General features: G+C 66.2%; 46 protein-coding genes and 1 tRNA gene (2 of these 47 cut by a window edge). 28 read left to right on the top strand and 19 right to left on the bottom strand.

Going from position 1 to position 57,671, the window contains the following annotated elements:
• On the bottom strand, nt 1-2,007 hold the 5' portion of the coding sequence (locus CJ010_RS11860; RefSeq protein WP_141018219.1) for a bifunctional (p)ppGpp synthetase/guanosine-3',5'-bis(diphosphate) 3'-pyrophosphohydrolase. 195 nt of this gene lie to the left of the window's left edge; the window shows 2,007 of its 2,202 coding nt (coding positions 1-2,007); the start codon lies at nt 2,005-2,007; its stop codon lies off the left edge, out of view.
• A 100-nt stretch (nt 2,008-2,107) separates the two neighbouring features.
• Here CJ010_RS11860 and CJ010_RS11855 point away from each other — a divergent pair, with 100 nt between their 5' ends.
• From CJ010_RS11855 to CJ010_RS11835, 5 genes are all read left to right on the top strand, one after another.
• Nucleotides 2,108-5,188 (top strand): transglycosylase domain-containing protein, encoded by a 3,081-nt coding sequence (locus CJ010_RS11855; RefSeq protein ID WP_141018218.1) that lies wholly within the window; start codon nt 2,108-2,110, stop codon nt 5,186-5,188.
• Nucleotides 5,189-5,284: 96 nt separating this feature from the next.
• Nucleotides 5,285-6,178: a DMT family transporter gene (locus CJ010_RS11850; RefSeq protein ID WP_141018217.1), complete on the top strand. Its 894-nt coding sequence runs from the start codon at nt 5,285-5,287 to the stop codon at nt 6,176-6,178.
• Between the two features lie 14 nt (nt 6,179-6,192).
• Complete coding sequence (locus tag CJ010_RS11845) at nt 6,193-6,972, top strand: zinc-dependent peptidase (RefSeq protein WP_141018216.1); 780 nt, start codon at nt 6,193-6,195, stop codon at nt 6,970-6,972.
• 4 nt (nt 6,973-6,976) lie between these two features.
• Nucleotides 6,977-7,438 (top strand): flavodoxin family protein, encoded by a 462-nt coding sequence (locus CJ010_RS11840; protein ID WP_141018215.1) that lies wholly within the window; start codon nt 6,977-6,979, stop codon nt 7,436-7,438.
• 178 nt (nt 7,439-7,616) lie between these two features.
• Nucleotides 7,617-8,054: a host attachment protein gene (locus tag CJ010_RS11835; protein ID WP_141018214.1), complete on the top strand. Its 438-nt coding sequence runs from the start codon at nt 7,617-7,619 to the stop codon at nt 8,052-8,054.
• Between the two features lie 117 nt (nt 8,055-8,171).
• Here CJ010_RS11835 and ispF read toward each other — a convergent pair whose 3' ends face one another.
• Nucleotides 8,172-8,660, bottom strand: coding sequence for a 2-C-methyl-D-erythritol 2,4-cyclodiphosphate synthase (gene ispF, locus CJ010_RS11830; RefSeq protein WP_141018213.1), 489 nt, complete (start codon nt 8,658-8,660; stop codon nt 8,172-8,174).
• Complete coding sequence (gene ispD, locus CJ010_RS11825) at nt 8,657-9,367, bottom strand: 2-C-methyl-D-erythritol 4-phosphate cytidylyltransferase (RefSeq protein ID WP_205754948.1); 711 nt, start codon at nt 9,365-9,367, stop codon at nt 8,657-8,659. Before ispD ends, ispF begins: the two co-directional genes overlap by 4 nt.
• A 106-nt stretch (nt 9,368-9,473) precedes the next feature.
• Between ispD and CJ010_RS11820 the strand changes: the two genes are divergently transcribed.
• From CJ010_RS11820 to corA, 9 genes are all read left to right on the top strand, one after another.
• Complete coding sequence (locus CJ010_RS11820; RefSeq protein WP_141018212.1) at nt 9,474-10,748, top strand: MgtC/SapB family protein; 1,275 nt, start codon at nt 9,474-9,476, stop codon at nt 10,746-10,748.
• 55 nt (nt 10,749-10,803) lie between these two features.
• A complete protein-coding gene (gene amrB, locus CJ010_RS11815; RefSeq protein WP_141018211.1) occupies nt 10,804-11,628 on the top strand; it encodes an AmmeMemoRadiSam system protein B in 825 nt (274 codons plus the stop codon).
• Complete coding sequence (gene amrA, locus CJ010_RS11810; RefSeq protein ID WP_141018210.1) at nt 11,609-12,175, top strand: AmmeMemoRadiSam system protein A; 567 nt, start codon at nt 11,609-11,611, stop codon at nt 12,173-12,175. The genes amrB and amrA overlap by 20 nt, the downstream gene beginning before the upstream one ends.
• A gap of 58 nt (nt 12,176-12,233) precedes the next feature.
• Nucleotides 12,234-12,941, top strand: a complete 708-nt coding sequence (locus CJ010_RS11805; protein ID WP_141018209.1) for a Crp/Fnr family transcriptional regulator — start codon at nt 12,234-12,236, stop codon at nt 12,939-12,941.
• Nucleotides 12,942-13,003: 62 nt separating this feature from the next.
• Complete coding sequence (gene cowN / locus CJ010_RS11800) at nt 13,004-13,333, top strand: N(2)-fixation sustaining protein CowN (RefSeq protein ID WP_141018208.1); 330 nt, start codon at nt 13,004-13,006, stop codon at nt 13,331-13,333.
• 87 nt (nt 13,334-13,420) lie between these two features.
• The gene (gene amrS / locus CJ010_RS11795; protein ID WP_141018207.1) at nt 13,421-14,494 is read left to right on the top strand and encodes an AmmeMemoRadiSam system radical SAM enzyme; all 1,074 of its coding nucleotides are present in this window, start codon (nt 13,421-13,423) and stop codon (nt 14,492-14,494) included.
• Between the two features lie 79 nt (nt 14,495-14,573).
• Nucleotides 14,574-15,284, top strand: a complete 711-nt coding sequence (locus CJ010_RS11790) for an alpha/beta hydrolase (RefSeq protein WP_141018206.1) — start codon at nt 14,574-14,576, stop codon at nt 15,282-15,284.
• A 124-nt stretch (nt 15,285-15,408) separates the two neighbouring features.
• Nucleotides 15,409-18,876, top strand: coding sequence for a transcription-repair coupling factor (gene mfd, locus CJ010_RS11785; protein ID WP_141018205.1), 3,468 nt, complete (start codon nt 15,409-15,411; stop codon nt 18,874-18,876).
• Nucleotides 18,877-18,900: 24 nt separating this feature from the next.
• Nucleotides 18,901-19,866, top strand: coding sequence for a magnesium/cobalt transporter CorA (gene corA, locus CJ010_RS11780; protein WP_141018204.1), 966 nt, complete (start codon nt 18,901-18,903; stop codon nt 19,864-19,866).
• A gap of 30 nt (nt 19,867-19,896) precedes the next feature.
• On the opposite strand, the gene CJ010_RS11775 is transcribed toward corA, so the two are convergent.
• Entirely contained in the window at nt 19,897-22,266 is a 2,370-nt protein-coding gene (locus CJ010_RS11775; protein ID WP_141018203.1) for a bifunctional diguanylate cyclase/phosphodiesterase, read from the bottom strand.
• Nucleotides 22,263-22,787 (bottom strand): hypothetical protein, encoded by a 525-nt coding sequence (locus CJ010_RS11770; protein WP_141018202.1) that lies wholly within the window; start codon nt 22,785-22,787, stop codon nt 22,263-22,265. The genes CJ010_RS11775 and CJ010_RS11770 overlap by 4 nt, the downstream gene beginning before the upstream one ends.
• A 200-nt stretch (nt 22,788-22,987) precedes the next feature.
• Between CJ010_RS11770 and CJ010_RS11765 the strand changes: the two genes are divergently transcribed.
• Nucleotides 22,988-24,064, top strand: a complete 1,077-nt coding sequence (locus CJ010_RS11765; RefSeq protein WP_141018201.1) for a 3-deoxy-7-phosphoheptulonate synthase — start codon at nt 22,988-22,990, stop codon at nt 24,062-24,064.
• Complete coding sequence (gene serB, locus CJ010_RS11760) at nt 24,061-24,891, top strand: phosphoserine phosphatase SerB (protein ID WP_141018200.1); 831 nt, start codon at nt 24,061-24,063, stop codon at nt 24,889-24,891. The genes CJ010_RS11765 and serB overlap by 4 nt, the downstream gene beginning before the upstream one ends.
• A gap of 8 nt (nt 24,892-24,899) precedes the next feature.
• Here serB and CJ010_RS11755 read toward each other — a convergent pair whose 3' ends face one another.
• Nucleotides 24,900-25,619, bottom strand: a complete 720-nt coding sequence (locus CJ010_RS11755; protein WP_141020675.1) for an ABC transporter ATP-binding protein — start codon at nt 25,617-25,619, stop codon at nt 24,900-24,902.
• On the opposite strand from CJ010_RS11755, the gene CJ010_RS11750 reads away from it, so the two are divergent.
• A complete protein-coding gene (locus tag CJ010_RS11750; RefSeq protein WP_141018199.1) occupies nt 25,603-26,211 on the top strand; it encodes an arylesterase in 609 nt (202 codons plus the stop codon). The two genes, CJ010_RS11755 and CJ010_RS11750, sit on opposite strands and share 17 nt — an antisense overlap.
• A gap of 3 nt (nt 26,212-26,214) precedes the next feature.
• On the opposite strand, the gene selD is transcribed toward CJ010_RS11750, so the two are convergent.
• Nucleotides 26,215-27,255: a selenide, water dikinase SelD gene (selD, locus tag CJ010_RS11745; RefSeq protein ID WP_141018198.1), complete on the bottom strand. Its 1,041-nt coding sequence runs from the start codon at nt 27,253-27,255 to the stop codon at nt 26,215-26,217.
• Nucleotides 27,256-27,298: 43 nt separating this feature from the next.
• Here selD and mnmH point away from each other — a divergent pair, with 43 nt between their 5' ends.
• Nucleotides 27,299-28,351: a tRNA 2-selenouridine(34) synthase MnmH gene (gene mnmH / locus CJ010_RS11740; RefSeq protein ID WP_141020674.1), complete on the top strand. Its 1,053-nt coding sequence runs from the start codon at nt 27,299-27,301 to the stop codon at nt 28,349-28,351.
• Nucleotides 28,352-28,358: 7 nt separating this feature from the next.
• Here the strand turns inward: mnmH and CJ010_RS11735 are convergent, their stop codons facing one another.
• The gene (locus tag CJ010_RS11735) at nt 28,359-28,901 is read right to left on the bottom strand and encodes a bifunctional 2-polyprenyl-6-hydroxyphenol methylase/3-demethylubiquinol 3-O-methyltransferase UbiG (RefSeq protein WP_141018197.1); all 543 of its coding nucleotides are present in this window, start codon (nt 28,899-28,901) and stop codon (nt 28,359-28,361) included.
• Between the two features lie 330 nt (nt 28,902-29,231).
• Between CJ010_RS11735 and CJ010_RS11730 the strand changes: the two genes are divergently transcribed.
• From CJ010_RS11730 to minE, 9 genes are all read left to right on the top strand, one after another.
• A complete protein-coding gene (locus tag CJ010_RS11730) occupies nt 29,232-30,917 on the top strand; it encodes a PAS domain S-box protein (protein WP_205754947.1) in 1,686 nt (561 codons plus the stop codon).
• Between the two features lie 171 nt (nt 30,918-31,088).
• The gene (locus CJ010_RS11725; RefSeq protein WP_141018196.1) at nt 31,089-33,776 is read left to right on the top strand and encodes a bifunctional acetate--CoA ligase family protein/GNAT family N-acetyltransferase; all 2,688 of its coding nucleotides are present in this window, start codon (nt 31,089-31,091) and stop codon (nt 33,774-33,776) included.
• A gap of 6 nt (nt 33,777-33,782) precedes the next feature.
• Nucleotides 33,783-34,631 carry a D-hexose-6-phosphate mutarotase gene (locus CJ010_RS11720; protein WP_141018195.1) on the top strand — a complete coding sequence of 283 codons (849 nt, stop codon included), beginning with the start codon at nt 33,783-33,785 and terminating at the stop codon, nt 34,629-34,631.
• Nucleotides 34,632-34,793: 162 nt separating this feature from the next.
• The gene (locus CJ010_RS11715) at nt 34,794-37,118 is read left to right on the top strand and encodes a Tex family protein (protein ID WP_141018194.1); all 2,325 of its coding nucleotides are present in this window, start codon (nt 34,794-34,796) and stop codon (nt 37,116-37,118) included.
• Between the two features lie 13 nt (nt 37,119-37,131).
• Complete coding sequence (locus CJ010_RS11710) at nt 37,132-37,503, top strand: ArsC family reductase (RefSeq protein ID WP_141018193.1); 372 nt, start codon at nt 37,132-37,134, stop codon at nt 37,501-37,503.
• A complete protein-coding gene (locus CJ010_RS11705; protein WP_141018192.1) occupies nt 37,500-38,366 on the top strand; it encodes an Hsp33 family molecular chaperone HslO in 867 nt (288 codons plus the stop codon). Before CJ010_RS11710 ends, CJ010_RS11705 begins: the two co-directional genes overlap by 4 nt.
• A 92-nt stretch (nt 38,367-38,458) precedes the next feature.
• The gene (minC, locus tag CJ010_RS11700; RefSeq protein ID WP_141018191.1) at nt 38,459-39,214 is read left to right on the top strand and encodes a septum site-determining protein MinC; all 756 of its coding nucleotides are present in this window, start codon (nt 38,459-38,461) and stop codon (nt 39,212-39,214) included.
• Between the two features lie 32 nt (nt 39,215-39,246).
• Complete coding sequence (gene minD / locus CJ010_RS11695) at nt 39,247-40,059, top strand: septum site-determining protein MinD (RefSeq protein WP_141018190.1); 813 nt, start codon at nt 39,247-39,249, stop codon at nt 40,057-40,059.
• A gap of 1 nt (nt 40,060) precedes the next feature.
• On the top strand, nt 40,061-40,321 hold the full coding sequence (minE, locus tag CJ010_RS11690; protein ID WP_141018189.1) for a cell division topological specificity factor MinE: 261 nt from the start codon (nt 40,061-40,063) through the stop codon (nt 40,319-40,321).
• Nucleotides 40,322-40,345: 24 nt separating this feature from the next.
• Here minE and CJ010_RS11685 read toward each other — a convergent pair whose 3' ends face one another.
• Nucleotides 40,346-43,195 carry an autotransporter domain-containing protein gene (locus CJ010_RS11685; RefSeq protein WP_141018188.1) on the bottom strand — a complete coding sequence of 950 codons (2,850 nt, stop codon included), beginning with the start codon at nt 43,193-43,195 and terminating at the stop codon, nt 40,346-40,348.
• A gap of 267 nt (nt 43,196-43,462) precedes the next feature.
• On the opposite strand from CJ010_RS11685, the gene CJ010_RS11680 reads away from it, so the two are divergent.
• Nucleotides 43,463-43,547, top strand: a tRNA-Leu gene (locus tag CJ010_RS11680).
• A 248-nt stretch (nt 43,548-43,795) separates the two neighbouring features.
• Here CJ010_RS11680 and CJ010_RS11675 read toward each other — a convergent pair.
• The 10 genes from CJ010_RS11675 to CJ010_RS11630 form a co-directional block, all read right to left on the bottom strand.
• Complete coding sequence (locus CJ010_RS11675; RefSeq protein WP_205754946.1) at nt 43,796-45,439, bottom strand: methyl-accepting chemotaxis protein; 1,644 nt, start codon at nt 45,437-45,439, stop codon at nt 43,796-43,798.
• 156 nt (nt 45,440-45,595) lie between these two features.
• Entirely contained in the window at nt 45,596-46,765 is a 1,170-nt protein-coding gene (locus CJ010_RS11670; protein ID WP_141018186.1) for an MFS transporter, read from the bottom strand.
• Between the two features lie 72 nt (nt 46,766-46,837).
• Nucleotides 46,838-47,746, bottom strand: a complete 909-nt coding sequence (locus tag CJ010_RS11665) for a 4Fe-4S dicluster domain-containing protein (RefSeq protein WP_141018185.1) — start codon at nt 47,744-47,746, stop codon at nt 46,838-46,840.
• A 10-nt stretch (nt 47,747-47,756) separates the two neighbouring features.
• Nucleotides 47,757-50,732 (bottom strand): molybdopterin-dependent oxidoreductase, encoded by a 2,976-nt coding sequence (locus CJ010_RS11660; RefSeq protein ID WP_141018184.1) that lies wholly within the window; start codon nt 50,730-50,732, stop codon nt 47,757-47,759.
• A 118-nt stretch (nt 50,733-50,850) separates the two neighbouring features.
• Nucleotides 50,851-51,717, bottom strand: a complete 867-nt coding sequence (locus CJ010_RS11655; protein ID WP_141018183.1) for a fumarylacetoacetate hydrolase family protein — start codon at nt 51,715-51,717, stop codon at nt 50,851-50,853.
• A 49-nt stretch (nt 51,718-51,766) separates the two neighbouring features.
• Nucleotides 51,767-52,702 carry a VOC family protein gene (locus tag CJ010_RS11650; protein WP_205754945.1) on the bottom strand — a complete coding sequence of 312 codons (936 nt, stop codon included), beginning with the start codon at nt 52,700-52,702 and terminating at the stop codon, nt 51,767-51,769.
• Nucleotides 52,703-52,730: 28 nt separating this feature from the next.
• Complete coding sequence (locus CJ010_RS11645; RefSeq protein ID WP_141018182.1) at nt 52,731-53,786, bottom strand: universal stress protein; 1,056 nt, start codon at nt 53,784-53,786, stop codon at nt 52,731-52,733.
• A 10-nt stretch (nt 53,787-53,796) separates the two neighbouring features.
• On the bottom strand, nt 53,797-56,259 hold the full coding sequence (locus CJ010_RS11640) for an RND family transporter (protein ID WP_205754944.1): 2,463 nt from the start codon (nt 56,257-56,259) through the stop codon (nt 53,797-53,799).
• Nucleotides 56,256-57,230 (bottom strand): YCF48-related protein, encoded by a 975-nt coding sequence (locus CJ010_RS11635; protein WP_168224942.1) that lies wholly within the window; start codon nt 57,228-57,230, stop codon nt 56,256-56,258. The genes CJ010_RS11640 and CJ010_RS11635 overlap by 4 nt, the downstream gene beginning before the upstream one ends.
• A 290-nt stretch (nt 57,231-57,520) precedes the next feature.
• A protein-coding gene (locus CJ010_RS11630; protein WP_141018180.1) for a DUF1329 domain-containing protein crosses the window boundary here: on the bottom strand, nt 57,521-57,671 show its final stretch. It continues 1,211 nt past the right edge of the window; the window shows 151 of its 1,362 coding nt (coding positions 1,212-1,362); its start codon lies off the right edge, out of view — the gene reads right to left on this strand; the stop codon is at nt 57,521-57,523.

Here is a 57,671-nt window from a genome sequence, read left to right as displayed (position 1 = left end):
GTCGGCGGCCTGTACCGCAATGTCTACCGGGAACACCGCCTGCTTGTTGTTGTAGGCCTGATCGCCCCACTCCGCCGAAATCACCCGCTCCGGATGGCGCTGGGCCAGCAGCTGAAAATCCTGGCAATCGACGCGGTGGATGGAGATACCGCGACCGCGGGTGACGAAGCCTTCGATCGCATCCGGCGGTGCGGGCTTGCAGCAGCGCGAAAGCGAGGTCAGCAACTTGCCGACGCCGACGATGAGGATCTTGTCGGAGTTGTCACCGGAACGGCTGCGGCCGACGACGATTTCCGGTTCGACCGGTGGCTCGACGGGTACACCGCTCTCGCGCAGCGCCATCTGCACCGCACGCGGCCCGATCTCGCCGCGGCCGGCAGCCAGGAACAGCGCATCTGCGGTCTTGAAACCCAGCTTGTCGGCCAGTCCGTCGATGTTGGCCTGGCCGTGCCCGTCGCGCTGCATTTCGCGGGTGACGAAGCTGCGGCCGCGGGTCAGCAGTTCCTCTTCTTCGAGCTGACTGAAATACTGCTTGATCTTGGTCCGCGCACGCGTCGTCGCAACATAGCCCTGGCGCGTATCCAGCCAGTCCCGCGACGGACCGCCTTCCTTGGCGACGGTGATATCCACCGTCTGCCCGCTTTCCAGCTGCGTATTGAGCGGTACCAGGTGACCGTCTATCTTGGCGCCGCGGCAGCGGTGGCCTAGGTCGGTATGCACGCGGTAGGCGAAATCCACCGGCGTCGCCCCACGCGGCAGGTCGACCACCCGTCCCTGCGGCGTCAGCACATAGAGCGTGTCGTCCAGCGATGCGCGCTTGAACTGCTCCAACCACTGTGCGGAATCGGCCACCTCGTCGCGCCACGACAACAGGTTGCGCAGCAGCGCGATCTTGTCGTCGTAGTCGCCGCCGTGACCGCTGCCTTCCTTGTAGCGCCAGTGAGCGGCGACCCCAAGTTCGGCGTGGCGATGCATGTCGAAGGTACGGATCTGCACTTCGAGCGCACGGCCGTCACCCGCCAGCACCGCGGTATGCAGCGACTGGTAATTGTTGCCCTTGGGCTTGGTGATGTAGTCGTCGAATTCCTTGTTTATCGGGTGCCAGATCTGGTGCACCAACCCGAGCACCGTGTAGCAATCCTTGACCTCATCGACCAGCACCCGCAGCGCGCGGATGTCGTAGACCTGGGAAAAGTCCAGGCGCTTGGCGCGCATCTTATTGTAGATGCTGTAGATATGCTTGGGTCGCCCCTGTATCTCGGCCTTGATACCGACCGCGGCGATCTCGCTCTTCAACCTGTCGATTGCGTTGTGGATGAACTCCTCGCGTTCGACCCGACGTTCGTCCAGCATCTTGGCGATGCGCTTGTAGGTGTCGGGCTCGAGGAAGCGGAAGGAGAGATCCTCCAGCTCCCACTTGAGCTGCCACACGCCGAGCCGATTGGCCAGCGGCGCATAGATGTCCAGGCTTTCGCGCGCGACGTCGAGCCGCCCTTCGCCCTTGGTATCGGTGTAATAGCGCAGCGTCTGCGTCCGGGAAGCGAGCCGGATCAATACCACCCGGATGTCCTCGACCATGGCGAGCAGCATCTTGCGCAGCACTTCGGTCTGGGCTCGGATCTCGGGCGCAGACGCCGTCGCGGTGTTGCGTGTGATCACCCGCAGCCCGTTCAGCTTGCGCAAGCCATCGACCAGCCGCGCCACAGCGCCGCCGAAGCGCGCTTCGATCACCTCGCGGGCGTCGTCGAGGTACTCGTGCGCCGCGAACAGCAGGGCTGCGATCCGGGTGTCCGCGTCGAGGCGCAGCGATGCGGCGATCAGCGCCGTGCCTACCGCGTGCGTCCAGACCGGTTCACCGGTGCCCAGTACGTGGCCTTCATAGACCTCGGCGGCCAGATCCAGCGCCTTTTCGATGAGGATGCGTTCGTTGGCGCAAAGCCCGTCGGCCAGCAGATCGACTGGCGGGACGGCCGTGCCCTGGGAGATGGCATGAGTGACGGAAACCATGGGCCGGATTATCCCATATCGTCCGCGTCGAGGTGCTAACATCACTTGCCGTTGCAAAGCATGCGTGACGCATGCCGTCCCCTACCCATCGCCACCCGCAATGCAAGAACCAACTGCCGTCCCCACGCCCGAACCCCGTCCGCGGCGCCGCTTCCGTGTCCTGCGCCTGGCCATCTTCGGTATCGTCGTAGTACTCCTGGTAGCGGGTGGCCTGTTCGTCGCCGACGAGCTCCGCACCTCACGCCTGCAGGCCCGCCATCTCAGCCGTCTGGCGGCCGAGGCCACCTTCCGCGTCGAGCCCGGCCGCGGGGAACTGCTGCCTGCACCCAGCGGCCCCTACGATACCCGTTTCGGGTACAACCAGATGCCCGCCTTCGTGGACCGCCTGGTCGAACGCGGCTACACCGTCGTCAGCCAGGCCCGCCCTTCACCGCGCATGATTGAGCTGGCCGATCTCGGTCTCTTCCCGATCTACCACGAGAAAAACCAGGGAGGCCTGCGCCTGAACGACTGCACAGGCAATCCCCTCGCAACCGGACGTTACCCCGAGCGTACCTACGACAGCTTTGCCGAGATCCCACCGCTGCTGGTGCAGTCGCTACTGTTCATCGAAAACCGCGAGTTGCTCGACCCCAGTCAGCCTCGCCGCAACCCGGCGGTGGACTGGAACCGCTTTGCCAAGGCCGCCTTCGACCAGCTTGCCAGCCTGGTCTACGACGATCACGACACGCCCGGCGGCTCCACCCTCGCCACCCAGATCGAAAAGTACCGGCACTCGCCCGAGGGCCGCACGGCGTCGCGTACCGACAAGCTTCGCCAGATGGCCAGCGCCTCTGTGCGCGCCTACCTCGATGGCGAGGAAAACCTCGCCGCGCGGCAGAGGATCGTGCTCGATTACCTCAACACCGTGCCACTCTCGGCCAAGCCCGGTTTCGGCGAAGTCAACGGCATGGGCGATGGACTATGGGCGTGGTACGGCCGCGATTTCGGCGAGGTGAACAAGCTGCTGGGCAAGACCACCGACGGAGATGACGACGGCGAACAGCTGTTGCGCCGCGCCCTCGCGTTCAAGCAGGCGCTCTCGCTGACGATCGCACAGCGCCGACCGACTTTCTACCTCGCCGGCGGCGCGCAGGGCCTGACCAACCTGACCGACAGCCACCTGCGCCTGCTCGCCGACGCCGGCATCATCCAGCCGGCGCTGCGCGACGCCGCGCTGGCGATGCCGCTGAAGCTACGCCAGGAGCCTGCGGTGTCGCCGCCCAGTTCCTTCGTCACCCGCAAGGCGGTCAACGCGCTGCGCACCCATCTGGCCGGCCAGCTCGGCGTGCCGCGCTTCTACGACCTCGACCGCCTGGATCTCACCGCCAACGGCACCCTGCATGGCGATGTGCAGCGCGCAGTGAGCACCGTGCTGCGCGAGATCGACGACCCGGCGCGGGCGCGCGAGGCCGGCCTTTTCGGTCATCGCATGTTCGCCGAAGGCCAGGACCCGTCGCGCGTGATGTTCAGCTTCACGCTCTACGAACGTGGCGAACAGGCCAACTACCTGCGTATCCAGACCGACAATTACGACCAGCCCTTCGACATCAACGAGGGCGCCAAGCTCGACCTCGGCTCCACCGCCAAGCTACGCACCCTGGTCAGCTACCTGGAGATCGTCTCCGCCCTGCATCAACGCCACGGCGAACTGGATGCAGCCGGCCTGCGCGAACTCGGCCGCAATGCCCGCGACAACCTGTCCCGCTGGGCGGCGGAATACCTGAGCACAGCAACCGACCGCTCTCTGCGCGCCATGCTCGAAGCGGCGATGGACCGGCGCTACTCGGCCAGCCCCCACGAGCAGTTCCTGACCGGCGGCGGCGTGCACACCTTCGAGAACTTCAGCAAGGACGACGACAACAAGGTGATGAACGTCCGCGAGGCCTTCCGCAACTCGGTCAACCTCGTCTTCATCCGCATGATGCGCGATATCGTGCGTTACCACGTCGCCCAAAACCCGGCTGCCTCCGGCCTGTTCGACGACCCGGCCGATCCGCGCCGACGCGAATACCTCGAACGCTTTGCCGATCGCGAAGGGCGCACCTTCCTCATCGGCTTCTACCGCAAGCATCAGGGCAAGCAAGGCGACGAGGTCATCGCGCAATTGCTCGAGGGGATGCGCATTACACCCAAACGCCTTGCGGTGGTCCTGCGCTCGGCCATGCCCAATGCCGGCCTGGCGGAATTCGCCGCCGCGATGCGCCAGCATCTGGGCGACCGGGATAATCTCTCCGACGGCGCACTGGAAGATCTCTACCAACGCTTCGGCATCGACCGCTACTCCCTGCCCGACCGCGGCTACCTCGCCGGCGTGCATCCGCTCGAACTCTGGCTGGTCGGTTTCCTGCGGGAGCACCCCGGAGCCACCCTCACCCAGGTGCTGGAGGCCAGCCGCGACCAGCGCATCGACGTCTATGCCTGGCTGTTCCGCACCCGCCACAAGAATGCCCAGGATGTGCGCATCCGCAACCTGCTCGAGGTCGAGGCCTTCATCGAGATCGCTCAGGCCTGGCGGCGCCTCGGCTACCCTTTCGAAACGCTGACGCCATCCTACGCCACCTCCATCGGCAGTTCGGCCGACCGACCGGCGGCATTGGCAGAACTCGTCGGCATCCTGGTGAACGAAGGCCGGCGCAAGCCCATCGTACGCATCGAATCGCTGCATTTCGCTACGGGCACGCCCTACGAAACCCATGTGGAACGCGCTGCCGACGCAGCCACCGAGCAGGTACTGCCGCCGGACGTCGCAGCTGTCGCCCGCGCTGCCATGGTGGACGTCGCCGAAAACGGTACCGCCCGCCGCCTCAAGGGCGCGTTCGTCGGAGCCGACGGCACGCCGTTGGCAGTCGGCGGCAAGACCGGCACCGGCGATCACCGCTACGAGGTCTTCGGTCGCGGCGGCGGGTTGGTGTCCTCACGCGTGGTCACCCGCTCCGCCACGCTGGTCTTCCTGATCGGCGACCGCTTCTTCGGCACGCTCACCGCCTACGTGGCCGAACCGTATGCGGAGTCCTACCAGTTCACCAGTTCGCTCGCAGTGCAGTTGGCGCGCACGCTCGCCCCGACCCTGCAACCGCTGCTCTCGGGCGGAACCGGCCCTGCTGCGGGCGGCTGCCCGCTCGCAGCGGCGGCGCCCTGATCCTTCCACCGCCGCGGCGCCATCAGGGCATTGCCCGATTCGGCCCCGGCGGCGGCCATGCCATCATCGCGCCTCGACCAACGGACACCCACTGAGATGAAGCGCCTCACCGCAAACCCCTACCTGCTGCTCACCCTCACCTCGCTGTTCTGGGCGGGCAACATGGTCATGGGGCGCGGCATCCGCGCCGACGTACCGCCCATCGCACTCGCCTTCTGGCGCTGGACCATTGCCCTGGTGCTGGTGCTGCCGTTCGCCCTGCCGCATCTGCGCAGCCAGTGGCCGGCGCTGCGCAAGGCGTGGCTGTCGGTGATCGTGCTCGGCATCATCGGGGTCGGTTGCTACAACACCTTCGCCTACCTCGCCCTGCAGCACACCACGGCGACCAACGCGACCCTGCTCAATTCCTTCATCCCGGTGGCGACCATCGCGCTCGCCTTCGTGCTGCTCGGCAAACGCCTCACCCGGCTGGAGGCCGCCGGTGTGGTGGTTTCGCTCGCCGGCGTACTCATCATCGTCAGCCGCGGCGAACTCGACACCTTGCTGGGCTTCTCGCTCAACACCGGCGACCTCTGGATGCTAGGCGCCGTCCTGACGTGGGGCCTGTATACCGTCGGCCTGCAGTGGCGGCCGCAGGGAGTCGATCCGATGTTGATGCTCGCCGCCTTCACGGTGGTCGGCCTGATGATGCTGGTCCCCGCCTACGCCTGGGAGCTGGCTGGCGGGCGAACCATCCATCCCTCGTTCACGGCGATCGGCGGGATTCTCTATACCGGCATCTTCCCCGGCTTCCTCGGCTACGTCTTCTACAACGCCGGCATTGCCGCGGTCGGCCCCAGCCGCGGTTCGCTCTTCATCCACCTGATGCCGGTGTTCGGCACCCTGCTGGCGGCGCTCTTCCTCGGCGAGCGGCCCTACTGGTACCACTTCGTCGGCATTGCTCTGGTGTTCGCCGGCATCATGCTCACCACCCGCAAACCGGCTCACTAAGCAGCCCGACCGTCATGCTTCAAGGCCTGCGCAACTGGCTCGCCGCACGCTTCGGCGGCTCGTCCCGCCCGGAAATCGACGAATCGGTGTGGCAGGGAGTCGAAGCCCGCCTGCCCTTCCTCGACTACCTGAACGCCGACGAACGCCTGCGACTGCGTGATCTCGCCCGCGACTTCCTCGCCCGGAAGCAGTTCCACGGCGCACACGGCCTGCAGCTGACCGACGAGATGCTGCTCGCGATCGCACTGCAAGCCTGCCTGCCGGTCATCAACATCGGGTTGTCAGCCTATCGCGGCTGGGTCGGCATCGTGGTGTATCCCGGCGACTTCGTGATTCCCCGCCAGGAGGTCGACGAAGCCGGCGTCGTGCACGAATACGACGACGAGGTGCTGGGCGAGGCCTGGCCCGGCGGGCCGGTATTGTTGTCCTGGTTCGACGAGGGGCCGGTCGATGGCGTCAACGTGGTGATCCACGAATTCGCCCACAAGCTGGACATGGAAAACGGCGGTGTCGACGGTCTGCCCGCGCTGCCTGCAAACATGTCGCGCAGCGCCTGGGCCGCCGCCTTCGGCGAGGCCTACGAGCGCTTCTGCCGGCAGGTCGATGCCGGTGAGGAAAGCGTGCTCGATCCCTACGGCGCCGAGCATCCGGCAGAGTTCTTCGCAGTCGCGGCGGAAGCCTTCTTCGAGGCACCGTGCGAACTCCTTGCCGAGTTTCCGGCAGTCTACGCGCAACTGAGCAACTATTTCCGCCTCGATCCCGCCGCCGGGGCGCGCCGGCTGTCGCAGGGCTGAGAGCATGGCCACCGCACGCCTGCTCATCATCTATCACACCCAGTCGGGCAACACCGGTCAGCTGGCCGATGCCGTGCTGGCGGGCGCTCGCCGCGTGACCGAAACCTCGACCCGGATGCTGCGCGCCTTCGACGCCGGCACCGCCGATCTGCTCAATTGCGACGGCCTGCTGCTTGGCACGCCGGAGAACTTCGGCTACATGTCGGGAGCGCTCAAGGACTTCTTCGATCGCACTTACTACCCTTGCGAGGGCAAGCTGCCCGGCCTGCCCTACGCGGTGTTCGTCAGCGCCGGTAACGACGGCAGCGGTGCGGTGCGCGAAATCGGCCGTATCGCCAACGGTTACGGCTGGAAGCAGGTGACCGAGCCGCTGATCGCGCGCCAGGCGATCACGCCGCTCCATCTCGCGGCTGCCGCGGAACTCGGCGAAGCCTTCGCCTCCGGCCTGGCAATGAATATCTTCTGACTCGCCCCCAGGCTGAGATCACCGCCGGCTGCGCCCTGCACGACGGCGGTCCGCAACACGCAAGACGGTTTCACATAGCGGTAACATTACCCATTGGCAGTTCCTAAGCCCCTGTCTAAGCTGAGAGAACTGCCGCCACCGGGGCGGCAGGATGCTTCTCTGCGACGGAGGATGTGTTATGTCTATTACCTGGATTCTGGTGGCGAACGCGAGCCTTGCGAAACTGTATGCGAACCTCGGCCCGAACAAGGGGCTGAAGCTGGTCAAGGAGCTGATCCACCCGGAAAGCAGGCAGAAGAACGCCGAACTCGTCACCGATAGACCGGGCGCCATGGCAGGTGGCGTCGGCGCGGGTTCGATGCAGCCGCAGACCTTGCCCAAACAGCATCAGGCCAAGGTATTCGCCCAGGAGATTGCGCAGGAGCTATACCACGGACGTGCCACCAACGCGTTCAAGCGCGCGATCATCGTTGCCCCCCCGGCCTTCATGGGCATGCTGAACACCGTCATCGACGGGCCGACCTCCCAGCTCGTCACCGACCGTTTCGAAAAGGATTACACCAAGACGCCGGAGCCTGAACTGGCTGCCCGGCTGGCCGGCACGATCTACCTGTGATGGATCGCGATCGTTTCTTCTGACGTCTCTCTCCAAGAGACGAAAGGACCGTCCCGGGCGGTCCTGAAGAGCCGCGGGGCGCTAGGGCGCCCCGCTCCCGTCTACGCTGCCCGCTTCTCAGCCCGCCTGCGCGAGCAGCGCCACCACCTGTGCCGCGATGCCCTCGCCACGGCCGGTGAAACCGAGCTTCTCGGTGGTCTTGCCCTTGATGTTGATCGCCGCGGCGTCCATCTGCAGATCGGCCGCGATGTTGGCGACCATGGCCGGCGCATGCGGCAGGATCTTCGGCGCCCGGCAGATCACCGTCGCATCGACGTTCACCACTTCCCAGCCCGCCGCGCGCACGCGGGCGAACGCCTCGCGCAGCAGCACGCGGCTGTCGGCGCCGGCGTGGGCCGGATCGGTATCGGGGAACAGGCGACCGATGTCGCCCAGGCCCGCGGCGCCGAGCAGCGCATCAGTCAGGGCATGCAGCAGCACGTCAGCGTCGGAGTGGCCGAGCAGGCCGGACGCGAACGGGATGGTGACGCCGCCGACGATCAGCGGACGCCCCGGCACCAGCGCGTGCACGTCGAAACCCTGGCCGATGCGGAAAGGACACTTCATCGGTTCAAACCCTCGCGATTGTTCAGGATCCACTCGGCCAGGTGCAGGTCGAGCGGAAAGGTCACCTTGAGATTGGTGGCATCGCCCTCGATGAGGCGCGGACGCAGGCCGGCCGCCTCGATCGCGCTGGCCTCGTCGGTCACGTTATGCGCGCTTTCCAGCGCGCGCCGCAGCATGACATAGCGGAACATCTGCGGCGTCTGCGCCTGCCACAGGCTCTCGCGCGGCACGGTGGCAAGGACGTGGCGATGGCTGTCGGCGCGCTTGAGCGTATCGGCCACCGGCACCGCGAGCAGGCCGCCGACCTCGTCGCCGGCAAGTTCGCGCACCAGCTTGTCGATGTGCCACGGCGCCAGGCAGGGCCGCGCCGCATCGTGCACCAGCACCCAGTCGGACTGGATCGCCTGGTCGGCAATGGCGCGCAGTCCGGCCAGCACCGAATCGGCGCGCGTCGGCCCACCACAATAGAGCGGCACCAGCTTCGGACCGAGTGTGCTCCAGTCGTAGCTGCGCCATTCGGCGTCGCCGATCGACAACACGACGAACACCTTGTCGATGGTCGGTGCGGCACACAGCACCGACAGGGCGTGATGGATGAGCGGGCGGCCGAGCAGCGGCAGGTATTGCTTGGGCTTGCTCGCGCCCATGCGCGTACCGGTACCGGCCGCGGGAACGATGGCGAAATGGCGGGGGGCGAAATTCTGCATGGCGCGGATTCTAACCGCCCCCGCGCGCTCGAGCGGCACGGCGCGCACCATTCCCGGACGCATGTGGATCGAATACAGTAGGGCATCACCCCGCAAGGACGTCCGGATGCCTCACTCCGTCCCCTTCGACCCGGCCCAGATCGAAGCCTTCCTGATCGCCATCGGCATCGGCCTCCTGATGGGCCTCGAACGCGAACGCGTGCCCTCGGCGCGGGCCGGCGTGCGCACCTTCGGTCTGGTTGGCATGCTGGGTGCGCTCACCGGGCTGCTCGGGCAAAGCCTGCAAAGCATCGTGCCATTTGCGATCGGCATGGCGATGATAGGTGTCATGATCATCACCGCCTACGTGCGCCATCCCGACCCGAGCGACCCGGGCACCACCTCGGTCGCCGCCTTGCTGGTGTGCTTCTGCCTCGGCGCCGCGGTGTGGCATGGTTACGCCAGGCTTGCCGTGATGCTCGCGGTGAGCACCACGGCAATGCTCTACTTCAAAACCGAGTTGCGCGGCATCGCCACTCGTCTCCAGCCGCGCGACTGGATTTCCATCCTTCAGTTCTGCGTGCTGTCGCTGGTGATACTGCCCATCCTGCCGAACGAGAACTACGGCCCCTACGGCGCGCTCAACCCCTACCAGCTGTGGTGGATGGTGGTGTTGATCTCCGGAGTCAGCCTCGCCGGCTACGCGGCATTGCAGCTGATCGGCTCGCGCTACGGCGCTGCCCTCGTCGGCCTCTTCGGCGGCCTTGCCTCCAGCACCGCCACAACCATCGTCTATGCGCGCAATGCGCGCGAAGGCGGGCCGCTGGTACCGATGGCAGCGCTGGTGATCCTGATTGCCAATCTGGTGATGGTCGTCCGGGTCACCGCCATTGCGGCCGTGGTCGCGCCGGGCGTGCTGCCCACCCTCGCCGTGATCGTCCTGCCCGCGCTCGCGCTCGGCAGCGCGGGCCTGCTGTGGAACTGGCGGCAACTGGGCGAAAGTGGTAACGCCGTCCTCCCCGCCACCGGCAACCCGACCGAGCTGCGCGCAGCCCTCGGCTTCGGCCTGGCCTACGCCGTGGTGCTGCTCAGCGCCGCCTGGCTGTCGGACTACGCCGGCCCCGGCGGTCTGTACGTGCTGGCAACGGTATCGGGCCTGACCGACGTGGATGCGATCACCCTGTCCAGCCTGCGGCTGTTCTCGCTCGACAAACTCGCTCTGCATCCAACGGTGATCGCCATCGGCCTGGCAATGTTCGCAAACCTCGGTTTCAAGGCTGCCATGGCCATCGCGATCGGCGGTCGCCCGCTCGGCGCCAGGCTCCTGATTGGCATGGGCGCCGTGGGTGTCGGCCTGCTGGCCGGCATCGCCTGGAGCGCCTTCGCACCCACCGGCCTATAATTCCTGCGATGGCGAAGTCCGCTGCCATCGATCCGACCTCACCCCCGGAAACATCATGGCCATCGCATCTGTCAGGCCGGCCGCCGTCGCCGGCCAGTTCTACCCCGCCGACGACAGGGTGCTGCGCACCCAGGTCGGCGAAATGCTCGCCTCAGCGATGCCGCTCGAAGTCGTGAGCGCGCCCAAAGCCATTGTCGTGCCCCACGCCGGCTACATTTACTCCGGTCCCATCGCCGCCGCTGCGTACGCGGCCATCGCCCCACTGCGCAAGGCCATCAGGCGGGTGGTGATATTCGGCCCCGCCCACCGCATGGCGGTCGACGGCTTCGCGCTGCCCGCTGCGCAGGTTTTCGCCACCCCGCTGGGCGAGGTTCCGCTCAGCCGTGCCGACTGGCTGGCGCTGCAGGCACGGCCCGGCGTCGTGCTCGATGATCGTCCGCACGCCTTCGAACACTGCCTCGAGGTACAACTGCCCTTCCTGCAGACGGTGCTCGAATCCTTCGAGCTGGTGCCGCTGCTGGTCGGCCGCGCCGGCACCGAGGAGGTCGCCGCGCTGATCGAAAACCTCTGGGGCGGCCCGGAAACCCTGATCGTGATCAGCTCCGACCTGTCGCACTATCACCCCTACCACCAGGCGCAGGCCTGCGACCGCGCCACCATCGACCAGGTGCTGATGCTGCATGCCGGCATCGACCACGAACAGGCCTGCGGCGCGACCCCGCTCAACGGACTGATCCGTGTGGCCGCGCGCCACCACCTTAAACCCCATCTGCTCGACCTGCGCAATTCCGGCGACACCGCCGGCGACCGTTCGCGCGTGGTCGGTTACGCCAGCCTTGCCTTCTGTGATCAGGTGCCCGATGTCAGCCAGCAGCACTGATCTCGGGCAACTGCTGCTGGCGCGCGCGCGCCAGGCGATCGCGCATCATCTCGGCTACGGAGCGGCCCCCGACACCGGCGATGACGCCCGGCTCGCGTCCCGTGGCGCCACCTTCGTCACGCTCAAGAAGCGCGGCGAACTGCGCGGCTGCATCGGCAGCCTGAGGGCGCAACGGCCTCTGGGCGAGGACGTGGTGACCAACGCCATTGCCGCCGCCAGCCGCGACCCTCGTTTTCCTCCTGTACGCACGGAAGAACTGGACGAGATCGAAGTCGAGGTCTCGCTGCTGTCCGAGCCCGAGTTTCTCGAATTCCGCGACGAGCCCGAACTGCTGGCCCAACTCAAGCCGGGCGAGGACGGCCTCATCCTCTTCGCCGGCTGCCGCAGCGCGACCTTCCTGCCACAGGTATGGGAACAGCTGCCCGAGCCGCGCGACTTTCTCGCGGCGCTCAAACACAAGGCCGGCATGGACCCGCAACGTCCGGTGGATGGACTGATGGCCGCGCGCTACCACGTGCGGAAATGGCACGAGGGCGACGCAGCATGAGTGCCTGGCCGCAGCCGCTGCGGACCATCTGCACCCGTTCTGCCCTGGAGACGCAGCAGTGACGCCACCCACGAAGCCCGATACCGGGCACCCGGAGCGACCTGCCATCGACGTCGCCGACCATCCCATTGGCGCCGCGCTGTCGGCCGATACGCCCTTTCACGCACCGACCGTGCGCCAGTACAAGCGCGGCAGTTTCATCGCCTCGCCGGGCAGCGGCGGCAATACCGTGTTCGTGCTGCAGCAGGGGCGCTTGCGCGTGTATCTGTCGGATGAGGATAAAGAGCTGACGCTCGCCTTCCTCGAGCCCGGCGAAGTGTATTGCACCCACACGCGGGCCTGGGTCGAAGCAGTTACCGACTGCACCCTGCTGATGGCGGACACCGGATATTTCCAGGGGCGCCTGCTGTCCGACCCGGCGCTGATGCCGGCGACCATCCGGGTCTTCGCCCGGCTGCTCGCGCGCTCCATCGACATCATCGAAAACCTTGCCTTCCGCGACGTTGCGGCGCGCCTCGCCAACTTCCTGCTCGGCCTCGCCCGCGGTGTCGACGCCACGCTCCCGGCCGGCCTGCGCGTGCCGCTGCAGCTGCGCACCGAGGACATCGCCCGCCTGCTCGGCACCTCGCGCCAGACGGTGTCCTCGCTCATCGGCCAACTGGTGCGCGATGGCGTGATCGCACGCGAAGGCCGCCGGACACTGGTGCTGCTGGCGCCTGAAGAACTCGCCCGACGTGCGAAAGGCAGCGATTTGTCGGCTGGCTGACAGACGCGCGGCTGCGCCATCGGGACAATCCGAAGCCACTTTCACCCGCTTCGGAATCCGCCATGAACGCACCGCACAACGCCGCCCAGCTCGTCAATCCCTTTGCCCAGGCGCTCGACAAGCCCGACCGCTACGTTTCCTTCTGCGGCATCGACTGCGACGGCAACGCCCGCATCCTGATGCAACATGTGCGCCGCCACATCGACGACCCGGCCAAGGGCAACCCCTTCTGGGACAAGTTTCGCGACAAGCTCGAAGGCCGCAGCAGCGAGCGCTGCGACGCGCTCTTCCTGGTCCACAGCTACATCAACATGATCCGCGAGCTGTTCGAAACCTACGAGGACGAGGAAGCCCTGCGCCTGCTCGACCAGATCGAGGAAGAATGCTGCTGAGCACCGGGATGCTCCTGCCGCTCCGGCCAGCGCGATGCTAGTCTGAAAGTGGGTGGCGCCCGGGGCGCCGCACACCGGAGCACCGCCATGAACCATCCCGGACGTTACTGGCACAAACTCGACGACGGCCGCATCCAGTGCGACCTCTGCCCACGCTACTGCAAGCTGCACGCGGATCAGCGCGGCGCCTGCTTCGTGCGCATGCGCGAAGGCGATGCGATGGTGCTCACCACCTATGGCCGCAGTTCCGGCTTCTGCATCGACCCTATCGAGAAGAAGCCGCTCAACCACTTCCTGCCCGGCACCAGCGTTTTCTCCTTCGGCACGGCCGGCTGCAACCTCGCCTGCAAGTTCTGCCAGAACTGGGACATCTCCAAGTCACGCGACATGGACAGGCTGATGGATTCCGCCATGCCCGAGGAAATCGCCGACACCGCGCAGGAGTGGGGTTGCAGCAGCGTGGCCTACACCTACAACGATCCGGTGATCTTCGCCGAGTACGCCATCGACACCGCCATCGCCTGCCACGCGCGCGGGCTGAAGAACGTCGCGGTCACGGCCGGCTACATCACCGAACTCGCGCGTGGCGATTTCTACCAGCACATGGACGCCGCCAATGTCGACCTCAAGGGCTTCACCGACGACTTCTACGTCCAGCTGTGCGGCGCCCATCTGCAGCCGGTGCTGGATACACTGACCTGGCTGCATCATGAAACCGACGTGTGGGTGGAGATCACCACCCTGCTCATCCCCGGCCGCAATGACGACGACAAGGAAATCGGCGCGCTGGCGCGCTGGGTACGCGACGAACTCGGCACCGAGGTGCCGCTGCACTTCACCGCCTTCCACCCGGACTTCAAGCTCACCGACCTGCCGCCCACGCCGCCGGAAACCCTGAGCCGGGCGCGGCGCATCGCCCTCGACGCCGGCCTGCACCACGTCTACACCGGCAATGTCCACGATGCCGACGGCGGCACCACCTTCTGCGCCGGCTGCGGCGCGGCGCTGATCGTGCGCGACTGGTACCAGATCCTCCAGTACCGGGTCAGCGACAGCGGCTGTTGCCCCGATTGCGGCAGGCAGCTCGCCGGCCGTTATCGCCACTTCGACAAGGCCTTCGGACCACGCCGCATCCCGGTCGGCATCCACCGCAGCAGCTGAGCAATACTGCCTTGTCCGGTCGCGTACGCTATGCCATGCTCGGTGCAAATCACCGCCGCATTCCACCTGCGATAACGACGTGAAGCTACGCAACACCCTGATCGGCATCTCGACGGACAACGTCTGGCTGGACGGCCTGCTGTCGCATGCACCCGACGTACGCGCGCTGGCCGTCATCCTGCAGCCCGACGCAGCCGATCCGGCGCATGCGCGCGAGGCGGCGATCGCCCGCAGTCTGCAGTCGCACGGCTTCGCCACCCTGACGCTGAACCTGCTCACCCACTACGAGCAGACCCGCGACCCGGACGCGCGCTTCAACGTGCCGCAACTGGCCAACCGCGTCGTCGCCGCCGCCGAATGGATAGGCCACCAACCGCCGCTGACGCCGCTGGCGATCGGTCTGTTCGCTTCCGACACCACCTGTGCCGCCGCCATCCGCGCGGCGGTCAGGATCCCGGAGCGCATCGGCGCCATCGTCTGCCAGGCGGGCCGCCCGGATCTCGCCGGTGCCGCCCAGCTGCGCGCGCTGCACGTACCGACGCGCTTCATCGTCGGCCGCGACAACCCGCAAGCCGCCATGCTGCACCAGGCCTACGGCCTGATCGGTGGCACTCACGACTGGCAGGCCATAGACGGCAACGACCCGGCCCATGCCGGCGATCACGAAATCGAACAGACCGGCCGCCTGGCCGCGGAGTGGTTGCAGCAGCACCTGCCGCTGCCGCGCGCCGCCGAATCCGCCGCGTCACCCGGAGAGCAGCCGCCCCTCCCGCATCCCGGCCCGGCCTGATCCGGGCGCCACGGACGAGGCCGGCGCACGACCAAGCACGCCGGCCGCGCGGCAAGCGTCGACACCAGGACTGATTCGCCTGCCCGCTCGCCTATAATCCCGCACTTGCCCACGCTATTGGCCGATGCGCAAGCCGCGCCGCCCAGCCCGATGTCCCGTCCACTCGACTCTCTCTCTGCCTGCCCTCGCCGGCCTCGCCCTGCCGAAAGCCGGCGCACGTCTCGACCTGCCCGGCCTCGCCGGCTCGGCCGACGCCTTCGCCATCGCCCAGCTCGCCGGCCGCGGCCGCATGCTCGCGGTCGTCACCGCCAACCCGCTCGACGCCCAGCGCCTGCAGGACGAACTCGCCTGGATCGTACCCGGTCTGCGCACCCATCTGCTGCCGGACTGGGAAACCCTGCCCTACGACAGCTTCTCGCCCCACCAGGACCTGATCTCCGAGCGGCTATCCACCCTCTACGCGGTCAGCCGCGGCGAGGTCGACGTGATGCTGGTGCCGGCCTCCACCGCGCTCTACCGGCTGGCGCCGCCGACCTATCTCGCCGCCTACACCTTCTTCATGAAGCAGGGCGACAAGCTGGATGTGGATGCACTGCGCAGCCAGATGGCGGTGGCCGGCTACGCGCATGTGACGCAGGTGGTGAGCCCGGGCGAATTCTCGGTGCGCGGCGGCCTGGTCGACCTCTACCCGATGGGCTCGACCCTGCCCTTCCGCATCGACCTATTCGACGACGAGGTCGAGAGCATCAAGACCTTCGACCCGGACACCCAGCGCACCGTCTACCCCACCAAGGAAATCCGCCTGCTGCCCGCGCGCGAGTTCCCGCTCGACGACAAAGGCCGCACCCGCTTTCGCAGCCGCTTCCGCGAAACCTTCGAGGGCGATCCTACGCGCGCGGCGATCTACAAGGATGTCTCCAACGGCATCGCGCCGGCCGGCATCGAGTACTACCTGCCGCTGTTCTTCGACGAGACCGCCACGCTGTTCGACTATCTGCCGGTCGACGTGCCGGTGCTGCTGCACCGCGACGTACCGGGCGCGATCGGCGAGTTCTGGCGCGACACCCGCTCGCGCTACGACCTGCTGAAGGGCGACCGCAGCCGGCCGGTGGTGGCGCCGGAGCAGCTCTTCCTCGGCGAGGAAGCCTTCTTCCTCGCGCTCAAGGACAGGCCGCGTTTCGCCATCGGCGGCGACAGCCGGCTGGCGGACGCCGCCGTCGCGCTGCCCGAACTGGCGGTGGAACGCAAGGCCACCGACCCGCTGCACAAGCTGAAGGCCTTCCAGGCCGGTTTCGACGGCCGCATCCTGCTGCTCGCCGATTCGCCCGGCCGCCGCGAGACCATGGCGGAATACCTCGCCGAGTATGGTCTCAAGCCCGACGCGACTGCCGACCTCGCCGGCTTCCTCGAATCCGGCAGCCGTTTCGCGCTCGGCGTCGCCCCACTCGCTGCCGGCTTCCTGCTGCCGGAAGCGCAGCTCGCCATCGTCACCGAAACCGAGCTCTACGCCACCAGCGCCCGCGCCCGCGTGCGCCGCGAGGCAAAGAAGGCGGCGACGATGGAGGGCTGGCTGCGCGATCTCTCCGAGCTCAAGATCGGCGACCCGGTGGTGCATGTGTCGCACGGCATCGGCCGCTACCTCGGCCTTGTCCACATGAACCTCGGCGAGGGCGACACCGAGTTCCTGCACCTGGAATATAACGGCGGCGACAAGCTCTACGTGCCGGTGTCGCAACTGCATGTGATCACCCGCTACGCCGGCGCCGACCCGGAAGCGGTGGACCTGCACCGCCTCGGGTCCGGCCAGTGGGAAAAGGCCAAGAAGAAAGCGGCGATGCAGGTGCGCGACACCGCCGCCGAGCTGCTGGCGCTCTACGCCCAGCGCGCCGCCCGCCCCGGCCACCGCTTCGACTTCAAGCAGCACGACCTCGAAGCCTTCGCCGAGGCCTTCGGCTTCGAGACCACGCCCGACCAGCAGGCCGCGATCGACGCGGTGGTCGGCGACATGAAATCCGGCCGGCCGATGGACCGCCTGGTGTGCGGCGACGTCGGCTTCGGCAAGACCGAAGTCGCGCTGCGCGCCGCCTTCATCGCGGTGGCCGACGGCAAGCAGGTGGTGGTGCTGTGCCCGACCACGCTGCTGGCCGAACAGCACTACCAGACCTTCGCCGACCGCTTCGCCGACTGGCCGATCAAGATCGCCGAGCTATCGCGCTTCAAGTCCACCAAGGAACAGGCCGAGGCGCTCAAGCAGTTGGGCGAGGGCAAGGTCGACATCATCATCGGTACCCACCGCCTGCTGCAGAAGGACGTGCTGTTCAAGCGGCTCGGGCTGGTCATCATCGACGAGGAACACCGTTTCGGCGTGCGCCAGAAGGAGGCCTTGAAGCAGCTGCGCAGCGAGGTCGACATCCTGACGCTGACCGCCACGCCCATCCCGCGCACGCTGGGGCTGGCGATGGAGGGGCTGCGCGAGTTCTCGGTGATCGCCACCGCGCCGCAGAAGCGCCTCGCGATCAAGACCTTCGTGCAGCGCTGGAGCAAGGGCATCGTGCGCGAGGCGGTGCTGCGCGAATTCAAGCGCGGCGGCCAGGTGTATTTCCTGCACAACGAGGTCGACACCATCGAGAACGTGCGCAACGAGCTGGCCGAACTGCTGCCGGAAGCGCGCATCGTCGTCGGCCACGGCCAGCTGCCGGAGCGCGAGCTCGAACGCGTGATGCGCGACTTCACCCAGCAGCGCGCCAACCTGCTGCTGTGCACCACCATCATCGAAACCGGCATAAACATCCCCACCGCCAACACCATCGTCATCAACCGCGCCGACCGCTTCGGGCTGGCCCAGTTGCACCAGCTGCGCGGCCGCGTCGGCCGTTCGCACCACCAGGCCTACGCCTACCTGCTGACGGACGCCCACGCCAAGCCCACGGCGCAGGCGCAGAAGCGGCTGGAAGCGATCTCGATGATGGAAGAGCTGGGCTCCGGCTTCTACCTGGCGATGCACGACCTGGAGATCCGCGGCGCCGGCGAGGTACTGGGCGAGAACCAGTCGGGCGAGATCCAGCAGGTCGGCTTCTCGCTCTACACCGAGATGCTCAAGCGTGCGGTGAAGGATCTGCAGGCCGGCAAGGAGCCGGACCTGTCGCAGCCGCTGGAGGTGGTGTCCGAGATCAACCTGCACACCCCGGCGCTGCTGCCCACCGACTACTGCCCCGACGTGCAGGAACGTCTGACCCTCTACAAACGCCTGGCCAACTGCGAGGACGACGACGATCTGCGCGCGCTGCAGGAAGAGCTGATCGACCGCTTCGGCGAACTGCCGCCGCAGACCGTGGCCTTGGTCGAAACCCACCGCCTGCGCATGCTGGTCAAGCGCTGGGGAGTGCAGAAGCTCGACGCCTCCGAGGCGCAGATCAGCGTGCAGTTCGGCAAGGACGCGCCGATCGACCCGGTGAAGGTCATCTTCCTGATCCAGAAGGACAAGACCACCAAGATGGCCGGGCCGGACAAGCTCGTCCGCCGTGCGAATCTGCCCGACCTCAAGCAGCGGGTGAAGGCGGTGAAGGATCTGCTCGAGGCCGTCAAGGCCTGATCGATCCCGCCACGGAGATCATCGATGCTCATCAACTGCATTGCCTACCAACACGGCCGCAGGCTCGCCAACGTGAAGGTCGAGGATATCTCCGACTACCTGCTGAAGCCGGACTGCTTCGTCTGGGTGGCGCTGAAGGATGCGACGCCGGACGAAATGGCGCAGATGAAGGAAGAGTTCCGTCTTCACGAGTTAGCCGTCGAAGACGCCAACCACGGCCACCAGCGCCCCAAGGTCGAGGAGTACGACGACGAAGTGTTCGCGGTGATGCACCTGATCGAGGAAGTCGACAACCAGATGGTGGTCGGTGAGGTACACGCCTTCGTCGGTCGCAACTACATCCTGTCCGTACGCAACCGTAGCCAGCAGGACTTCCTCGGCGTGCGCGCCCGTTGCGAACGCGAGCCGAAGATGCTCGCCAAGGGTTCGGGTTATGTCTTCTACGCGCTGATGGACGCGGTGGTGGACCGCTACTTTCCCTTCATCGAGAAGCTGGAAACCGAGCTCGAAGCGATGGAGGAGCGCATCTTCACCAGGGGCGCCGCACGCTCCAACATCCGCCGCCTGTACCGCCTCAAGCGCAAGGTCACCGTGCTCAAGCATGCGGTGACCCCGTTGATGGAAGCGGCCGGCAAGCTGCACAGCGGCCGGGTTCCGCCGGTGTGCGCGAACAGCCGGGACTACTTCCGCGACGTCTTCGACCACCTGACCCGCATCAATGCCAGCCTGGACAGCATCCGCGACACCATCGCCACCGCGATCCAGGTGAACCTGTCCATGGTCACCATCGACCAGACCGAAGTCAGCAAGCGACTCGCCGCCTGGGCCGGGATCTTCGCGGTCGCCACCGCCTTCGCCGGCATCTGGGGCATGAACTTCGTCCACATGCCCGAGCTGCAGTGGGAATACGGCTATCCGCTGGCGATCGGCCTGATTGCGGCGTCCTGCGGCCTGCTCTACTGGCGCTTCAAGAAGGCGCGCTGGCTGTAGCTGCGCTTCGGCCGGAGCCTGGCCGCGGGATCAGTGCAGCGTCACGCCATCACGACAGGCGAGTTCTGCATCGGGTCTGCCGAACAGATAGCCCTGAAAGCCATGACAGCCGTGCTGCAGCAGGAAGTCGTGCTGCTCTTCCGTTTCCACACCCTCGGCCAGCACATCCAGTCCGAGACTTTGGCCGAGCGCGATGATGGTGCGGGCGATGATGGCGTCGTTGGGATCGGTCATCACGTCGCGCACGAAGGAGCGATCGATCTTGAGCTGATCGAGCGGCAGCCGTTTCAGGTAGGCGAGCGAGGAATAGCCGGTACCAAAGTCGTCCAGTGAGAAGCCGACGCCAAGGCGCTTGAGCCGGTCCATGCGCGCGATCGCATCCTCGACATCCTCCAGCAGCATGCTCTCCGTCAGCTCCAGCTTGAGACGCCCCGGCACCACGCCGGTACGCCGCAGCACCTCTTCGACTTCGCCGCAGAAATCCGGATGGCGGAACTGGCGCACGCTCACGTTGACCGCCAGCGTAAGCCCGGCGGTGACGGGGTCGCCGGCCCACTCGGCCAGGGTGCGACAGGCCTGCTCCAGCACCCAGCGCCCCAGCGGCACGATCAGCCCGGTGCGCTCGGCGAGCGGGATGAAGCTCGCCGGCGACACCACACCCTGTTGCGGATGATGCCAACGCACCAGCGCCTCGGCCCCGGTCATGCGGCCATTGCGGTCCAGTTGCGGCTGGAACAGCAGCGCGAAGTTGCCCTTGCGCAAGCTGCGCCGAAGCTCGGACTCCAGCGCGGAATGCGCGTCCACCGTGGCCTGCATCACCGGATCGAAGAAACGCAGCGTGTTGCGCCCGGCCTCCTTGGCCTGGTACATCGCCAGGTCGGCGCGCTTGAGCAGTTCGGCGATCCCGCCATCCTCGGCATCGAACAGCGCGATGCCGATGCTGGGCGTGCTGTGCGCCTCGCGCCCATCGAGCACATAGGCATCGTTGAGCGCCGCAAGGATCTTCTCGCCGGCGGCCTCGGCTTGGGTCGCGGCCTCCTCCTTGTCGCTGCTGAGATCTTCCAGCATCACCACGAACTCGTCGCCGCCCAGCCGCGCCACCGTGTCGGCATCGCGCACGCACTCGATCAGGCGTGCCGCGACCTGGCGCAGCAGCATGTCGCCGTACTGATGTCCCTGGGTGTCGTTGAGCGTCTTGAAGTTGTCGAGATCGATGAACAGCAGCGCACCATGCCGCCGGCTGCGGGCGTGCGTCGCCAGCGCATGGTCGAGGCGATCCATCAGCAGGCGGCGGTTGGGCAGCCCGGTCAGCGGATCGTAGAAGGCGAGCTGGCGGATCTCGTCCTCGGCAGCCTTGTAGGACGTGACGTCGTGGCTGTGGCCGTGCCACAACACCCCGCCGTCGGCCTCGGCCTGCGGCGTGGCGAACGCGCTCATCCACTGGACGCTGCCGTCCGGCCGCAGGATGCGGTACTCGCAACTGGCCGGTTGCAGCGTTTGCCCCGACACTTTCACCGCCGCAAGTACCGCAGCGCGATCCTCGGGATGGATGACGTCAAGTACCGCGGTCCCGTTGGCGGCCACGGCCTCCGGCGCCACGCCGAAGATCTTCAGCAGTCCCTTGCTGGCATAAGGGAATCCTGCGCTGCCGTCGGGCCGGCGACGGAACTGATAGATGACGCCGGGCACGTTGTCGGCGATCTTCTCGAGACGCTCGCGCAACTCGCGCTGCACGGCCTCGCTGCGTCGCAGTTCGCCGTCGCGCTCTTCCAGCGCGCGTATGCTGCCCTGCTGGCGCAGCAACAGCGCCACCAGGCCGAGGCCGAATGCGCCCAGCAGCACGATCATCGCAGTAGAGGTACTGCCCAGCCGGTCCAGCGCCGCGCGCTGAGCCGACGCCTGCTGCATCGAACGCTGGAACACCTCGTCGTTGAGCCGTTGCAGCTCGACACGCACCGCTGCCACTTCGCCGACATGCGCGGCAAGCACCGCCGGATCGACGCGCGCTGCCAGCAGGCTGCGATCGACCGCCTCCAGCACGCTGGACAGGCGCGCATTGAGCTCGGCCATGCCCTCGAAACGCGTATCCGAATAACTGGTGGCGTTGTCGCGCTGGCGCAGGAATGCCATGTCGAGGCCGAAAGCCAGTCGTTCCAGACGGGCCGGCGTCGGCGAGACCGCCGCGAGTTCGAGCTTGGCTTCGAGTTCGAGCACGTCGGTCAGCAATGCAGCGAAGTCCCGCTCCTTGTACAGCGAAGTCAGCGGCAGCGCAGATGCGATGCGGCCGACGCTGGACGAGAGCAGCATCACGCCGGCAAGCGAGCCGACGAAGACGACCAGGGCCAGCAGCGGGAAACGGTTCCGATGGATACGGCCCAGCCAGCCCTGCAGCGCACTCATTCGTTCACGGCCTCGATGCTGCGGATCAGCCACACCCAGCGCAGGCGGTAGGTCGGATCCTGCAGGCTGGTGCTCATGTCGCGCGGGTAGATGATGCGGAACGGCCCCTTGTTGCGCGCGCTCATCGCCACGCCGTCGCGCCGCGTTGCGAGCAACAGTGGCCAGCGGGTCCAGTCGGCGCGCGGCAGCACCTGGGAAAAACCGTCGAGGGCAAGCACGCGTATCGCCTTCGCGTCGGCCAGACCGGCAGCCTGCAGCACGTCGCTCAGCAGCGGCCCTTCATAGACGCCGTCGTCGCCCGGCCAGAAAGTCGCCGTGCGCACCCGATAGAGGCCGAGCGCCTCGATTTCGGCCAAGGACAACACCTTGCTGCCTTGCCCCCCTCCGACGAAGGCGACACTGGCCCTGGTGTCGGACAAGGGCGCGAGTTGTACCGGACGGGGTTCGGACACCGCAGCCGCAAAGCCCGCCCCGCAGGACAGCATCGAGCAAAGGAGCAGGACGGCGGCTGAAGCCTTCATCGTCGGCGGCGAAATGGTCAAAGAAAATCGCGCGATTATAGATGTTTACGTGGCGAGCGCGGCATGAATGCGCCTGCTGCCGGCACCCGGCGGCGACGTCTGCGGCAACGCCTCGCCGCCACGGATGCCGCGCGGAAAAGGAGCGAGCGCGGGCTTCGGGTTACAATTCCGCTCTTTCAGGCCGCACCCGGGAGCGCTTCATGTCCGTCGCCCAAACCGAAAATCTCAACATCGCCACCGTCGATCACATGCCCTCGCCGGAGGAAATCAAGGCACGCGTGCCGCTGTCCGAACAGGCCGCAGCCACCGTGCTGGCCGGCCGCAAGGCACTTGCCGACATTCTCGAGGGGCGCGACAAGCGCATCTTCGTGGTGGTCGGCCCCTGCTCCATCCACGATCCGGTTGCGGGGCTGGACTATGCCCGCCGGCTGAAGGCACTTGCCGACGAGGTATCGGACACCATGCTGCTGGTGATGCGCGTGTATTTCGAGAAGCCGCGCACCTCCACCGGCTGGAAGGGCTTCATCAACGATCCCTTCATGGACGACTCGTTCCGCATCGACGTCGGCATGGAAAAGGCCCGGCGCTTCCTGCTCGACGTGTGCGAGATCGGCCTGCCGACCGCCACCGAGGCGCTCGATCCGAACGCGCCGCAGTACTACGGCGACCTCGTCGGCTGGACCGCGATCGGCGCCCGCACCTCGGAATCGCAGACTCACCGCGAGATGGCTTCCGGCCTGTCCACCCCGGTCGGCTTCAAGAACGCCACCGACGGCGACCTCGACGTGGCGATCAACGGCATCATCTCCGCAGCCCATCCGCACAGTTTCCTCGGCATCAACGGCCAGGGCCAGTCGGCCATCCTGCGCACCCGCGGCAACCCCTACGGCCATGTCGTGCTGCGCGGCGGCGGCGGCCGGCCGAACTACGACACGGTATCGGTCTCGCTCGCCGAGCAGGCGCTCGCCAAGGCCAAGCTGCCGGTGAATGTCGTCATCGACTGCTCGCACGCCAACTCCTGGAAGAAGCCGGAACTGCAGCCGCTGGTGATGAAGGACGTGATCCACCAGATCCGCGAGGGCAACCGTTCCGTGGTCGGCCTGATGATCGAGAGCAACATCGAGGCCGGCAACCAGCCGATTCCCGCCGACCTCAGCCAGCTCAAGTACGGCTGCTCGGTCACCGACGCCTGCGTCGGCTGGGACACCACGGCCGACATGATCCGCAGCGCCCACACGGTGCTGAAAGAAGCGCTCGCCCGGCGGGAGCGCGCATGAACCTTGTCGTCCAGGGCGAAGATGTCGACAGCGTCGCCCTCAAGTCGCTCGCCAAACTGACGGCCGCGCGCGCGATCGAACAGATCACGCCGCAGGCTTTCCGCCTGGTCGCGGCGCAAGCGGCGGACGGCATCGCGGAACACTGCAACGCGGCAGCCATGGACTGGGCCTGGGTGGAAGACGGCCGCCGGCTCGCCGACTTCGGTCTCTTCGTGACCGACATGGATTCGACGCTGATCAACATCGAGTGTATCGACGAGATCGCCGACATGCAGGGCCTGAAAACCGAGGTCGCCGCCATCACCGAAGCGGCGATGCGCGGCGAAATCGACTTCCGCGAATCGCTCACGCGGCGGGTCGCGCTGCTCGCCGGCCTGCCGGAACAGGCACTGGAATCGGTCTATGCGCAACGCCTGCAGCTCAATCCGGGCGCCGAACGCCTGCTCAAGGGGCTGCGCAGGGCCGGCGTGCGTACCGTACTGGTGTCGGGCGGCTTCACGTATTTCACCAGCCGGCTGCAGGAACGTCTGGGTTTCGACCATGCCTACGCCAACGTCCTGGAAGTCGAGAACGGCCGCCTGACCGGCCGCGTGGTGGGCGACATCGTCGACGGTGCAGCCAAGGCGGCACATCTGCTGCGACTGCGCGACGAACTCGGACTCAGCCCGGCGCAGGTGATCGCCGCCGGCGACGGCGCCAACGACATCCCGATGCTGAGTGCGGCCGGCTTCGGCGTGGCCTACCGCGCCAAACCGGTACTACGCAAGGTAGCGTGCTGCTGCCTCGACCACGTCGGCCTCGACGGCATACTCAACCTCTTCGGCTGACGTCCGCGTCAGCCGGCCGCCGCTGCAGCAGCCTCGACCAGCCGTCCCGCCTTCATGCGCAACACCCGGCCGCAGCGCGCGGCCAGGCTCTCGTCGTGGGTGACGAGGATCAGCGTGGTGCCGGCCTCGCGGTTGAGCTTGAACATCAGCTCGATCACCGCACGGCCAGTATCGGCATCCAGGTTGCCGGTCGGCTCGTCAGCCAAGAGCAGCCTGGGATTGGGCGCGAAGGCCCGCGCCAGCGCCACCCGCTGCTGCTCGCCGCCGGACAGATGTTTGGGGTAGTGCTTCAAGCGCCCGTCCAGGCCGACACGTTCCAGCCAGCGCGCGGCAACGTCGCGCGCATCGGCCGCGCCTGCAAGTTCCAGCGGAAGCATCACGTTCTCCAGCGCGGTCAGCGCCGGCAGCAGCTGGAAGGACTGGAACACGAAACCGACCGTCTCGCCACGCAGGGCGGCGCGCGCATCCTCGTCGAGCGCGAACAGGTCGCGTCCCTGTATCCTCACCGTGCCGGCGGCGGGAACATCCAGCCCGGCGAGCAATCCCAGCAGCGTCGATTTGCCCGAACCCGAGGCGCCGACGATGGCCACCGACTCGCCCGCACCGACCGAGAAGCTGACGTCCTCGAGAATGTGCAGTTCGCCCTGTCCGTCAGCCACCGGCACGCGTTTGGCGAGGTTTTCGACCTCTATGACCGGAATGGAGAATTCAATGCCGCTGCGATCCATCGTGACCCTTTTGTTCATCCTGTTGTCGGGCGCTGCCCAGGCAGCCACCATCCTGGTGTGGGGTGACAGCCTGTCGGCCGGTTACGGCCTCAAGGCGGGGGAAGCCTGGCCCACCCTGTTGCAGACGCGCCTGACCCGCGAAGGGTTCCGTCACACCGTCGTCAATGACAGCGTTTCCGGCGAAACCTCGTCCGGCGGACGCTCCCGGCTACCGGACGCCCTCGCCCGCCACAAGCCCGACATCCTCATTCTGGAACTCGGCGCCAACGACGGCCTGCGCGGTCTCAAACCGGATCTCCTCGCCGACAACCTGGCGGCCATGATCGCCAGCGCGAAGAAGGCCGGCGCCCGGGTCCTGCTGGTGGGCATGCGCATGCCGCCCAACTACGGCCCGGCCTACACGCAGCGTTTCGAAGCCACCTTCGCCGACATCGCCCGTACGCACAAGGTCGGCTTCGTGCCCTTCCTGTTCGACGGCTTTGCCGACAGGCCTGAACTTTTCCAGGCAGACGGAATCCACCCCGCCGCCGAGGCCCAACCGATGATCCTGGACACCGTCTGGCGAGGACTCAGGACGATGCTGAAAGGCTGAATGTCAGCGCAACGCCAGTCGGGCGGGCCCGGCTTCCATGGCGCCGATCACCCGCGCCTCGTTACCCTGAATCTCGCGCACCGCAGCCAACACCTGCTCGGCCGCCTCCGGCGCGCAGGCGATCAGCAGGCCGCCCGAGGTCTGCGGATCGGTGACCAGCTTGCGTTGCCACTCTTCCGCACCGGCCGGCATATCGACCGCCTCGCCGTAACTCGCCCAGTTGCGGCCCGAAGCACCGGTCGCGACGCCATCGCGCACCAGCTGCACCGCTTCGGCGATCAGCGGCAGGTCGTCGAAGCGCACCGTCGCGCCCAGGCCGGCGCCACGGCACATCTCGAGCAGATGACCTGCCAGGCCGAATCCGGTCACGTCGGTCACCGCGTGCACCTCGTCGATCTCAGCCAGGCGGGCGCCGACGCGGTTGAGCGTGGTGGTCCAGCGCAGCATCTCGTCGTAGCCGGCCTCGCTCAGCAGCCCCTTCTTCAAACCGGCGGACAGGATGCCGACGCCGAGCGGCTTGGTCAGGACGAGCACGTCGCCGGCGCGCGCGCCGGCGTTGGTGCGGACCCGCGCCGGATCGACCACACCGATGCCGACCAGCCCGTAGATCGGCTCCAGCACGTCGATGGAATGGCCGCCGGCGATCGGGATGCCGGCTTCGCGACACACGGCGGCGCCACCTTCGAGGATGCGTGCGATGACCCCGGACGGCAACTTGTCGAGCGGCATGCCGACCACCGCCAGCGCCATGATGGGCGTGCCGCCCATCGCGTATACGTCCGACAGCGCATTGGTCGCAGCAATGCGGCCGAAGTCGTAGGGATCGTCCACGATGGGGGTAAAGAAATCGGTCGTTGCCACCACCGCCTGACGGTCGTTCAAACGATAAACTGCGGCGTCATCCGCGGTTTCGGTGCCGACCAGCAGGTCAGCCGGCATCAGCCCCGGCGGCATGCCGGCGAGCATGTCGGCCAGCACGGCCGGCGCGATTTTGCAGCCGCATCCGCCGCCGTGGGAAAATTGCGTGAGTCTGATTTTTTCCATGAGTCCGAAGGAGTGGCGCACGCAGGATGCGGCGCCGGAAACCATGCATAAAGGCGTTGCGACCGTAGCACAGCGGGGGGAGTTTGACGAGATCATCGACGCCCGCACCCCGGCCGAATTCGCCGAAGACCACATTCCCGGCGCGGTCAACCTGCCGGTGCTCGATAACGAGCAGCGCGCCACCGTCGGCACCATTTACACCCAGCAGTCCCCGTTCGAGGCCCGCCGCATCGGCGGGGCGATGGTGGCCGAAAACATCGCGCGCCACGTCTTCGGCTACATGCAGGACAAGCCCAAGCGCTGGCGGCCGCTGATCTACTGCTGGCGCGGCGGCCAGCGCAGCGGTGCCTTCACCACCTGGCTGCGGATGATAGGCTGGGATGCCAGCCAGCTCGAAGGCGGCTACAAGCGTTTCCGCCACCTCGTCATCGAAGATATCGCCCGCATCGCACCGGCGCTGCAGTGGCGCGTCATCGGTGGTGCGACCGGCAGCGCCAAGACCCGCATACTCGAGGCGCTCGCCGCCGAAGGCGCACAGGTGGTGGATCTCGAAGGTCTCGCCGCGCACAAGGGTTCGGTTCTCGGCGCCCTGCCCGATCGTCCTCAACCTACGCAGAAGGGTTTCGAAACCGCGCTGCATGCGGTGCTGAGCGCGCTCGACCCGGCCCAGCCGGTGTTCGTCGAAGCGGAAAGCCGCAGGATCGGCCGTATCTTCCTGCCCGACCCGCTGCTCTTCGCCATACGCGATGCGCCCTGCATCGTGATCGACGCCACGCGCGAGGCGCGCCTGGAATACCTGGTGCGCGACTACGCCTACCTCGGCGACGACATCCCGCGCCTGCAGGGCCTGATCGAAAAGCTTCGCGGTCTTCAGAGCAACGAACGCATCGACAGCTGGCTGGCGCTGGCCGGCGCCCGCGCGTTACCCGCCCTGTTCGGCGAGTTCATCGACCATCATTACGACCCGCTCTACCGCCGCTCCCAGAACGGCAACTACAGCGCTTACGGCACAGCGCCACGCATTGCGGCGGACGACCTGAGACCGCACAGCATCCCGCTGCTCGCGCGCCGGATCCTCGCCGCGATACAGCGTTGAGCAGGGTTCAGGGCAGCGCGATCAGACCGCCGGAGGCGTTCACCGCACAGATGCGCTGTATCGCCGCCGGCCGTGGCTGCGCCGTTTCGCCCTGCTCGAAGGCAACCACCGTCCAGCCTGGCGGCAACCGCTGCAGCAATTCATGCGGTGCCAGCAGGAATTCAGGATTGCTGGGTTTGCCGAAGCGCTCGTTACCCGCCATGAAGGTTTCGTAGATAAGCACGCCGCCAGGGCCGAGCAGGTCGAGCAAATCGTTGAAGCGCGGACGATAAAGGTAGTTGGTGACGACCACCGCATCGAAACGCCTGCCCTCGTAGGGCCACCCGCCCTGTTCGAGATCGGCGTGCAGGGTGCGCAAGCGGGGCACACCGGACAGCAGTTCGAGCGCGACACCGTCACGATCGACCGCCTCGACGCGGAACCCGCGCTGCGCCAGCCAGCGCGCATGACGCCCGCCGCCGCAAGCATAATCGAGCACCTCGCCACCCGCTGCGATCAGGGAGGAGAAGCGGGTTACCCAGGACGAGGGCGTAGCCAGGCTGGAATGCATGCGTTGGTCCTTCAGCCCACCACTCCGTGCAGACGGCGGAATAACAAGAGCATGGAGATGTTCTGCGTGGAATTGGGCAAAATAGCGGAAAAGCATGCCGCGCGAGGCGCGGCGACGATGTCGCATTCTACGACAGGCAGCACCCGGGATCGCCAAGTGGCCACAGCGGCATTGGCGCACAATCTGCCATTTGGCCGATCTATGCTATAGAAACGCCGTGCCATACAACGAGCCCGAACATGCCGACTACGCATTTCGAGGTAACGAGGAAGCGGAAGCCCCGTGAACTGCGCACACGATGACCGCCCCCCCCGCCCTCGGCGGCCAGGCTTGCGGACCCGCTGGCAGGCTGGATTGCTTGCGCTCGCGTCTTCTGCCTGCCCTGCGCTTGCGCTGGCTGCCGATGGCAGCGGCGACACCTACGCTCTTGCCGCCGCGGGGCTGATCGTCGGCGCGCTGGCAGGCTTCGGTTTCGGCAGCCGCCGTACCCGGCCGCGGCCCCCGACGGAAGCCGAAGGCAACCTGCCCGGTCCGGACGCCCGCGGCCTGCTCGAGCTGATCGCCATGGCATCGGACTGGGTGTGGTCCACCGATGCCGACCACCGCTACACCCGCATCGGCGAAGGCCTGCGCACCCATACCGGGATCGATCCGCGCAGGCTGCTCGGTCGCCGGCCGTGGGAACACGCCTGGGACGAATACGAACCGGCTGACTGGCTCAAGTACCGTGGCCACATCGAGCAACACGAGGCGGTGACGTTACAGCTGTCGTGCCGCGCCGGCGACGGCAGCGTCCACCACCTCGAACTGATCGGGCGGCCGATGCTGCGCAGTGGCGAGTTCGCCGGCTATCAGGGCATCGGCCGCGACATGACCGAGCAGGTCGCCACCGAACGCGCGCTGCAGGAAAGCCAGCAGCGCTACTTCGAGGTGGTCGAGGCAGTCAACGAAGTCATCTTCCGCACCGACACCGTAGGTCGGCTGAGTTTCGTCAACGGAGTCTGGCGCAGCATCACCGGCTACCGCGTCGAACAGAGCCTGGGCAAACCGCTGGTCGATTTCTTCCACCCGGACGATCGCGCCGACGCCGAACAGCAACTGCTGGCGGTAGCCGACGGGCGCCTTCCCGAGTGCCACTACGAATTGCGCCTGCGCACCCGCGAAGGCGAGATTCGCTGGATCGAGGCGGCCTGCCGGCCGATCACCGATGCCGCCGGCAACAAGCTGGGCCTGGCCGGCACCCTCGACGACATTTCCTCGCGCAAGGTCGCCGAACTGACGCTGAAGAACATCAACCAGGAACTCGAGGCCCGGGTGCGTCTGCGCACCGCCGAACTCGAAGCGTCCAACCGCGAGCTGGAAGCCTTTTCCTACTCGGTGTCGCACGACCTGCGCGCGCCGCTGCGCGCCATCGACGGCTTCGCCCGCATCCTGGAAGAGGAACTCGACACCAAGCTGGACAGCACCTCGCGCAGCCACATCGAGCGCATCCGCAAGGCGACGCAGCGCATGGCCCACCTGATCGACGCGCTGATCGAGCTCGCCCGCCTGACCCGCCAGTCGCTGCACAAGGAGACTTTCGACATTTCCGAACTGGCACTGCAGGTGATCGAGGAGATCCGCGCCGAAGACCCCGAGCGCAAGGCCGAGGTCGAGATCACCCGCGCGCTCATCGTCACCGCCGATCGCACCCTGGTGCGGGTGCTGCTCGAAAACCTGCTGCGCAACGCCTGGAAGTTCTCGGCACGCGAGGAGGTCGCGAAGATTTCCTTCCGTGCCGAGCGCGAACGCGAACGCCGCGTTTTCTGCATCGCCGACAACGGGGCGGGCTTCGACATGGCCTTCGCCTCCAATCTGTTCCGTCCCTTCCACCGCCTCCACAACGCCACCGAGTTCGCTGGCACCGGCATCGGCCTCGCGACGGTGCAGCGCATCATACAGCGCCATGGCGGCGTCATCTGGGCGCAGTCCAAGCCGGGCGAAGGCGCCCGCTTCTACTTCACGCTGGGGGGCTGACGCCATGACTGCCAACTGCTTCACGCCGACAGCAGTCATCCGGACGGCCCCCGGCGAAGTCTCGTACAGTGGATTTGTGCACTGCAGTACAATGCCGGCATTCCTAGATCCCCGGGTGCCGGTCTTTCCGTACCGACCGCACTCCGCATCCATTCCACCGGGCAGCCTCCGATGAAAGAAAAGCACTATCTCTCTCCCCTGCTCGAGCCGCGCTCGGTCGGCGTCATCGGCGCCAGCGAACGCGAGTCTTCCCTGGGCAACGTGCTCATCCGGAACATGCTCGATGCCGGCTACAAGGGCCGGCTCTTCGCCATCAATCCCAAGCACGAAACGGTGCTTGGCATCCCCTGTTACAAGTCGGTGGAAGACGTGCCCCACCGTCTCGATCTGGCCGTGATCGCGGTCCGCGCCGAGAAGGTCGCCGCCATCGTCGACAGCTGCGGCCGCGCCGGCGTCAAGGCGGTCATCATCCTGTCCTCAGGCTTCTCCGAATCGGGTCCGCGCGGCGCGCTGTTCGAGCGTCACGTCATCGAAGCCGCGCGTCGTCACAAGATCCGTCTGCTCGGCCCCAACTGCCTGGGGATCATGCGGCCGGAACTGGGGCTCAACGCCACCTTTGCACACGCCAGCGCGGTCAAGGGCACCATCGGCCTGATCTCGCAGTCGGGGGCCCTCTGCGCCGCGATTCTCGACTGGGCCAAGCCGAACAACGTCGGTTTCTCGGCGGTGGTGTCGCTCGGCACCTCCTCCGACATCGACTTCGGCGAAATCCTCGAATTCATGATCTCGGACCCGCGTACCGAGAGCATCTTCCTGTATGTCGAGGGCGTGCGCGATGCGCGCCGCTTCATGAGCGCGCTGCGCGGCGCCGCGCGGGTGAAGCCGGTGCTGCTGGTGAAGGTGGGCCGCCATCCGGACGTCTCCCGCGCCATCCTGTCGCATACCGGCGCGCCGGTCGGCGACGACGCCGTGTTCGACGCGGCGCTGCGCCGTGCCGGCGTGATCCGCCTCTACAACATGGGTCAGCTGTTCGCCGCGGCCAATGCGCTGTTCTCCCACTTCCGCCCGCGCGGCAACCGGCTCGCGATCATCACCAACGGTGGCGGTCCGGGCGTGATGGCGGCGGACCGTGCGGCCGATCTCGGCATTCCCCTGTCGCAGTTCTCCGAAGGCACGATGGAAAAGCTCAACGCGGCGCTGCCGTCGAGCTGGTCGCGCGGCAACCCGGTGGACATCCTCGGCGATGCCGATGTCGAACGCTATAAGAAGGCGGTGCAGGCAGTGCTGGAAGGCCCCAACGTCGACGGCGTGCTGGTGATGCTGACGCCGCAGGCGATGACCGACCCGAGCGGCGTGGCCGAGGCAATCATCGAACTGGAGAAGACCGCCGACAAACCGGTAGTCACCTGCTGGATGGGCGAGGATCTGGTCACCGATGCCCGCCACCGCTTCATCGAAGCCGGCATTCCCACCTTCCGCACGCCGGAACCGTCGGTCGAACTCTTCAGCCACATCTCGGCCTACTACCGCAACCAGAAACTGTTGATGCAGACGCCGGCCTCGCTGTCGCACCTGTCGCCGCCTTCCATAGAAAGCGCCCGGCTGGTGATCGAGACCGCGCTTGCCGAACGCCGCAAGGTCTTGAACGAGATGGAGTCGAAGGCGCTGCTGGCAGCCTTCCGCATTCCGATCGCGCAGACGGTGATCGCGCGCTCGGCCACCGAAGCCATGGTGCTGGCCGAGGAAATCGGCCTGCCGGTGGTGATGAAGATCGATTCGCCCTCGATCATCCACAAGTCGGAATCCGGCGGCGTGCGGCTCAATCTCGGCAGCCTCGCCGCGGTACGCACCGCCTACCAGGAGATCCAGGACGAGGTCCGCAAGAACCGGCCCGACGCAAACATCAACGGCGTCGCCATCGAGCCGATGATCCTCAAGCGCAACGGCCGCGAGCTGGTCGTCGGTGTCCGCCGCGACCCGGTGTTCGGCCCGGTGATCACCTTCGGCGAAGGCGGCAACCGCGTCGAGGCCAACCGCGACGTGGCGGTCGCGCTGCCGCCGCTGAACAACTACCTGGCGGGCGACCTCATCCGCTCCAGCCGGGTGCATGCCCTGCTCGGCGAGTTCCGCAACCTGCCGCCGGTGGACATGGAAGCGCTCGAACTGGTGCTGCTGCGCGTGTCGGAGATGGTCTGCGAGCTGCCGTGGATCACCGTGATGGACATCAACCCGCTGATCGTCGACGAAAACGGCGCGGTCGCCGTCGATGCCCGCATCGTGGTCGAGAACGTGTCGCCCACGGCGGACCGCTACGACCACATGGCCATCCATCCCTACCCGTCCCATCTCACCAGCAAGTGGACGGTCCCCGATGGCACCGAGATCACCATCCGCCCGATCAAGCCGGAAGATGCCGAACTCGAGGTCGAGTTCGTCCGCGGCCTGTCGACCGAGACCAAGTACTACCGCTTCATGAACACCATGCGCGAGCTGCCGCCTGCGATGGTGGCCCGCCTGACCCAGATCGACTACGACCGCGAGATGGCCTTCCTCGCCACCATCATGGTCGATGGCGCCGAAAAGGAAATCGGCGTGTGCCGCTACGCGGTGAACCCCGACGGCGAATCCTGCGAGTTCGCGGTAGTGGTCGGCGACGACTGGCAGCATCGTGGCCTTGCCCGCAAGCTGATGGGCGTGCTGATCGAGGCCGCACGCGGCAAGGGCCTGGCCTACATGAACGGGGTCTTCCTAGCCAACAACGACCGCATGCTCAAATTCGTGCAGGGCCTCGGCTTCGTGCTCACGAACGATCCGGACGACAGCACCATCAAACTCGGTGTGCTGTCCTTGCAGGACTGAAACACGATGTCAGCCAGTATCGAAAACATCGACTTTCACGGCCAGCCCGCAATCGCCCTGGCCACTGCCAGCGGTGCGCGCGCCGTCGTCAGCCTCTTCGGCGGCCAAGTGCTGTCGTGGAAGCCGGCCGGCGGCGAAGAGCGCCTCTACCTGAGCGAGCACGCAGTATTCGACGGCCAGACCGCGATCCGTGGCGGCGTGCCGGTGTGCTTTCCGCAGTTCGCCGGCTTGGGCCCGCTGCCCAAGCACGGTTTCGCGCGCAATCGCACCTGGTCGCTGGTGGATCGCCGCACCGGCGACGACTTCGCGCTGCTCATCCTTCGCCTGACGGACGACGACGAGACCCGCGCGCTGTGGCCGCATCGCTTCAGCGCCGAACTCACGGTGCTGATCGAGGACAGCCGTCTCGAACTTGAATTGGAAGTCACCAACGAGGGCGACGCCACGCTCGAATTCACCGCCGCATTGCATACCTATCTGCGCGTACGCGAGGTCGAGGAATCGCGCCTTGAAGGGCTCTACGGCCAGGAATACCGCGACAGCGCCGACGGCGATCGTATCAAGCGCGACAGCGGCGACGTGTTGCTAATCGAGGCCGAGACCGACCGCGTCTATCACGACGTCCAGCGCCCCCTGCTGCTGCGCGAGTACGACCGCAGCCTGGGCATCAACGCCGAGGGCTTTCCCGACGTCGTCGTCTGGAATCCGTGGGAAGAACGCTGTGCCGCGCTCGCCGACATGCCGGCCAAGGGCTTTCGCCGCATGCTCTGCGTCGAGGCCGCCGCGGCGCGGCAACCCGTCTCGCTACCGGCCGGCAAACGCTGGTGGGGCCGGCAGACCCTGCTTGCGCTTTGACCACGGGTCGGATCGCACACGTCGCTACGGGATGATTCCTGCGGGTCATGCCGCGCTTGCCCCATCGGCGGCCTTGCTGCACCATCTTGCCCCTTTCCGCCGCTGCCCGGCCCAGGCCGGGCGGCGGCGCATCCATTAGCACCGGATTACGCCGAAACAAACATGCTGCCCCCGATCGAACACCGCATTGCCGACGAAATCGGCGTTTCTCCCCGCCAGGTCATGGCCGCCGTCCAGCTGCTCGACGATGGCGCCACCGTGCCCTTCGTCGCCCGCTACCGGAAAGAAGCCACCGGCGGACTCGACGACACTCAGCTGCGCACCCTGGAAGAACGCCTCGGCTACCTGCGCGAACTCGAAGACCGCCGCGCCACCGTCATCGCCTCCATCGAGGAACAGGGCAAGCTGACCCCCGCCCTGCGCGCCGAGGTCGAGAACGCCGACACCAAACAGCGCCTCGAAGACCTCTACCTGCCCTACAAGCCCAAGCGCCGCACCAAGGCGCAGATCGCCCGCGAAGCCGGACTCGGCCCCTTGGCCGAAAGCCTGCTCGCCGATCCGACCCTCGATCCGGAAGCCGAAGCAGGAAAGTACTTCAATGCCGAGGCCGGCTTCGGCGACACCAAGAGCACGCTGGACGGTGCCCGCCAGATCCTGATCGAACAGTTCGCCGAAGATGCCACCTTGCTCGGCGAACTGCGCGACTACCTGCAGGAACACGGCAAGGTGCGTTCGACCGTGATCGAAGGCAAGGAGAACGAGGGCGCCAAGTTCCGCGACTGGTTCGACTTCCGCGAACCGATCTCCACCCTACCCTCGCACCGTGCGCTGGCGCTGCTGCGCGGACGCAACGAAGGCGTGCTGCGTCTGGCCCTGGACGTCGACCGCCCCGATCCGGACGCGCCCCACCCCTGCGAAGGCCGCATCGCCGCCCGCTTCGGCATCCGCAACCAGGGCCGCCCGGCCGACCGCTGGCTGGCCGACACCGTGCGCTGGGCCTGGAGCGTGAAGATCTCGCTGCACCTGGAACTCGAACTGATGGGCCAGCTACGCGAGCGCGCCGAGGAAGAGGCGATCCGCGTCTTCGCACGCAACCTCAAGGATCTGCTGCTGGCCGCGCCCGCCGGCAGCCGGACCACCATGGGTCTGGACCCGGGCATCCGCACCGGCGTGAAGGTCGCCGTGGTCGATGCCACCGGCAAGCTGGTCGACACCGCTACCGTCTATCCCTTCGAACCCCGCCGCGACCGCGAAGGCACGCTGGCCACGCTGGCCGCACTGGCGAAGAAACACAAGGTCGAGCTGATCGCCATCGGCAACGGCACCGCCTCGCGTGAAACCGACGCGCTCGCTGCCGAACTGCTCAAGCGCCATCCGGAATTCGCGCTCACCAAGGTCGTCGTGTCGGAAGCCGGCGCCTCGGTGTACTCCGCCTCCGAACTCGCCGCGCGCGAATTCCCGGACGTGGATGTGTCGCTGCGCGGTGCGGTCTCGATCGCCCGCCGCCTGCAGGATCCGCTCGCCGAACTGGTCAAGATCGACCCGAAGTCCATCGGCGTCGGCCAGTACCAGCACGACGTCAATCAGGGCAAGCTCGCCAAGAGTCTGGACGCGGTGGTGGAAGACTGCGTGAACGCGGTCGGCGTCGATGTGAATACCGCCTCGGCCCCGCTGCTGGCGCGCATCTCCGGGCTCAACGCCACACTCGCCGGCAACATCGTCGAGCACCGCAATGCCAACGGGCCCTTCGCCAGCCGCGACGCGCTCAAGAACGTGGCCCGCCTCGGCCCCAAGACTTTCGAACAGGCGGCGGGCTTCCTGCGCATCCCGACCGGCGACAATCCGCTCGACGCCTCTTCGGTGCACCCGGAAGCCTACCCGGTGGTGGAACGCATCCTTGCCCGCGTGCAGAAGAACGTTCGCGAGCTGATGGGCAACAGCAGCTTCCTGAAGTCGTTGAAGCCGGCGGAATTCACCGATGAACGCTTCGGCCTGCCCACGGTGCAGGACATCCTCGCCGAGCTGGAGAAACCCGGCCGCGATCCGCGCCCCGAGTTCCGCACGGCCACCTTCCGCGAAGGCATCGAGACCGTGAAGGATCTCGAGCCGGGCATGATGCTGGAGGGCGTGGTCACCAACGTCACCAATTTCGGCGCCTTCGTCGACATCGGCGTGCATCAGGACGGCCTGGTACACATCTCCGCGCTGGCCGACCGCTTCGTCAAGGATCCGCACAGCGTGGTCAAGGCTGGCGACGTGGTGAAGGTGAAGGTGCTCGAAGTCGATATCGCCCGCAACCGCATCGCGCTCACCATGCGCATGAGCGACGAGGCCACGCCCAAGCGCGCCGACGACGGCAACCGTCGCCCTCCGTCGGGCGACCGGCGCCCCAACGGGCAACGCCCCGCCGCACCGCGCCAACAGGAACGCCAGGCCCCGACCAACAACGCGCTGGCGGCCGCCTTTGCCCGCGCGCGGGGCAAGTAAGCAGGAGGAACGCATGCAAGCGGTCATCTACGGCATCAAGAACTGCGACACCATGAAGAAGGCCTTCGGCTGGCTCGCCGAGCACCGTGTCGCCTACCGCTTCCACGACTACCGCAAGGACGGCCTCGACGCCGACACCCTGCGCGGCTGGTGCGGCAGCGTCGGCTGGAAGGCGCTGGTCAACACCCGCGGCACCACCTGGCGCAAGCTGAGCCCGGAACAACAGGCGATAGCCGGCGAAGATGCGGCCATCGCGCTGATGCTGGAGAACCCCAGCCTGATCCGCCGGCCGGTACTGGCAGCCACGGGCAAGGAACTCCTGATCGGCTTCGAACCCGAGCGCTACGCTGCCACTTTGGACGCCGACGGAGGTTCGAAATCATGAGCACCCATCCGCTGCCGCCCAGCTACATCCAGCGCTTCATGCTGGAAAACCTCGACATCCGCGGCGCCGTCGTGCGCCTGGACGACGTCTGGCAGGCGATGCAGGCCGGACGCGACTATGCCCCGGCCGTGGCCCGGCTGCTCGGCGAGATGGCCGCGGTGTCGACCGTGATTGCCGGCAATCTCAAGCAACCGGGCCGTCTCACCTTCCAGATCCAGGGCCACGGCCCGGTCAGCCTGCTGGTGATCGACTGCGCCGAAACGCTCAACCTGCGCGGTTATGCCAAGGCCGAAGGGAGCGTCAGCGGCGACAGCCTGTCGGCGCTGGTCGGCGACGGTCGTCTGCAGCTCAGTCTGGACGTCGAAGGTCTGGACCAGCCTTACCAGAGCCTGGTCCCGCTGGAGGGCGACAGCATCACCGATACCTTCACCCACTACCTTGCCCAGTCCGAACAGCAGCCCGCCGGCCTCTGGCTGGCGTGCTCGCCGGACGCGGCTGCGGCCCTTTTCGTGCAGAAGCTGCCGGGCGCCGACGCCAAGGATCTCGACGGCTGGTCGCGCGTACAGACGCTCGCCGAAACCGTCCGGCCGGAAGAACTGCTGGGGCTCGACCCCGCCGAGTTGCTCGGACGCCTGTTCGCCGAGGAGGACGTACGTCTGTTCAAGCCACGTGCGGTCACCCATCATTGGCCGCCCAACCGCGAGAAGGTCGCCGACATGCTGCGCGGGCTGGGTGAAGAGGAAATCCGCGCTGTGCTGGACGAATATGGCGAAGTGGTGGTGCACGACGACCTCTCCAACCACACCTACCGCTTCACCGAGGAGGACGTCGCCATACTCTTCCAGCCACCGACCCTGCACTAAGGCACGGATGCGGCGCAACCAGCGCCGTTTCCGACCTTGCCGGAAACCCCTGCCCTTATTACACTTCGCTGATTTTGAAGACCTTATCGCCCATGTCCGCCTCCGCGCCCGTCCGTCCGATCGAATTCCGCAACACGGCCTTGGGCGCCACCATCGCCGTCCTCCGCGAAACCGAACCGGCCCGGCTGGCGGACGAGCTGCACAAGATGCTGGGCGGCATGCCGGACTTCTTCAGCGGTGAAGCGGCGGTACTCGACTTCGGTGGCCTTGCCGAGCATCCCGCCCGCATCGACTGGGCCGGTCTTCTGTCATTGCTGCGCCGTTACCAGCTTCAACCCGTGGGCATCCGCAACCTCGACCCGGCGCTGGTCGCGGGCGCACGCAAGGCGGGCCTGGCGGTGCTGGACAGCGCCGAAATCCACGACCGCCCGGCCGCCGAGTCGCCGCGTCCGGCACCGGCGCCGCAGCGCGTCGAAGCGCCCGCCCCAGCCCCGCTGCCGGCCGGCACCCTGTTCATCGATCGCCCGCTGCGCTCCGGCCAGCAGGTCTATGCGCGCGGCGGCGATCTGGTGCTGCTGGCCGGCATGAGCAACGGCGCAGAAGTCATCGCCGACGGCAGCATCCACTGCTTCGGGCCGCTGCGCGGACGCGCACTGGCGGGCGCCCAGGGCAATCCGGCAGCTCGCATCATCGCCACCAATTTCGGTCCGGAACTCGTTTCGATTTCCGGCGTGTACCGCACCTTCGAGCGCGGCATTCCGGAAGCGATCGCCGGCCGCGGTGCCCAGGTGCGGCTCACCACCGGTCAGGACCAGACACTCGATATCGAACCGCTGCAGCTCGACTGACGCGGCACACACAATTTGCACAAGGGGAAACCGTGAGAGTCATCGTCGTAACGTCCGGCAAGGGCGGCGTAGGCAAAACCACCACCAGCGCAGCCTTCGCTTCGGGACTCGCCCTGCGCGGCTTCAAGACCGCGGTGATCGACTTCGACGTCGGCCTGCGCAACCTCGACCTCATCATGGGCTGCGAACGCCGCGTGGTGTACGACCTGGTCAATGTCATCAATGGCGAAGCCAAGCTCAACCAGGCGTTGATCAAGGACAAGCACTGCGACAACCTCTTCATCCTCCCGGCCTCGCAGACCCGCGACAAGGACGCGTTGACGGAAGCCGGCGTCGAGGCGGTGCTGAAGGAGCTCGAGCACATGGCCTTCGACTACGTGGTGTGCGACTCCCCCGCCGGCATCGAGCGCGGCGCGGTGATGGCGCTGACCTTCGCCGACGAGGCCATCGTCACCACCAACCCGGAAGTCTCGTCGGTGCGAGATTCCGACCGCATCCTGGGTATCCTGCAGTCGAAGTCCAGGCGCGCCCGTGACGGCGGCGAGCCGGTCAAGGAGCATCTGCTGGTCACGCGCTACTCGCCCAAGCGCGTCGAGGACGGCGAAATGCTGTCGTACAAGGACGTTCAGGAACTGCTGCGCGTGCCGTTGATCGGCGTGATCCCGGAGTCCGAATCGGTGCTGCAGGCTTCCAACCAGGGTACGCCCGCCATCCACCTCAAGGGCAGCGACGTGGCCGAGGCCTACACCGACGTCGTCGGCCGTTTCCTGGGCGAAGATCGCGAATTGCGTTTCGTCAATTACGAAAAGCCCGGCCTGATCAAGCGTCTGTTCGGAGGCAAGTGATATGTCTCTGCTCGCCCGCCTTTTCGGCGAAAAGAAGAAAACCGCGGAGATCGCCAAGAACCGGCTGTCGCTGCTGATCGCACACGAGCGCAGTGGCGGCGCCGGCACGGCCGACTTCCTGCCGGCACTTCAGAAGGACCTCATCGAGGTCATCTCGAAGTACGTCAATGTGGATCCGGACGCCATCAAGGTTCAGCTCGACAAGCAGGACAACTTCGAGGTGCTCGAAGTCAACATCGTCCTGCCCGAGCACGGTCGCTAAGCGGCGGCCCCACCGCCGCACGGCTTACTGCATCTTCCAGCGCAGATTGGCCACCAGCGCAGCGGCATTGCCGCTGTCGCTGGTCATCGCATTGACCCCGACGTTGAGCACCACCCCAGCCGCGACGTCATAGTTGGCATTGAGCGTCATCATCAGGCTGTCGCGCGGCAGTTCCGTCCCAAGCACCGTGTAGCGCTCGCCGCCCGACAGGCGCAAGCCCAATTCGGGTTGCACGTCACCGTCGAGGTGGCGCCAGGTCACCGAACCCTTCAGCAACAGTTCCAGGCCGGCGGGCTTCCACATGTGCTGGCCCCGGGCGCCGAACGAACTGATCACCAGACTGTTGTGCTGGCTGTCCCCCGCCAGAGCGGCACTGCCGCCCTCCTCCTGGAAAGCGTCGGCGCGTTGATCCACCTTCATCAGCCCGACGAAAGGCTCGACGTGGGCGTCCTCGCCCAGGCCGAAACGGTAGGCGACCTCGCCGAACACCTGCGTGGTGGCGACGTCATAACTGCGCGTGAGGCGCTCGGGGCCATCGATCAGGATCACGTCGCGCGTACTCTCGAGCCGGTGCAGGCTATAGGCTAGCCCGCCGAACACGCGCAGCGAGTTGTCGTCACCGAGTTCGAAAGCCCTGCCCCCATACAGGGCGTAACGCCCCGTCCGGGTGTCGCCCTTCGTTTCCCGCGAGCCCACGCTCAACTGGGCGATGTCGTAGCCGACCGCCGCCCCCAGGCGCCAGTCGCCGAAGGCGGGCAGGTCACCGCCGATCAGGGCGCCGTTGAAATCCTGGGTGGTCGCACCCGCGTTGCCGTCATCGTCCATACGCTGACTGCCACTGCTCGCCTGCGCCCACATCGGCAAGGCCGAGGCCGGTGAGTCCAGGTTGCTGCGCAGGTTCTGCAGGGGCGCATTCATCACATCGATGTCGCTGTAGACCAGCGTCGCACTCATGCTCGCGTGGGCATCGCCGGACAGCTGCGAATACATGTTGGCGGCCTGTTCACTGCTCAGGTTGATGATGGTCCGATAAACCGGATTGTTCGAACCGAGCGTAGCCAGACTGCTGGCGAAGGCGATCTGGTTGGGCGTAAGCGCCTGACTGACGAAGGAAATATCATTGCGCGTCACCGTCAGCGTGACGCCGCTTGCGGTATAGGTAAGACTGGGATCGAGAAAGGCGAGATTCGAAGTAACGCTGGCAAAGCTGCCGCTAATCGGCGAGCCGCTCGTGGTGCTGATGATGGAATAGTTCGTCGCCGGAGCATAGGTACCACTGCCGGCCAGCACCTGAAGCGTGCCATCGAGGCTGACCATGCCGCTGACCACCAACCGGTCGGCGTTTCCAGCGGCGTCGGTCTCGACGGAATACACCGCCCCCGGCGTGAAGATCAGGTCGCCATTGACGTAGAGCGTACCGATCGAATTGCCCGGCGCAACCGTGCCTCCGCTATAGACCACGACCGTGCCGACCGTACCATTGCCGCCAAGCGTGCCACCATCGTGGACACTGACCACCGAAGCGGTGTTCAGGCTGCCATTGATCGCCAGCACACCACCACTGATGTCGGTCGTGCCGGTATAGCTGTTGCTGCCCGTGAGATTGAGGCGCCCTGCGCCCGACTTGACCAGGCCGCCGCTCCCGCTGATCTGGCCTGCATACGTGCTATCGCCGGCCTGGTTCACCGTCAGAGTGGAAGCGCCGAGCGCAATCGAGCCGCCGCTACCCGACAGCGAAGACATCGCGAGGCCGCCCTCGCTCAGGTCGAGCGTGCCGCCATTCACCGTATAGGCCGTGTCCGCCGGCAACCAGCCCGCCAGCGTTCCTGCCTCCACAACGGTGCCGCCGGTATAACTGCTCGTGCCGGAGCCCGGGAGCAACAGCAACAGGCCCTCGCCCGTCTTGGTCAGCGCTCCGCTGCCGGTAATCTCCCCCTGCAGCAGGATGTCGTTGCCGTTGGTGTCGAACACGCCGCCGCCCGACCCCAGCGGCTGAAGACGGAAGGAGATGTCGTCAGTGTTGCCCGACGCCCACTGCAGGCCGCCGCCGTTCAAGGTGATGCGACCCGTGCCTAGCCCATCGCTGCTGGCAAAGTTGATCAAACCCTGCTCGACGGCAATCGCGCTATCGAAAGAACCCAGGCTTGCCGTGCTGTCGAGCGTGAAGACGCCGCCTCCCGTCTTCACCAGCGTCGAACCCGCTCCACCGTAAATCGCGCCGGAGAAGCTCGTCGAATCTCCGTTGCCGCCCACCCTCAGCACGATATTGCCCTGCTCGATGTCGCCGCCGATCTCGACTTCGCCCGACCCCGCCAGCGAACCGACCGTGATGACGCCATCGCCATTGGGCCCAAATGTCTCGTACAGCACCGCCCGGCCATCAACGGTCAGCCGGGCGCCATCCGGCGTACTGTTATCGAGGAAGTACAGGTAGCTGCTGTCGTCGACCGAAATATTGGCCGCCCCCGCGCTGGCCTGACCGTTGAACTCCAGGTAACCCTCTCCCCGCACGGAAATGCTCGAAGCTGCCGCGGTGCTATTCCCTTCGAAGTAAAGACCGGCACCGCCATCCACGATGATGGACGCGTTGGCTGCGGTGCTCGAATCGAAGAAACTGCCACTGAACATGTACGGTGAAAGCGTGATCGAGGCACTCCCGGCACTGCTCCGATCATGAAAGCTGACCGAATCGTCGGAGATGCTGCCAGTAGCAACCTCGTCGCCGTAAAAGTCGACCGCCCTCGACTCCACTGCCCCCAGCATCAGCAGGACGCCGGCGATGATCGTCAGGGACGGCGGGCCGGAACGAGCGTTTTTTTTGGGAAAGGCGGCATGGTCGCCGTGTGGCGAGCACTTCGGAGTCATCCGGATCATTGCGGGGTATCTGTCCTTGGCTGGCTGAGACGGTCACGACCCCGCACCATGATGTGCCCAAGCCACGCCCGACCGTCCCGGAATACGGCCGTCCCGTATCAGACGACAGCCTCAACTCAAACGGCATTGATGATAATGGCGCGTCCGGCGATCGACCAAGCACCAGATCACGGCGCAGCGCACCTCGGGCCGATCGGCCACCAACATCGACATCGACATCAGCCGTAGTGGGCTACCGATCCCCGGGGTACAATTCGCGGCCCCCGGGCCCGGGTGGTGAAATCGGTAGACACAGCGGACTTAAAATCCGCCGGCGCAAGCCTTACGGGTTCGAGTCCCGTTCCGGGCACCAACAATACTTCCCCCGCCGTCCCTTTGAAGTCGATGGGATGATTCGGGCAGCCCTGGCGTGCCGGTCGTGGTCGATGTGGGCCGCACCGCCCATTTGGTGGGCGCCACTTTGGGCAACTTCAGCCAGTGCGGAAAGACGGTGATCGCCGGGCGCTCACGCTCAGGCGACAGGTGATACGCAACAGCGTCACTTTCACGCTGTATCAATCAACGCTGATCCCGGCTACCTGGCTAGCTGCACATACACGCTCAAACCCGCAGGCTCTCAATCGATCCCGCTAGAGTCGAAGCCAGTCGATCCAATTCGTTCGCCGAATTGGCAGCGGCCACCACTGTGCCGCGGTTGTCATCGGCCATGCGGGCAATCGTGTCGACATCTGCGGCGATTGTTACGCCACTACGGCGCTGTTCGGCGACCACGTCCGCAACCCGCTCGAATTCACGCACACTTGCCTCGACTGCGGCGACTGACGTCCGCACGGTGTTTTCAAGCGTAGCGAGTTGGACGAGCGATCCGCTCAACGAATCATTCCCGGTATCTAGCGACAACCCCACTGCCGCCGAGCGACCGCCCAGCGCCGCGGCCAGCGCTTCGATGTCCCCGGCGGCTCGGTTGGATTGTTCGGCCAGTTTGCGTACTTCGTCCGCCACGACAGCAAACCCCCGCCCCTGCTCTCCGGCCCGAGCCGCCTCAATGGCAGCATTGAGCGCAAGCAAATTGGTTTGCCCGGCGATCTCCTTTAATTGATTGGTCAGGTCTGCAATGGCCGCAGACCGGGTAACGAAATCCTCGACCGACGAACGAATCTCGTCGAACGCCATACTTACGCTGTCCACCTGCATGCGCATTGAAGCTAATGCACCGGCTCCCTGCCGGGCGTCGTCCAAGGCTTGGGCGGACGACTGCCGCAAACGCTCGGAACCCTCAGCCAGGTCGAAGATGCTCGCACTCAATATCTCCATTGTCGCGGCCACCGACCCAGTCACCCGGCTCTGTTCCTCGGCACTGCGTTCAGCTTGTCGAGCGTCTCCCAGCAGCCGCCGTGCCGCCTGTCCCAGCGTTTTGGCGCCTTGCTGAACGTCTTGTACAAGATGCTGGAAAGTATCCGCGACTTGATTGAATGCGGCAGCACTTTGGGCAACCTCATCACGCCCGCTTATCGCTGCCCGGCAGGTAAGGTCACCGGCCTTCAACTGAAGTGCAGTGTCCCTGATCCGGTTGACCGCGCCGACGATCGACCGGCGAATCAGCAGTCCGCTACCTACCGCAACAAGCAGCGCAAGCATCGCCAATGCGACCAGAACAGCAGTCGCTGTAGTCCCGAATTCCCGAGCATGGTCATACTCCTCGCGCCCGAGACGCTTCTGAATGTCACCGAGCTTGGTCGCCGCAGCCACGAAGCCGCTGAACCAGGACCACAACATGGACGATCGCGTCTCATCCAGGCCTCGGACAGCATCGATGGATGCGAGCATCTGGGATAGCTCTCGCCGGTAAGCGGAGAGCGCCTCGAACACTTCGGCGTATGCCGCAGACTCTTCCGCCGTCAGCCCTTCGTCCCGCGATGCCGTCTCGACGGCGGCAATCCCTTCAGCCAACTCACTGAGAATCGGTTGTAGCTGTTCGTCCAGCAGTCCAGGCGCACCGGCATCCCCTCGCGCTGCGCGAAAGTCAGACAGCATCAAGGCAACGTCTTCATTGAGCGACCGTACCCGGTTGAGTCCCTCCATGGTCGCCAATAGACGCAGCAGACGCACTTCATAGATCGATTTCAAGGCGGATTGCTGCTCTTGCATGCCACGATGCGCTGCCACGGCGACCAGGGCGAGCAGTGCCGCGACGACGAGCGGAGTGATCAGGAGTTTGGTCCCGATTGAGTAGCGGTCTAGCATTTGGAGGGATTGACGCTCGGAAGTGTTGCGATTGACGCCGTGGCACGACGCCAGCGGCGAGGCATGCTGGCAGGTTCTGACCAGAGCGCGGTCGTAGGTCTCGATGGGCCCTCGAACCACGATGCCGCCTGATTGGCAGGGCTGCGATCGCGCCGTTCAATCTTGAGTAACTGCCGCCTGGTGCAAGCCGTTTTCCGAACGCCACGCGGTGAGCGCGAAGGCAAGGACCGCCAGGGCGGCCAGTAGAGCTGCAGCATGACTCAGCGCGGGATAACCCGAGTGTTGTACCAGGGTGCCCCCTATGAAGGGACCAATGCCCGACCCGATCATGTTCATTGCCGGCGTCGCCGCCACCGCCCTGCCGGTCGGATCGGCATGGGCGAAATAGCCGAAAGCGAAGGTGTGGGTAAAGATCATGACAAAGGGGAAAAGACTGGTCGCCACCGCGTAAGGGAGAAACGCGCCTGCGTTGAAAATGGTCAGCGCCAGTACAGCCTGCGCGACAGGCCCTCCCATCATCACTCGACGGGCGGGCCAGCGGTGCTGCAACACGGCTGCCAGCACCGCCGGAAACAGCGTCACCAAACCGACCGCGACGAGGACCGAGGCAACCTGCTCGACCGTGAAACCACGGTCAACGCCCACCCGCTCCACGAAGCTGAACACCATGGACTGGACGGTCGCCATCAAGCTGACGCCGACGATACCGGCCCAAACCCCGGCTGGTATCCGTCCCCGCGACTGAAGCTGCGGCGTTTCCCCGGCGAACACCATCTCCGGCCGTGGAAAAAACAGCGCGGTAGCGACGGCGGCTATCGCCATCACCGCGCCAAAGACCATGAACAGCGCCTGCCCACCCCATCGCTCCACCACGAGCGGCATTGCGCCAAGAAATGCGATGGAAAAGACACCGAGCGAGAATTGAGCCGCAGCGAACATGCGATGCGGATTGCGGCTCCGCCCCATCGTTCCGTGGGTGAACGACAGGCTGCAGCCCGTTGCGATGCCCCCCAGTACATGTGCCAGGGCCAGGATTTCGTATCTCACGGATAGCGTGGCAAGAACGAAGGCGATCGCAGCCAGACCGAACCCTGCCGGCACCACCAGGCGCGCCGGAAAGCGATTGAAGCGCGGTGCGCAAACGAGGCTGGCCACCACCACCCCCGCAAGGAACAAGGTCGCCAGTCCCCCGGACTGCTGCGGGGTAAATTGGTAGCGGGCGATCAGGGTGCCGACCCATACCGGCAGCGCCACCATATCGATCATGCCAGCCACATGGGCGATGCAAAGCGCGACCCGGCCTCGCAAGGTCTCGGTGGTGTTCATGTCTGTCTCCTATCGGGCCTTGCGGCTCTCGTTATCGTCTTGTGGCCTGTTGGCGTACGCCGATCGGGCGGGCTACAGGGCGTGTTCCACCACAGGGGTGGCCGTACTGCCTCCCGATGCCCGCGGCCCCAACTGCTTGACGAGCAGAATGTCACCCAGGTGGCGGCTGCCATCCTCCATTTCCACGTCGAGGACGGCGGGCAGCAAGCCGTCGCATTCGATGCCGATCTGGTAGGTAACCCCATCGGGCGGCAGATCGTCGAAGCGGAAATCGCCGAACGCATCGCTGATCGTCCGGCTTACAAGCTCACCGCCGTGCCGGAGCTGCACACGGGCACCAGCGACGCACGCCACCTCCTCCCCTTCCCTCGTCAACAGACTGCCGCCGACGAATGCACGATCGAATCGATGCAGGTTCCGGTAGTACAGCCGCGGCCGGGTGCTCCACTCGGGGTGCCAGGTGCGCAGACGTTCCGCCTCGGCGCGAGCCGCCATGTCCTCGTCGCTCACACGCACCGCCTCGATGGCCTGGGTTGGACATACGGCGGTGCATCGCGGCGCAGTCCAACCGGCATCGAGCAGATGCGCATCGAAAAACCAGTTCTGCGGCACCTGCTCGGCCTCGTTCCAGACGATGGCGCCATACGGGCAGGCGTCGACAAGGTCGCGCCTTCCCCTGGCCTTCACCGGATCGATCAGCACGATGCCGTCCTCACGCTTGCGCACCGCGCCATCGGCGCCCGCGGCGAGGCAAGGACCGGCGTCGCAGTGGCCGCACATTGCCGGCCGGTAAGCGGTATCGACCATGTGGGCGCTCCCGCGGGTCCGGCGCTCTAGCCACACCACGCCGCGCCCCTGTCGCTCGTGGGGAACGCTGTAGCCGGGAAAGGCGTTATCGACGAGTTCGTCCTTGGCCGCCAGCACGCAGTTGTTGCAGTTCTCGCACAAGGCGACATCCACGATCAGGTTCCACTTCTTCATCACAGACTCCTCAGGCCGCTCGTGCGGTTGTCGGACGGTGCGGCCATTTCTCGACCTGAACCAGGCACGAATTGGGCGCCATGCTGCTGGTTCCCTTCGACTGCGAACGCGAGGGCGTGAGCAGATTCAGGCATCCACCGATATCGACCCGCTCGCCGCCGATCTCGATCGGCTGGTACTCGGCGCTGGCCTCGAAGGACTTCACCACACCAGGCGCCAGCAGCGGCGACACATCCGCGGCACAGATCACCGCGCCGCGGTCGTTGAACACCTTCACCAGTTCGCCGTGGCGGATGCCGCGTGCCGCCGCGTCCGCCACATTCAGTCGCAGCAGCCAGTAGTAGTGCCCGTCGACGCACAGGCGGTGGTCCGCGATGTCGTTGGTGAAGCTGTTCTTGCCATCGACGTTGGTGTGAAAGCTGTAGCGCGAATGGGTCGCCAGCAGCTGCAACGGGTAGCGCTCAACCAGGCCCGTGCTGTGCGGGCCCTCCCAGGACGGAAGATAGCGGTTCAGCACCGGACGTTCGGGGTTGTCGGGATCCGACCGCTTCAGGGTCTCGGGCAGGAATTCGATCTTGCCCGACGGGGTCTGCAAGCCTTTTCCGAATTCGCCCGCCCACTGGGACGGCAAGGGTTGCGGCTCGGCAATGTCCTTGTGCCGGTCCTCGGCGAACCAGCGGAAATTGACCGGTGGTTCCAGCCCCGGCTTCTCGGGCGGGACGACGAAGTAGCCCTTCTTGCAGAACGCCTTCCACGAAACATGACGGGCGACGTCGCTGGAATCGAAAACCCGCTTGCACCAGTCGAGTTCGCTGCAACCTTCGGTGAACATCGCGCCGAGACCGAGCCGCTGCAGGATCAGGCTGAAGATCTCGTAGTCCGATTTCGATTCGCCAAGCGGCTCGATGCACTTGTGCTGGAGTGCGATCACGCGGTGGTTGAGACCGTTGAATCCATGCTGCAGGTAGCCACCGCCAGATGCCCACTCACCGATGTCGTAGCGCTCGAACTGGGTGCACGCGGGCAGGATGAGGTCGGCAAACTGCGCCTCACCCTCCATCCAGATCGACTGATTGACCACGAAGTCGATGGATTCATGCCGATAGGCTGCTTCCATGCGCTGCGATTGGGTCAGCGTGCTGAACCAGGACCCACCGTACTTGTAGAGCATCCGGATCGGCGAGTACCCGGGCATGGGATAGTGGAAAGGCGCAAACTGCAATTCCGTGGCGATGCCGTCCCACAGGTAGCCCGTCGCCTTGCCTTCCAGGATGGCTTCCGGCAGCTGCTGCTTGGGCACCAGTTGGCGGACCGGATTCGCCGTAATGACGTGCGGCATCTTCTGGTAGTTGTTCACCGCATTGCCGTTCCACTGCAGTTCGCCGGAGATGCCGCCATCGGCATATCCGGGGAAATAGAACTCGTGGTCGACCGGCGTACCGGCCTGCAGATTGCCCATGTTGACGCCCGGCTTTCCGAGCCCCTGCATCGCCATCAGCATGACCATGCAGCGCGCCCACTGGGCGCCCGTGGCGCTGCGCCCCGCGCCACCGAAACCCGAACCTTGCACCCCGGCAGCGAGATAGGTCTTCTTCCGCGCCCACTGGCGCGCCAGGGCGCGCACCACATGCGCCGGCACACCGGTTTCGGCAGCCTGCCATTCCGGCGTCCTGGCGACGCCATCTTCTTTGCCCAGCAGATAGTCGCGCCACGTGTCGAACCCGGTCGTGCGCGTGGCGACGTATTCCTTGTCGTACAGATCCTCGACCACCCAGACGTGCATGATCGCCTGGGCGAGCGCCGCGTCGGTGGTCGGCTTGACCGGAATCCAGCGGCCGCCGAGCAGTTGCGCCGTCGGGTTGAAGTGCGGGTCGATGTGGACGAACTCGATGCCCAGCTCTTTCGCCCACAGGCGTCGCTGGGTCCCTTCGAACCCCATGTAGGCGCCGTTGGTGCTTTCGGGATCGCTGGACCAGAAGACGATCTGCTCGGCCTCCTTCAGGCAGTCCTCCACCGTGCCGTAGTTGGCGCCGATGCCCACCCGCTGGCTGTGCCCCCAATGGTGCATCGCGCCCCAATACCAGCCCTCCCAGCTATCCGGGTTGGCGGCCACGCGGGTGAAGCCGATCAGGTTGCCGAAGCGCAGCAACGCGGAGAGGTAGTAGCCGACGTTGCCCCACTGGTGATGAGAGCCATGCAGGATGGCCAGCGAACCGGGACCGTACTCGCGCTTCTGGCGCTGGATCTCGCCGGCGACGATGTCCAGGGCCTCGTCCCAGCTGATCGGTACGTAACCGCTCTTGCCGCGGTTGTGCGGATTGCGTTCGCCGTTGGGGTCGAAGTCGACCCGCTTCATCGGCTGCAGGATGCGCTTGTCCGAGTACACCGCCGACTTCATCGCCAGCGCGTGCGGCGCCACCGTAGCCTGTCTGCGCGGGGTGAAGCGCTTGCCGCGCGCCTCGATGCTCCAGCTGCCGGCGTCATCGGCGGCGAAGTCGATCGGCGTCAGCCGCAGGATGCGGCCGTTCTTCACATGCACGAACAGCGGCCCGCCGTTGGTCAGCATCGTATGACGGACGCTGCCGTCCGGCTGGGGCGTGCCCATCTGCAGCGCGCAGCTCTGCGACCGGTTCATCAGTTGCATGAACCACACGCACAGCGGGTCCGGCCCCATCACCATGACCTTGAAATTCTTCGCCGCGTGGACCACATCGCCCATGTCCGGACTGGGCCGCATGAAGGTGAGCGCGGTATCCAGATCCTTGAACACCATGTCGACCTGCGGCTGCGGAATCCGCCCGGCACCGGATTTCACCCGCCCGTTTTCGAAACGGTAGTGCCGCGCGATCGAGCCATCCTTCAGGCGGATCTGCACGGTGCAATCGTGGCGGCGCATGAAGGCGCGGAATTCAGCGCTCTTGCCCGCCGCGCGATTGAGCATGGGCGTCAGCGCCAGCAGGATGGTGCGGAAGATGAGCGGCTTCATCGCCCGGCCCTTCCGCGCCGGAAAGGCGAATCCTTCCAGCAGTACATAGTCTTGTCTCCGTGTTGTCTTCACGTGCCGCATGCGGATGCGGCACGTTGATGCGGCCTGTCGCGTCGGATCAGGCCGGGATATCGGCGACGATCGGGTTCTCGATGTGGCCGAGCCTGTCGATCTCGACACGCACCACATCCCCCGGGCGCAGGAACTTGCCGAGCGCGATGCCGACGTTCGCGCACGTTCCGGTGGCGATCAGGTCGCCCGGCTCCAGCGTCATCACCTGCGACAGGTGATGGATCTGCTGCCAGATGTTGTAGATCATCCCCCCAGTGATCGCCTTCTGACGCGGTTCGCCATTCACCGAGAGGCGCATTTCCAGTGCGTGAGGATCCTCGATTTCGTCGTCGGTGACGATCCACGGCCCGATCGGACCATGGGTGTCGAAGGATTTGCCCAGGGTAAAGGTCGGGCTGGCCTGCTGCCAGTCGCGCGCCGTCACGTCGTTGCAGACGAAGTAGCCGGCGACCACGCTGCGCGCATCGGCCTCGCTCACGTAACGGCAGCGCTTGCCGATCACCACACCGAGTTCGGCCTCGTAGTCCAGGCGCTCCGACACCCGCGGCTGCACCACCGGGTCGTAGGGACCGTTGATGCAACTCACCTGTTTGTTGAACCAGAGTTGAGTACTCGGGATGGGAATGCCGGCGCGCCGCGCCTCATCGGCGTGATCGTGATAGTTCATGCCGATGGCGAGGAACTTGTCGGGGTCGGGAATCGGCGCCTCCAGCCTGACCTCGGCCAGCGGAATGCCGCCGCGCCCGCCGGGCAGCGTGACCCGGATCTGATCCAGCATGGCGGGACCACCGGCGAGCAGCGCCTTGATGCTGTGCGGCAATTGCGGCAAGGCCGCCGGAATGTCGTGGATGCGGTCGCCAACGACGATACCGATGGAGGTGTTGCCGTTATAGGTGTATCGAGCGAGTTTCATGAGTACCTCTAAGGAGAGCGGACGAATCGAACCGGGACGCGGTCGGTCGTTATTTGAAGAATTCCGGCTGCAGCGCGGGCGCCCATTGCGACAGTTCGTCACCGCTGATGGCCGCGTTGCCGACCGGCGTGGCGTCGTTCACCAGATCGCCGTCGGTCCAGTGTTCGATCTTGTGGCCGAAGGGGTCCCGCCAGTAGTCGAACAACTGGCTGCCCTGGACATGGCGGCCGATACCCCAGGAGTGGGCATGGCCCTTACCCGCCAGATGCTCGTTACCGCGCATCAGGTCGTCCAGGTCGAGGACCTCGAACGCGGAATGATCGAAACGGCCGACGCCGTCACTCGCGGTGATCAGCGCCAGGGTGTGATGGTCGGTGTAAGTCTCCCCAAGGCTGCAGTGCATGAAGGCGGCTATGGTGTTTTCCGGACTGCCGGCGTAGTAGGTATCCGAAGGCCGCAGGCCGAGCAGATCGCCATAGAACGCCAGGCTCTTGCGGAAATCCGCCACCAGCAGGGCGACGTGGCCGCAACGCATGACGTGGGACGGCCCGCGCGGAACGCGGACGACTTTGCCGAAGCGTCGGCGGGCGACAGCCGGATTGACTTCGATCGGGTCGCGAACCGCCACCGGCTCAACCGGCGACTGCCCATGGAGCACGTCTACCCGCAGGCCATCCGGATCCTGCAGGCGCACCAGCTTGCCACCCCCAGGCTCCGTGTTGCTCTCCACCGGCAGGCCGGTGTGCTCCGCCAGCCGGAACAGGTCGGCCTCGGACCTCGCCCGCAGGCCGATACCCAGATTGGCGGATTCGCCCTTCTCGGTGATATGCACCACCGGCGCCGTTCCGCAGGCCCGCATGTACAGGGCGTGGTCGTTGCGCTTCACCCTTTGCAGGCCGAAATCCGTCAGGAACGCCTCCATCTTGTCCAGATCGGGGGCCTGGTAGCGGACATAGGCCATGTCCTCGACGTGAATCACCGACATCGTTTTCTCCTCCTGGTCAATTCGCCGTTCAAGCGGCGGATAAGCTGTGTACGCTCTCGTTTCCGGTTTCAGGCAGGCCGGAGAGCAGCCGCCAGATTCCTTCGCGGAAGTGCTCGTCCCGTGTCGGGTCGAATCGCGGGTCACCGTTCTCGCCGAACGCGTCGGCGACCTCCTCCCAGTCGCGCTCCTCGAGCGCGGCCATTGCAAGCGGCAGGACCTCCCGCTCTTCGAGCGCGAGGTGGTTCCATACGAATTCGAGGTAGTCGCGGCTCTCGTTCGCAAAGCGCGCCACACCGGTCGCCGGGCCCGCCTCCCAGGCGTCCAGCGCGGCCACGAGACGGGAGACCCGATCCGACTCTTCCTGGTGCTGCCGTTCGAGCTTCGCGAGCAAGGGTTCCGCTTCCGCGCTGCGCTGCTTCAACAGCCTGAACAGGTAGCCATCCTCCTTGGGATGGTGCAGCCGCAGGGGAAACTCCTGCAGATAGGTCAGGAAGGTGCGCAGCAGGGGGAAATCCGGCACCGCGCCGCCGCGGGACATCTCCTGCAGCAGCGCCTGCAACTGATGCAGCACGACGCCCAGGGTGCGATGCTCGTCCTGGATGATGCCCAGGGCCCGGGTCATCGCCGGCCGGGCCGCGCGGCTCTCGCTGGTATCGACCAGCACCGGCACGCTCGCTTCCGCCAGCACCTTGAGCGTCTGCGAGCCGATCATGAGACGGCTCAAGCCCTGCCGGCCGTGCGAAGCCATGAAGACGAGGTCGCAGCCCTGCGTCTTCGCCGCTTGCAGGATGGCCTCATACGGCCGGTCGCTGACCAGGTGACGGGCTGCCGACGGCACCTGTCCGATACGGGCCGCCAATTCGGCTTTTTGCAGCACCGCCCGGGCACGACCCACCATATGCGCCCTGAACACTGCCGGATCGATGACGTGCATCAGCGCGCCATCGCCGGAGCCCGCATAGTCGGCCACTGCGTGAAAGAAGGTCAGACGGGCACCGACGCTGCGAGCGAATTCCACCGCATGGCTGACGGTATGAACCGAAAGGATCGAATCGTCGACCGGAACCAGGATGTGCTTGTACATCGCGTCTCTCCTAGATGCGTTGTGCCATGACCCGACACGACGGGTTTGCGGGTTCGGCCGAAGTCTTCGGCGCCGCGTTCGCAGCGCCAAGCTGTTGCGTCGATATCCGCGTCTGCGGCAGCAGGAAGGTGGCCAATGCCGGAATCAGGATCAGCGCGCCGAGCATGTTCCACAGGAACATGAAGGTGAGCAGGATGCCCATGTCGGCCTGGAACTTGATCGGCGACCACGCCCAGGTAAAGACGCCGACGGCCAGGGTCACCCCGGTCAGCATCACCACCTTGCCGGTGAATAGCAGCGCCCGGTAATAGGCGTCCGACAGGCTGTTGCCAGCGCGCAGGCTCGCGAGCGTGACGCTGAGGATGTAGAGCGCGTAATCCACGCCGATACCGACCCCGAGCGCGATCACGGGCAGCGTTGCCACCTTCACGCCCATGCCCAGCGCGACCATCAAGGCCTCGGCCAGTACCGAGGTCAGCATCAGCGGCAGCACCGCCACCACCACCGCGCGCCACGAACGGAAGGTGATGAAACACAGCAACACCACGGCGCCATAGACCAGGAACAGCATGGTTCGCCAGGCATCCCGCACCACCGCGTTGGTCGCCGCCTCGATCCCGGCGCTACCGGCGGCGAGGACGAAACGCGCCGCCTCGCTGTCGTTCTCTGCGGCGAAGGCTTCGACATGACGGGCCACTGCCGACAGCGTGTCGGCCTTGTGATCGGCCAGATACAGGTAGAGCGTGAGCAGGCTGCAACGATCGTTGTAGAGCCCGCGCGGCGCGTAACTCGCCGCGGTGTTGAGCATCTCCTGGTTGGCGACCAGATCGTCCCACTTTGGGTTGCCCTCGCTCATGCCGACGACCACACGACGGGAAAGCTGCGCCATGCTGTTGGTCGCCTCCACGCCGGGCAGCTGACGCAGCGACCACTCCAGCGCCTCCAGCCGCATCAGCGCGTCGTAGGCGGTGCAGGCGCCATCCGGGGTCTCCACCATCACGGCGAACACGTCGCTGCTGGCTCCGTAGGCCGCGTTCATGAAAGCCACGTCGCGGTTGTAGCGGCTGTCGGGACGCAACTCGGGCGCACCGGGATCGAGGTCGCCAATCTTTAGCCACTGGCTGGCGATACCGCCGCCGATCGCCAGCGCGAACGCGGCGCCGATCGCAACCGTCGCCCACGGGCGGGCGGTGAAGCGATCCAGAAAGCGCCACAACGCCTGCCGCTGCCCGCACTCCGCAGCTCGCTCGGCACTCAGGCTCCGCTCGGCGGCAGAGCGCGACACCCCCGTGTAGGACAACAGGATGGGCAGCAGGATCAGGTTGGTGAAGATCAGCACGCCGACGCCGATCGAGGCGGCGATCGCCAGCTCCCGGATCACCTGGATGTCGATGACGAGCAGGACCGCGAAGCCCACCGCATCCGCCAGCAAGGCGGTGAGGCCGGCGAGGAACAGGCGACGGAAGGTGAAGCGCGCTGCGACGTACTTGTGCATGCCGCGGCCGACGTCCTGCATGATGCCGTTCATCTTCTGCGCACCGTGGCTCATGCCAATGGCGAAAACGAGGAAGGGCACCAGGATCGAATACGGATCGAGTACGAAGCCCAGCGCCGGCAGCAAGCCGAGCTGCCAGACGACCGCGATCAAGGAGCTGACGACCACCAGCAAGGTGCTGCGCACGCAGCGGGTGTACCAGTACACGATGGCGGTGGCGATCGCGATGGCTGCGGCGAAGAAGGCCAGGATCTGCCGCAGGCCCTCGATCAGGTCGCCGACGACCTTGGCGAAGCCGGTGATGTGCAGCCTGATCTGCGCAGACTCGTGCGTCCCCCGCAACTGTTCCACGCGCTCGGCAAACTCCGCGTAGTTGAACGGACGGCCGTCGGGCAGCGTGCCCAGCAACGGCACATGGATCACGGTGGAACGCTCATCGCTGGCCACGATCTGGCCGATCTCGCCGGAGCGCGCCACATTGGCGCGCAGTTGCGCGAGGCTCGCCGCGGAACCGTCGTATCCGTCGGGGATCACCGGCCCGCCTTCGAGCCCCTCCTCCGTCACGCCCAGCCAGCGTGTATTCGGCGTCCACAGCGATTTCATGTGCTGACGCTCGACCCCGGGAACGAGGAAGAGCTCGTCGCTGATCTTGCGCAGTTCGGCCAGATAAGTCGGGTCGTAGATCGAACCATCCACGTGTTCGACTGCAATCCGGACCGCATTGCCCAGCCCCTTCAGATCCGCGGCGTGCTTCTGGAAATCAAGGACGTAGGGGTGATGCGCCGGGATGGTCTTCTCGTAGCTCGCGTTGAACTGCAGCCGGGTCGCCTGCCAGCCGAGCACCGCGGTGAGCAAGGCGCAGACGGCGATGACGATCAGTCTGTTGTTGAACAGCAGCCGTTCGACGAGCGAGCCGGAGTGGCGGTCGAAACCGACCACGCCGTCTGCCCCGGACGGGGCCGTGGCGGAATGCATCATTTCGTGCGCTCTCCCGTCGTATCGCCCAGCCGGATCACGCCCGCCACACTGCTGACGACGACCGCGCCATCGGGTGTGCGGGCAAGGTCGGTCACCGGCGGCAATACCGGCGCCGGCAGACGCTCGGCGCGCGTTCCCTCGGCGGCGAGGCGCCACAAGGCTCCGGCCTGGTCCCCGATGAGGAAGCTGCCGTCCGGCTCGGTCCGGATGGCGGTAATGGAAGCCTCACCCAGCCCCGTCACCGGCCGCCAGTTGCGGCCGCCGTCCTCGGACACGAAAGCGTTGCCGCGCAGACCGCCCACGACCAGCCGCCGGCCGTCCTCGGCCAACGCGAACAGGCTCCCCTCATAAGGCAGGGTGACGCGCTCGAAACTGCGGCCGGCATCCTGCGATCCCAGCAGCAGACCGAACTCGCCGGCGATGTAGAAACGCTGCCCGCCGCCGGCAACGGCGTACCAATGCCCTTCGCGGGGATTGGGCAATTGGTCCGCCAGCGACGACCATTGCCTGCCGCCATCGCGGCTGACAAAGGCCGTGTTGAAAGCGCCGACGACGACGACCGTCTGGCGGTCGAGCGCATGGACAGCGAAAAGCGGTTTGTCAGCGCCCTCTTCGGCCAGACGCTGGGCCAGGGCCGTACGCCGCTCGCGAAGCTCGACATCCACCTCGTCGGCTGCAGCCTCCTGCAGCAAGCGGATGGCGGCGAAGCCGTCGAGCTGGCGCGACCAGTTCCGCCCACCGTCCTCGGTGCGCAAGACCACGCCACCATGGCCGACGGCCCATCCCACCTGGGGCGTCAGCATGGACACGGCAGTCAGCGTCACCGACACCGGGACCTGCCCCTGCCGCCACATCTTGCCGGCATCGTCCGAATACAGCGCGATGCCGCGCTCACCCACGGCAAAGACCTGCCGATCCGCCACCGCAAGCGACTGAAAGGCCACCTGCCGGGCGCGCTCGCCCACCAGCATCGTCGCTGGACGCTCGAGGGGCGGGACAACCGCGCCCGCCGCATGGCAGACGCCTACGTACGCCAGCCCGGCCGTCAGACAGCCCAACCAACCGGCTGACCGGATTCTTGAATATGCAAACATCGAACATCCCCAGTATTCGGGAAACGGGACACCCGTTGGAGTCCGGGCGCACCGGGAGGAATGAGCGTGCGGCCCGGACTGCCCGACGAGTCGCGGCTTGCGCTTCGAACGGCGTCCGCGCTACCGGCCGAGCGGTGGCGCGGACACCGCCGCTCTGGGCGCCGCGATCAGCGCACCCCTGCCCCCACCATGCCGTCCGGCGTGAAGATCGAATCTCGGAAGGGTTCGGTCACCCGGATCTGGTTCGGGCTTTCATTCACCAGGCGATTGACGAACATGGAGCCGGAATTGAGGTCGTAGGCGCCCCACACCATGCCC

Source organism: Azoarcus sp. DD4 (assembly GCF_006496635.1).
Taxonomy (GTDB): domain Bacteria; phylum Pseudomonadota; class Gammaproteobacteria; order Burkholderiales; family Rhodocyclaceae; genus Azoarcus.
This window is presented reverse-complemented; position numbering and strand designations above follow the sequence as displayed.

Bases quoted from the DNA above. Each gene is read 5' to 3' on its own strand.
- corA (WP_141018204.1), top strand. From the start codon at position 18,901: ATGCTCATCAACTGCATTGCCTACCAACACGGCCGCAGGCTCGCCAAC.
- CJ010_RS11850 (WP_141018217.1), top strand. From the start codon at position 5,285: ATGAAGCGCCTCACCGCAAACCCCTACCTGCTGCTCACCCTCACCTCG.
- CJ010_RS11715 (WP_141018194.1), top strand. From the start codon at position 34,794: ATGCTGCCCCCGATCGAACACCGCATTGCCGACGAAATCGGCGTTTCT.
- serB (WP_141018200.1), top strand. From the start codon at position 24,061: ATGAACCTTGTCGTCCAGGGCGAAGATGTCGACAGCGTCGCCCTCAAG.
- CJ010_RS11720 (WP_141018195.1), top strand. From the start codon at position 33,783: ATGTCAGCCAGTATCGAAAACATCGACTTTCACGGCCAGCCCGCAATC.
- mfd (WP_141018205.1), top strand. From the start codon at position 15,409: ATGCGCAAGCCGCGCCGCCCAGCCCGATGTCCCGTCCACTCGACTCTC.
- CJ010_RS11840 (WP_141018215.1), top strand. From the start codon at position 6,977: ATGGCCACCGCACGCCTGCTCATCATCTATCACACCCAGTCGGGCAAC.
- CJ010_RS11650 (WP_205754945.1), bottom strand. From the start codon at position 52,702: ATGTCGGTGATTCACGTCGAGGACATGGCCTATGTCCGCTACCAGGCC.
- CJ010_RS11770 (WP_141018202.1), bottom strand. From the start codon at position 22,787: ATGAAGGCTTCAGCCGCCGTCCTGCTCCTTTGCTCGATGCTGTCCTGC.
- minC (WP_141018191.1), top strand. From the start codon at position 38,459: ATGTCCGCCTCCGCGCCCGTCCGTCCGATCGAATTCCGCAACACGGCC.
- CJ010_RS11765 (WP_141018201.1), top strand. From the start codon at position 22,988: ATGTCCGTCGCCCAAACCGAAAATCTCAACATCGCCACCGTCGATCAC.
- CJ010_RS11775 (WP_141018203.1), bottom strand. From the start codon at position 22,266: ATGAGTGCGCTGCAGGGCTGGCTGGGCCGTATCCATCGGAACCGTTTC.
- CJ010_RS11820 (WP_141018212.1), top strand. From the start codon at position 9,474: ATGCCTCACTCCGTCCCCTTCGACCCGGCCCAGATCGAAGCCTTCCTG.
- CJ010_RS11685 (WP_141018188.1), bottom strand. From the start codon at position 43,195: ATGATCCGGATGACTCCGAAGTGCTCGCCACACGGCGACCATGCCGCC.
- mnmH (WP_141020674.1), top strand. From the start codon at position 27,299: ATGCATAAAGGCGTTGCGACCGTAGCACAGCGGGGGGAGTTTGACGAG.
- amrS (WP_141018207.1), top strand. From the start codon at position 13,421: ATGAACCATCCCGGACGTTACTGGCACAAACTCGACGACGGCCGCATC.
- CJ010_RS11635 (WP_168224942.1), bottom strand. From the start codon at position 57,230: ATGCTGGTGGGCGAGCGCGCCCGGCAGGTGGCCTTTCAGTCGCTTGCG.
- CJ010_RS11660 (WP_141018184.1), bottom strand. From the start codon at position 50,732: ATGAAGCCGCTCATCTTCCGCACCATCCTGCTGGCGCTGACGCCCATG.
- amrB (WP_141018211.1), top strand. From the start codon at position 10,804: ATGGCCATCGCATCTGTCAGGCCGGCCGCCGTCGCCGGCCAGTTCTAC.
- CJ010_RS11645 (WP_141018182.1), bottom strand. From the start codon at position 53,786: ATGTACAAGCACATCCTGGTTCCGGTCGACGATTCGATCCTTTCGGTT.
- CJ010_RS11670 (WP_141018186.1), bottom strand. From the start codon at position 46,765: ATGAACACCACCGAGACCTTGCGAGGCCGGGTCGCGCTTTGCATCGCC.
- CJ010_RS11640 (WP_205754944.1), bottom strand. From the start codon at position 56,259: ATGATGCATTCCGCCACGGCCCCGTCCGGGGCAGACGGCGTGGTCGGT.
- ispD (WP_205754948.1), bottom strand. From the start codon at position 9,367: ATGCAGAATTTCGCCCCCCGCCATTTCGCCATCGTTCCCGCGGCCGGT.
- CJ010_RS11710 (WP_141018193.1), top strand. From the start codon at position 37,132: ATGCAAGCGGTCATCTACGGCATCAAGAACTGCGACACCATGAAGAAG.
- minE (WP_141018189.1), top strand. From the start codon at position 40,061: ATGTCTCTGCTCGCCCGCCTTTTCGGCGAAAAGAAGAAAACCGCGGAG.
- CJ010_RS11675 (WP_205754946.1), bottom strand. From the start codon at position 45,439: ATGCTAGACCGCTACTCAATCGGGACCAAACTCCTGATCACTCCGCTC.
- ispF (WP_141018213.1), bottom strand. From the start codon at position 8,660: ATGAAGTGTCCTTTCCGCATCGGCCAGGGTTTCGACGTGCACGCGCTG.
- CJ010_RS11665 (WP_141018185.1), bottom strand. From the start codon at position 47,746: ATGAAGAAGTGGAACCTGATCGTGGATGTCGCCTTGTGCGAGAACTGC.
- CJ010_RS11725 (WP_141018196.1), top strand. From the start codon at position 31,089: ATGAAAGAAAAGCACTATCTCTCTCCCCTGCTCGAGCCGCGCTCGGTC.
- CJ010_RS11655 (WP_141018183.1), bottom strand. From the start codon at position 51,717: ATGAAACTCGCTCGATACACCTATAACGGCAACACCTCCATCGGTATC.
- amrA (WP_141018210.1), top strand. From the start codon at position 11,609: ATGTCAGCCAGCAGCACTGATCTCGGGCAACTGCTGCTGGCGCGCGCG.
- CJ010_RS11845 (WP_141018216.1), top strand. From the start codon at position 6,193: ATGCTTCAAGGCCTGCGCAACTGGCTCGCCGCACGCTTCGGCGGCTCG.
- CJ010_RS11835 (WP_141018214.1), top strand. From the start codon at position 7,617: ATGTCTATTACCTGGATTCTGGTGGCGAACGCGAGCCTTGCGAAACTG.
- CJ010_RS11750 (WP_141018199.1), top strand. From the start codon at position 25,603: ATGCCGCTGCGATCCATCGTGACCCTTTTGTTCATCCTGTTGTCGGGC.
- cowN (WP_141018208.1), top strand. From the start codon at position 13,004: ATGAACGCACCGCACAACGCCGCCCAGCTCGTCAATCCCTTTGCCCAG.
- selD (WP_141018198.1), bottom strand. From the start codon at position 27,255: ATGGAAAAAATCAGACTCACGCAATTTTCCCACGGCGGCGGATGCGGC.
- CJ010_RS11705 (WP_141018192.1), top strand. From the start codon at position 37,500: ATGAGCACCCATCCGCTGCCGCCCAGCTACATCCAGCGCTTCATGCTG.
- CJ010_RS11755 (WP_141020675.1), bottom strand. From the start codon at position 25,619: ATGGATCGCAGCGGCATTGAATTCTCCATTCCGGTCATAGAGGTCGAA.
- CJ010_RS11735 (WP_141018197.1), bottom strand. From the start codon at position 28,901: ATGCATTCCAGCCTGGCTACGCCCTCGTCCTGGGTAACCCGCTTCTCC.
- CJ010_RS11855 (WP_141018218.1), top strand. From the start codon at position 2,108: ATGCAAGAACCAACTGCCGTCCCCACGCCCGAACCCCGTCCGCGGCGC.